The sequence below is a fragment of the Cedecea sp. VD22 genome (assembly GCF_037150195.1).
In the GTDB taxonomy this organism is placed as follows: domain Bacteria; phylum Pseudomonadota; class Gammaproteobacteria; order Enterobacterales; family Enterobacteriaceae; genus Cedecea.
In genome coordinates, this window is the sequence record NZ_JBBCPX010000003.1 from 114623 (window position 1) to 171228 (window position 56606).

General features: G+C 55.8%; 56 protein-coding genes and 1 pseudogene (1 of these 57 cut by a window edge). 29 read left to right on the plus strand and 28 right to left on the minus strand.

Features of this window, described 5'->3' with window-relative positions; translation table 11 throughout:
- The 3 genes from WFK85_RS08835 to WFK85_RS08845 all read right to left on the minus strand — a co-directional run.
- A protein-coding gene (locus WFK85_RS08835; protein WP_166878525.1) for a branched-chain amino acid ABC transporter substrate-binding protein crosses the window boundary here: on the minus strand, nucleotides 1-1008 show its 5' portion. The gene continues 96 nt to the left of window position 1, outside the view; only the first 1008 of its 1104 coding nucleotides appear in the window; it begins with the start codon at nucleotides 1006-1008; the stop codon falls past the left edge of the window.
- 257 nt (nucleotides 1009-1265) lie between these two features.
- On the minus strand, nucleotides 1266-2510 hold the full coding sequence (locus WFK85_RS08840; RefSeq protein ID WP_336706508.1) for an amino acid permease: 1245 nt from the start codon (nucleotides 2508-2510) through the stop codon (nucleotides 1266-1268).
- A gap of 140 nt (nucleotides 2511-2650) precedes the next feature.
- The gene (locus WFK85_RS08845) at nucleotides 2651-3916 is read right to left on the minus strand and encodes a 4-aminobutyrate--2-oxoglutarate transaminase (protein WP_336706510.1); all 1266 of its coding nucleotides are present in this window, start codon (nucleotides 3914-3916) and stop codon (nucleotides 2651-2653) included.
- 118 nt (nucleotides 3917-4034) lie between these two features.
- Here WFK85_RS08845 and pdxR (WFK85_RS08850) point away from each other — a divergent pair, with 118 nt between their 5' ends.
- Nucleotides 4035-5525, plus strand: a complete 1491-nt coding sequence (gene pdxR / locus WFK85_RS08850) for a MocR-like pyridoxine biosynthesis transcription factor PdxR (RefSeq protein WP_336706512.1) — start codon at nucleotides 4035-4037, stop codon at nucleotides 5523-5525.
- A gap of 35 nt (nucleotides 5526-5560) precedes the next feature.
- On the opposite strand, the gene rpoH is transcribed toward pdxR (WFK85_RS08850), so the two are convergent.
- The 4 genes from rpoH to ftsY form a co-directional block, all read right to left on the minus strand.
- Nucleotides 5561-6415 (minus strand): RNA polymerase sigma factor RpoH, encoded by an 855-nt coding sequence (gene rpoH, locus WFK85_RS08855; RefSeq protein ID WP_008458573.1) that lies wholly within the window; start codon nucleotides 6413-6415, stop codon nucleotides 5561-5563.
- 255 nt (nucleotides 6416-6670) lie between these two features.
- A complete protein-coding gene (gene ftsX, locus WFK85_RS08860; RefSeq protein ID WP_008458575.1) occupies nucleotides 6671-7726 on the minus strand; it encodes a permease-like cell division protein FtsX in 1056 nt (351 codons plus the stop codon).
- The gene (gene ftsE, locus WFK85_RS08865; RefSeq protein WP_008458576.1) at nucleotides 7719-8387 is read right to left on the minus strand and encodes a cell division ATP-binding protein FtsE; all 669 of its coding nucleotides are present in this window, start codon (nucleotides 8385-8387) and stop codon (nucleotides 7719-7721) included. The genes ftsX and ftsE overlap by 8 nt, the downstream gene beginning before the upstream one ends.
- A 2-nt stretch (nucleotides 8388-8389) precedes the next feature.
- Entirely contained in the window at nucleotides 8390-10018 is a 1629-nt protein-coding gene (ftsY, locus tag WFK85_RS08870; protein ID WP_336706515.1) for a signal recognition particle-docking protein FtsY, read from the minus strand.
- A 181-nt stretch (nucleotides 10019-10199) separates the two neighbouring features.
- Between ftsY and rsmD the strand changes: the two genes are divergently transcribed.
- Together rsmD and WFK85_RS08880 are read left to right on the plus strand one after the other, a co-directional pair.
- Nucleotides 10200-10787, plus strand: coding sequence for a 16S rRNA (guanine(966)-N(2))-methyltransferase (gene rsmD, locus WFK85_RS08875; protein ID WP_336706517.1), 588 nt, complete (start codon nucleotides 10200-10202; stop codon nucleotides 10785-10787).
- A 5-nt stretch (nucleotides 10788-10792) separates the two neighbouring features.
- Complete coding sequence (locus WFK85_RS08880) at nucleotides 10793-11062, plus strand: DUF1145 family protein (RefSeq protein ID WP_096754169.1); 270 nt, start codon at nucleotides 10793-10795, stop codon at nucleotides 11060-11062.
- On the opposite strand, the gene WFK85_RS08885 is transcribed toward WFK85_RS08880, so the two are convergent.
- Complete coding sequence (locus WFK85_RS08885; protein WP_166994700.1) at nucleotides 11050-11421, minus strand: DUF2500 family protein; 372 nt, start codon at nucleotides 11419-11421, stop codon at nucleotides 11050-11052. The two genes, WFK85_RS08880 and WFK85_RS08885, sit on opposite strands and share 13 nt — an antisense overlap.
- Nucleotides 11422-11542: 121 nt before the next feature.
- On the opposite strand from WFK85_RS08885, the gene WFK85_RS08890 reads away from it, so the two are divergent.
- Nucleotides 11543-12169, plus strand: a complete 627-nt coding sequence (locus WFK85_RS08890; RefSeq protein WP_008458586.1) for a lysoplasmalogenase — start codon at nucleotides 11543-11545, stop codon at nucleotides 12167-12169.
- Nucleotides 12170-12171: 2 nt separating this feature from the next.
- On the opposite strand, the gene WFK85_RS08895 is transcribed toward WFK85_RS08890, so the two are convergent.
- The 3 genes from WFK85_RS08895 to WFK85_RS08905 form a co-directional block, all read right to left on the minus strand.
- Nucleotides 12172-13542 (minus strand): PTS transporter subunit EIIC, encoded by a 1371-nt coding sequence (locus tag WFK85_RS08895; RefSeq protein WP_286180307.1) that lies wholly within the window; start codon nucleotides 13540-13542, stop codon nucleotides 12172-12174.
- A 56-nt stretch (nucleotides 13543-13598) separates the two neighbouring features.
- Nucleotides 13599-14669: an SIS domain-containing protein gene (locus WFK85_RS08900; RefSeq protein WP_336706521.1), complete on the minus strand. Its 1071-nt coding sequence runs from the start codon at nucleotides 14667-14669 to the stop codon at nucleotides 13599-13601.
- Between the two features lie 162 nt (nucleotides 14670-14831).
- Nucleotides 14832-15878: a LacI family DNA-binding transcriptional regulator gene (locus tag WFK85_RS08905; RefSeq protein ID WP_336706523.1), complete on the minus strand. Its 1047-nt coding sequence runs from the start codon at nucleotides 15876-15878 to the stop codon at nucleotides 14832-14834.
- A gap of 184 nt (nucleotides 15879-16062) precedes the next feature.
- Between WFK85_RS08905 and zntA the strand changes: the two genes are divergently transcribed.
- From zntA to WFK85_RS08920, 3 genes and pseudogenes are all read left to right on the plus strand, one after another.
- Nucleotides 16063-18276: a Zn(II)/Cd(II)/Pb(II) translocating P-type ATPase ZntA gene (gene zntA, locus WFK85_RS08910; protein WP_336706525.1), complete on the plus strand. Its 2214-nt coding sequence runs from the start codon at nucleotides 16063-16065 to the stop codon at nucleotides 18274-18276.
- A 142-nt stretch (nucleotides 18277-18418) separates the two neighbouring features.
- Nucleotides 18419-18730: pseudogene (locus WFK85_RS08915) on the plus strand (type II toxin-antitoxin system HigB family toxin).
- On the plus strand, nucleotides 18727-19137 hold the full coding sequence (locus WFK85_RS08920) for a helix-turn-helix domain-containing protein (RefSeq protein WP_008458601.1): 411 nt from the start codon (nucleotides 18727-18729) through the stop codon (nucleotides 19135-19137). The pseudogene WFK85_RS08915 and the gene WFK85_RS08920 overlap by 4 nt, the downstream one beginning before the upstream one ends.
- 25 nt (nucleotides 19138-19162) lie before the next feature.
- Here the strand turns inward: WFK85_RS08920 and tusA are convergent, their stop codons facing one another.
- Entirely contained in the window at nucleotides 19163-19408 is a 246-nt protein-coding gene (gene tusA / locus WFK85_RS08925) for a sulfurtransferase TusA (RefSeq protein WP_008458604.1), read from the minus strand.
- A gap of 174 nt (nucleotides 19409-19582) precedes the next feature.
- Between tusA and WFK85_RS08930 the strand changes: the two genes are divergently transcribed.
- The 3 genes from WFK85_RS08930 (at nucleotide 19583) to WFK85_RS08940 (ending at nucleotide 22058) form a co-directional block, all read left to right on the plus strand.
- Nucleotides 19583-20248 carry a 7-cyano-7-deazaguanine/7-aminomethyl-7-deazaguanine transporter gene (locus WFK85_RS08930; RefSeq protein ID WP_166878553.1) on the plus strand — a complete coding sequence of 222 codons (666 nt, stop codon included), beginning with the start codon at nucleotides 19583-19585 and terminating at the stop codon, nucleotides 20246-20248.
- Nucleotides 20249-20320: 72 nt separating this feature from the next.
- Entirely contained in the window at nucleotides 20321-20878 is a 558-nt protein-coding gene (locus WFK85_RS08935) for a DcrB family lipoprotein (RefSeq protein ID WP_008458608.1), read from the plus strand.
- A 130-nt stretch (nucleotides 20879-21008) separates the two neighbouring features.
- Entirely contained in the window at nucleotides 21009-22058 is a 1050-nt protein-coding gene (locus tag WFK85_RS08940; RefSeq protein WP_336706527.1) for an AI-2E family transporter, read from the plus strand.
- A gap of 3 nt (nucleotides 22059-22061) precedes the next feature.
- Here WFK85_RS08940 and WFK85_RS08945 read toward each other — a convergent pair whose 3' ends face one another.
- Nucleotides 22062-22568, minus strand: coding sequence for a phenolic acid decarboxylase (locus WFK85_RS08945; protein WP_336706529.1), 507 nt, complete (start codon nucleotides 22566-22568; stop codon nucleotides 22062-22064).
- 97 nt (nucleotides 22569-22665) lie between these two features.
- Here WFK85_RS08945 and WFK85_RS08950 point away from each other — a divergent pair, with 97 nt between their 5' ends.
- Nucleotides 22666-23523 (plus strand): LysR family transcriptional regulator, encoded by an 858-nt coding sequence (locus tag WFK85_RS08950; protein ID WP_336706531.1) that lies wholly within the window; start codon nucleotides 22666-22668, stop codon nucleotides 23521-23523.
- Here the strand turns inward: WFK85_RS08950 and WFK85_RS08955 are convergent.
- Nucleotides 23520-24161: an FMN-binding negative transcriptional regulator gene (locus WFK85_RS08955; RefSeq protein ID WP_336706533.1), complete on the minus strand. Its 642-nt coding sequence runs from the start codon at nucleotides 24159-24161 to the stop codon at nucleotides 23520-23522. The two genes, WFK85_RS08950 and WFK85_RS08955, sit on opposite strands and share 4 nt — an antisense overlap.
- 96 nt (nucleotides 24162-24257) lie before the next feature.
- Here WFK85_RS08955 and pdxR (WFK85_RS08960) point away from each other — a divergent pair, with 96 nt between their 5' ends.
- Entirely contained in the window at nucleotides 24258-25745 is a 1488-nt protein-coding gene (pdxR, locus tag WFK85_RS08960) for a MocR-like pyridoxine biosynthesis transcription factor PdxR (RefSeq protein WP_166994717.1), read from the plus strand.
- A 19-nt stretch (nucleotides 25746-25764) separates the two neighbouring features.
- Nucleotides 25765-26370, plus strand: a complete 606-nt coding sequence (locus tag WFK85_RS08965; RefSeq protein ID WP_008458618.1) for an ATP-dependent Clp protease proteolytic subunit — start codon at nucleotides 25765-25767, stop codon at nucleotides 26368-26370.
- A gap of 36 nt (nucleotides 26371-26406) precedes the next feature.
- Here the strand turns inward: WFK85_RS08965 and WFK85_RS08970 are convergent, their stop codons facing one another.
- A complete protein-coding gene (locus WFK85_RS08970; protein ID WP_008458619.1) occupies nucleotides 26407-27309 on the minus strand; it encodes a DMT family transporter in 903 nt (300 codons plus the stop codon).
- Nucleotides 27310-27605: 296 nt separating this feature from the next.
- Here WFK85_RS08970 and WFK85_RS08975 point away from each other — a divergent pair, with 296 nt between their 5' ends.
- The 9 genes from WFK85_RS08975 (at nucleotide 27606) to WFK85_RS09015 (ending at nucleotide 36067) form a co-directional block, all read left to right on the plus strand.
- Nucleotides 27606-27878 carry a hypothetical protein gene (locus tag WFK85_RS08975; RefSeq protein ID WP_336706537.1) on the plus strand — a complete coding sequence of 91 codons (273 nt, stop codon included), beginning with the start codon at nucleotides 27606-27608 and terminating at the stop codon, nucleotides 27876-27878.
- A gap of 20 nt (nucleotides 27879-27898) precedes the next feature.
- Nucleotides 27899-28243, plus strand: coding sequence for a carboxymuconolactone decarboxylase family protein (locus WFK85_RS08980; RefSeq protein WP_166994719.1), 345 nt, complete (start codon nucleotides 27899-27901; stop codon nucleotides 28241-28243).
- Between the two features lie 46 nt (nucleotides 28244-28289).
- Nucleotides 28290-29306, plus strand: a complete 1017-nt coding sequence (locus WFK85_RS08985; protein ID WP_336706539.1) for an alcohol dehydrogenase — start codon at nucleotides 28290-28292, stop codon at nucleotides 29304-29306.
- A 103-nt stretch (nucleotides 29307-29409) separates the two neighbouring features.
- Nucleotides 29410-31962, plus strand: a complete 2553-nt coding sequence (locus WFK85_RS08990; protein WP_008458628.1) for a TonB-dependent receptor — start codon at nucleotides 29410-29412, stop codon at nucleotides 31960-31962.
- A gap of 162 nt (nucleotides 31963-32124) precedes the next feature.
- The gene (locus tag WFK85_RS08995) at nucleotides 32125-32622 is read left to right on the plus strand and encodes a sigma-70 family RNA polymerase sigma factor (RefSeq protein ID WP_166878574.1); all 498 of its coding nucleotides are present in this window, start codon (nucleotides 32125-32127) and stop codon (nucleotides 32620-32622) included.
- Complete coding sequence (locus WFK85_RS09000) at nucleotides 32619-33608, plus strand: FecR domain-containing protein (RefSeq protein ID WP_336706543.1); 990 nt, start codon at nucleotides 32619-32621, stop codon at nucleotides 33606-33608. The genes WFK85_RS08995 and WFK85_RS09000 overlap by 4 nt, the downstream gene beginning before the upstream one ends.
- A gap of 133 nt (nucleotides 33609-33741) precedes the next feature.
- On the plus strand, nucleotides 33742-34539 hold the full coding sequence (locus WFK85_RS09005; protein WP_336706545.1) for an energy transducer TonB: 798 nt from the start codon (nucleotides 33742-33744) through the stop codon (nucleotides 34537-34539).
- 168 nt (nucleotides 34540-34707) lie between these two features.
- Nucleotides 34708-35226, plus strand: coding sequence for a phosphoribosyltransferase (locus tag WFK85_RS09010; protein WP_336706547.1), 519 nt, complete (start codon nucleotides 34708-34710; stop codon nucleotides 35224-35226).
- Nucleotides 35227-35260: 34 nt separating this feature from the next.
- Entirely contained in the window at nucleotides 35261-36067 is an 807-nt protein-coding gene (locus WFK85_RS09015; RefSeq protein ID WP_336706548.1) for an HAD-IIB family hydrolase, read from the plus strand.
- A 30-nt stretch (nucleotides 36068-36097) separates the two neighbouring features.
- Here WFK85_RS09015 and WFK85_RS09020 read toward each other — a convergent pair whose 3' ends face one another.
- Complete coding sequence (locus WFK85_RS09020; RefSeq protein WP_034809200.1) at nucleotides 36098-36862, minus strand: DeoR/GlpR family DNA-binding transcription regulator; 765 nt, start codon at nucleotides 36860-36862, stop codon at nucleotides 36098-36100.
- A gap of 70 nt (nucleotides 36863-36932) precedes the next feature.
- Nucleotides 36933-38126, minus strand: a complete 1194-nt coding sequence (locus tag WFK85_RS09025) for an aminoacetone oxidase family FAD-binding enzyme (RefSeq protein WP_166878588.1) — start codon at nucleotides 38124-38126, stop codon at nucleotides 36933-36935.
- A gap of 229 nt (nucleotides 38127-38355) precedes the next feature.
- Here WFK85_RS09025 and pitA point away from each other — a divergent pair, with 229 nt between their 5' ends.
- Complete coding sequence (gene pitA / locus WFK85_RS09030; RefSeq protein WP_008458642.1) at nucleotides 38356-39852, plus strand: inorganic phosphate transporter PitA; 1497 nt, start codon at nucleotides 38356-38358, stop codon at nucleotides 39850-39852.
- 74 nt (nucleotides 39853-39926) lie between these two features.
- On the opposite strand, the gene uspB is transcribed toward pitA, so the two are convergent.
- On the minus strand, nucleotides 39927-40262 hold the full coding sequence (uspB, locus tag WFK85_RS09035) for a universal stress protein UspB (RefSeq protein ID WP_008458643.1): 336 nt from the start codon (nucleotides 40260-40262) through the stop codon (nucleotides 39927-39929).
- A gap of 366 nt (nucleotides 40263-40628) precedes the next feature.
- Here uspB and uspA point away from each other — a divergent pair, with 366 nt between their 5' ends.
- Nucleotides 40629-41066: a universal stress protein UspA gene (gene uspA / locus WFK85_RS09040; RefSeq protein ID WP_008458645.1), complete on the plus strand. Its 438-nt coding sequence runs from the start codon at nucleotides 40629-40631 to the stop codon at nucleotides 41064-41066.
- 111 nt (nucleotides 41067-41177) lie between these two features.
- Here the strand turns inward: uspA and WFK85_RS09045 are convergent, their stop codons facing one another.
- The 4 genes from WFK85_RS09045 to WFK85_RS09060 form a co-directional block, all read right to left on the minus strand.
- The gene (locus WFK85_RS09045) at nucleotides 41178-41516 is read right to left on the minus strand and encodes an endonuclease domain-containing protein (RefSeq protein WP_166994733.1); all 339 of its coding nucleotides are present in this window, start codon (nucleotides 41514-41516) and stop codon (nucleotides 41178-41180) included.
- A gap of 81 nt (nucleotides 41517-41597) precedes the next feature.
- Complete coding sequence (gene rsmJ / locus WFK85_RS09050; RefSeq protein ID WP_085540213.1) at nucleotides 41598-42350, minus strand: 16S rRNA (guanine(1516)-N(2))-methyltransferase RsmJ; 753 nt, start codon at nucleotides 42348-42350, stop codon at nucleotides 41598-41600.
- Nucleotides 42351-42358: 8 nt separating this feature from the next.
- Nucleotides 42359-44401, minus strand: coding sequence for an oligopeptidase A (gene prlC / locus WFK85_RS09055; protein WP_166994735.1), 2043 nt, complete (start codon nucleotides 44399-44401; stop codon nucleotides 42359-42361).
- A gap of 153 nt (nucleotides 44402-44554) precedes the next feature.
- Nucleotides 44555-45826, minus strand: a complete 1272-nt coding sequence (locus WFK85_RS09060; RefSeq protein ID WP_336706553.1) for an acid phosphatase — start codon at nucleotides 45824-45826, stop codon at nucleotides 44555-44557.
- Nucleotides 45827-46021: 195 nt separating this feature from the next.
- On the opposite strand from WFK85_RS09060, the gene WFK85_RS09065 reads away from it, so the two are divergent.
- The 3 genes from WFK85_RS09065 to WFK85_RS09075 all read left to right on the plus strand — a co-directional run bounded on the left by WFK85_RS09065 (nucleotide 46022) and on the right by WFK85_RS09075 (nucleotide 48849).
- Nucleotides 46022-46864 carry a 23S rRNA (adenine(2030)-N(6))-methyltransferase RlmJ gene (locus WFK85_RS09065; RefSeq protein ID WP_008458656.1) on the plus strand — a complete coding sequence of 281 codons (843 nt, stop codon included), beginning with the start codon at nucleotides 46022-46024 and terminating at the stop codon, nucleotides 46862-46864.
- A 118-nt stretch (nucleotides 46865-46982) separates the two neighbouring features.
- Nucleotides 46983-48335, plus strand: a complete 1353-nt coding sequence (gene gorA / locus WFK85_RS09070) for a glutathione-disulfide reductase (RefSeq protein WP_166994739.1) — start codon at nucleotides 46983-46985, stop codon at nucleotides 48333-48335.
- Between the two features lie 133 nt (nucleotides 48336-48468).
- Nucleotides 48469-48849 carry a hypothetical protein gene (locus tag WFK85_RS09075; RefSeq protein ID WP_166994741.1) on the plus strand — a complete coding sequence of 127 codons (381 nt, stop codon included), beginning with the start codon at nucleotides 48469-48471 and terminating at the stop codon, nucleotides 48847-48849.
- A gap of 74 nt (nucleotides 48850-48923) precedes the next feature.
- Here WFK85_RS09075 and WFK85_RS09080 read toward each other — a convergent pair whose 3' ends face one another.
- Nucleotides 48924-49817, minus strand: a complete 894-nt coding sequence (locus tag WFK85_RS09080; protein WP_336706556.1) for a Kdo hydroxylase family protein — start codon at nucleotides 49815-49817, stop codon at nucleotides 48924-48926.
- Between the two features lie 305 nt (nucleotides 49818-50122).
- A complete protein-coding gene (locus WFK85_RS09085) occupies nucleotides 50123-50659 on the minus strand; it encodes a GNAT family N-acetyltransferase (RefSeq protein WP_166994746.1) in 537 nt (178 codons plus the stop codon).
- Nucleotides 50660-51177: 518 nt separating this feature from the next.
- Between WFK85_RS09085 and WFK85_RS09090 the strand changes: the two genes are divergently transcribed.
- Nucleotides 51178-52110, plus strand: coding sequence for an omptin family outer membrane protease (locus tag WFK85_RS09090; protein ID WP_336706558.1), 933 nt, complete (start codon nucleotides 51178-51180; stop codon nucleotides 52108-52110).
- 149 nt (nucleotides 52111-52259) lie between these two features.
- Here the strand turns inward: WFK85_RS09090 and WFK85_RS09095 are convergent, their stop codons facing one another.
- The 3 genes from WFK85_RS09095 to WFK85_RS09105 are packed head-to-tail and all read right to left on the minus strand — an operon-like array spanning nucleotide 52260 to nucleotide 54072.
- Complete coding sequence (locus tag WFK85_RS09095) at nucleotides 52260-52718, minus strand: DUF943 family protein (RefSeq protein WP_336706560.1); 459 nt, start codon at nucleotides 52716-52718, stop codon at nucleotides 52260-52262.
- A 60-nt stretch (nucleotides 52719-52778) separates the two neighbouring features.
- Entirely contained in the window at nucleotides 52779-53237 is a 459-nt protein-coding gene (locus WFK85_RS09100) for a DUF943 family protein (RefSeq protein WP_166994750.1), read from the minus strand.
- Nucleotides 53221-54072 (minus strand): YPO3983 family protein, encoded by an 852-nt coding sequence (locus WFK85_RS09105; protein ID WP_336706562.1) that lies wholly within the window; start codon nucleotides 54070-54072, stop codon nucleotides 53221-53223. The genes WFK85_RS09100 and WFK85_RS09105 overlap by 17 nt, the downstream gene beginning before the upstream one ends.
- 313 nt (nucleotides 54073-54385) lie before the next feature.
- Here WFK85_RS09105 and nudI point away from each other — a divergent pair, with 313 nt between their 5' ends.
- Complete coding sequence (gene nudI, locus WFK85_RS09110; protein ID WP_008458672.1) at nucleotides 54386-54811, plus strand: nucleoside triphosphatase NudI; 426 nt, start codon at nucleotides 54386-54388, stop codon at nucleotides 54809-54811.
- 33 nt (nucleotides 54812-54844) lie between these two features.
- Here the strand turns inward: nudI and WFK85_RS09115 are convergent, their stop codons facing one another.
- Nucleotides 54845-56482: an STY4199 family HEPN domain-containing protein gene (locus WFK85_RS09115; RefSeq protein WP_336706564.1), complete on the minus strand. Its 1638-nt coding sequence runs from the start codon at nucleotides 56480-56482 to the stop codon at nucleotides 54845-54847.
- Nucleotides 56483-56606 lie beyond the last annotated feature (124 nt).

Sequence of the window (56606 nt, forward strand, 5' to 3'; positions counted from 1 at the left end):
CATCACGGTATCCACGGTCGCCCCTTTCAGGTATTTAGAGATAGCCGCCGGATCTGCGCTCTGGTTCAGGCCAGCTGCCAGCGACTGCAGAGCTGCGTAGGTGGTCCAGACGAATGCGCCGCTTGGATCCTGTTTCTTCGCTTTGATCGCGTCCACAATCGGTTTGTTAGCCGGAACCTGATCGTAGTTCTTCGGCTTGGTCACCAGCAGGCCTTCTGCTGAATCCCCGGCAATGTTAGACAGGGAAACGTTCGCTACGCCTTCCGGCCCCATGAACTGCGTTTTCAGGCCAGCGGCGCGGGACTGGCGCAGGATCTGCCCCATTTCCGGGTGGTAACCGCCGTAGTAAACGAAGTCGATATTTTCTTTCTTCAGGCGAGCAACCAGCGTGGAGAAATCTTTCTCACCGGCGGTGATCCCGTCGAAGAACACCACATTAGCGCCACCTTTTTTCAGGCCGTCCTGCACGGAACGCGCCAGACCTTCGCCGTACTGCTGCTTATCGTGGATAACAGCAATGCGCTTAGGCTTCACGTGTTCCAGAATGTATTTCGCCGCGGTTGGGCCCTGGTCGGAGTCCAGACCGGTAGTACGCAGAGTCAGCTTATAGCCGCGCGCGGTCAGCTCCGGTGCCGTAGCTGCCGGGGTAATCATTAGAATGCCTTCGTCTTCGTAGATATCAGACGCTGGCTGAGTAGAAGAAGAGCACAGGTGACCGATCACGTACTTGATGCCGTCGTTCACCACTTTGTTCGCTACCGCGACCGCTTGTTTCGGGTCACAGGCATCGTCATATTTGGTGATAACCAGTTTGTCGCCTTTGATCCCGCCTTTGGCGTTAATATCCGCTACCGCCTGCTCGGCACCGGTAAATTCCTGATCGCCGTATTGCGCGACCGGCCCAGACATTGCCCCTACTACCGCGACCTTAATATCTTTTGCCATCGCCGCGTGGCTCATTGCCAGTGCAATGCATCCTGCCAGTAAGGCTTTACCCGTCATTTTCATCCTGAGAGTCCCCATTGTTATGGTTATTGAATTTGTTGTGTTGTTGTTTGCTAGCGCATTATTCTGTTTGTAGGTATAAGAAAAGCATATGATAGCTAACTTAAGGGCGACAGCCGGCGCTACGGCAGCACACTATGCTAAACATAGCGCCATTTGCGATAATTTGGAAAGACATATTTGAAGGTTAGATAACGGGAATGTGACAAAAAAATAACCGCGCCGGAAAGCCTCCGGGCGCGGGGGAGCAGGCCTCGGAATCACCAACCTGCCGGCAAATATCCCAGAGCGGAAGCAACCGCATAAACGGCACTGCAGAGGTAAAGCAACACGATGAAAATCTGAATCAGCGGGTGGGTCATAAATGCCGGGCAGGTCCAGCCGGGCGTGACATCGCCGCTGCGGCGGGCGCCTTTAATCATCAGGATCGGCATAATCGACAAAATCACGCCGCTGAACACGCCCGCAAAATAGAGCGCATTCACGAACGACACCAGCCCGCTGTAGGCCAGCACAAACGGCGGGACAGCCACCACCAGCAGTACCAGAAAACGCTTCAGAGAAGGCTCATCGCTGCCCAGGCGGAAGCGGTCAAAGATATTGGTCAGGAAACTCCCGCCCAGCCCCCAGTACGACGTCAGCATGGCGCACAGTGCAAACAGGTTCGCCGAGAAGAATGCCCACTCTCCCAGCGCTTTCCCCCAGGAAATCGTCGCCACCTCAGAGATATCGTCCAGCCCGTTAAGCATGATCACCGACATCGGCACCAGGGCCAGCAGCGCGAAGGTCACCACCATGCCAACGAGGATGGCTTTCGGGAGCTTTTCGGGCTTGTCGGCAAAACCACGCGCCATCTCCGGCACGATGTACTGCGCCGAGAAGCAGAACACCACCACGTTGAACACCGGCACCATATAAAGCCAGTTGCCTTCAAGCAGGTAGCCGACGCTGGTCGTCTCTTTCAGCAAAGTCGCAATCACCAGCACCGCGATCATCACCACCATGCCGACGCTAATAAACTTTTCCCCGCGCCCGATGGCTTTCAGGCCCATGTAGAGCACGCCCGCCGCCGGGACGAAAAACAGTACGCTACCCAGGGCCGGGGAGATACCAAACAAAGAGTGCAGCAGTTTGCCGCTGCCGGTCATATAGGCGGTCAACGCCCCGACGCTGTTTACGCAGACGGAAAGGAACATCATCAGCGCGCCAAAGCGCCCGACGTAGCGCAGCGACAGCCCGCTAAGCTGCAAATGCTGGCGGGTACGCAAAGTGGATTCAGCGACGTAAAGCATCGTCACGGTGGTCAGGCTGCCCACCAGCACCAGCCAGAACAGCAGCGGCCAGAATCCTGCTTTACTCGAGGCATAGGCGATAGAAAGCACGCCCGCACCAATGTTAGTGCCGACAATCATCGACACGCCTTCAACGAAACTCAGGGATTTACCGGGGACAGCAGTCCGCTCCCCGCGCGCAACGGCGGGAGAGAAGGTGGAGTTTTCAGACATAATATTTTCCGTATTACTCCGGCGGTAACGCCCGCCGGAAAACAGGGGATATCAGGGTGATAAACCACTTCACGCTGGGGAAAAAATGCTGCGGCCGTCTTGTGTATGGCGGGCTTCCCTGCCGCCGCAAACTACGGGGATTAGCCCTTAAGCACTCTGGACAGAATGGCCAGCGCTTTGGTGAACTGAGCATCAGGAATGGTCAGCGGATAAAGGAAGCGGATAACGTTGCCGTAGACGCCGCAGCTCAGCAGCAGCAGCCCTTGTGCCTGAGCTTTCAGCTGAACTTCGCGGGTAAATTCTGGCGAAGGTTTCCCTGTCTGCGGATCGTTAAACTCCACTGCGACCATCGAGCCCTGCCCGCGCACGTCGACAATTGCCGGGCAGCTTTGGCGCGCCTGACTCAGCACTTCTTTCAGGTGTTCACCAAGCTGGGTGGCACGCTTGCACAGCTGCTCTTCCTTGATCACATCCAGCACTGCATGCGCCGCCGCAACCGCCAGCGGGTTGCCCGCATAAGTGCCACCCAGGCCGCCAGGCGCAGGGGCATCCATCACTTCGGCACGGCCCACAACGCCGGACAGCGGGAAGCCACCGGCCAGGCTTTTCGCCATCGTCATCAGATCGGCTTTGACGTCGTAATAGTCCATCGCAAACAGCTTGCCGGTACGCGCGAAGCCGGTCTGCACTTCATCGGCAATCAGCAGAATGCCGTGGGTGTCGCACAGCTGGCGCAGCGCCTGCATAAATTCAGGAGGTGCCACGTTAAAGCCGCCTTCTCCCTGAACTGGCTCGAGTATGATGGCCGCCACCTGGTCCGCGGCGATATCGGCCTTAAAAATGCGATCCAGGCTTTTCAGCGCATCGTCAGTCGTCACGCCGTGAGCGGCGTTCGGGTAAACCGCGTGGTAGACGGAGCCAGGGAACGGGCCAAAACCGATTTTGTACGGTGCCACTTTGCCGGTCAGCGCCATGGTCATAAAGGTACGGCCATGGAAGCCGCCGCCGAAGGTGATCAGGCCGGGGCGTTTGGTATAAGCGCGGGCGATTTTCACCGCATTCTCAACCGCTTCTGCACCGGTGGTGAAGAACGCGGTTTTCGCCGGGCCGTCAATCGGCGCCAGTTCGTTAATACGCTCGGCCAGCGAAACGTAGCTTTCATAAGGGACAATCTGGTAAGCCGTGTGGGTAAAGGCCTGCAATTGTTTTTCTACAGCGGCAATCACTTTCGGGTGACGATGGCCGGTGTTCAGCACGGCGATCCCGGCGGCAAAATCGATAACCTCGTTGCCTTCCACATCCCACAGAGTGGCGTTCTCTGCCTTCTCTGCAAAGTAGCTACACATCACGCCCACACCGCGCGGCGTGGCCTGTAAACGACGCTGATTCAGCTCTGCACTTTTCACCTTGGTCTCTCCTGTTAAGTCAGTCACTTTATCGCAACAAATCAGAAACAATGTCGTTTATTTACACAGGTATTGGCCCTATAATCGAGTGCCAATTCAGTTTATCTGAGGGATCCAATTGCGAGACTTAGTGGGTGATTTGATTCTTGTCAGGCTACAGGCAGAGACCGATATCCTGCTGCATAAACGTCTTTATAACGCGCTGCGCCGTTCCATTCTGGATGGCTCATTGCCGCCCCACAGCCGCCTGCCCGCCTCCCGCGACTTAGCCAGCGAACTCAGCATTTCCCGTAACACTGTGTTAACAGTTTATGAGCAGCTTATGACCGAGGGGTACGTTTCATCCCGCCAGGGCAGCGGCACTTTTGTTGAAAAAACGCTGCCGGATCGCTTCACCTCCACGGGAAGCCCGGCCGAAGGTGGCACAGCTCCGGCTCCTGAGGTATCTATTTCCCGCCGCGGACAGCATCTTCTTTCTCAGGTGAGCGCCAGCCCGCGCCAGTGGGGAGCTTTTATTCCCGGTGTACCAGACGTCAACGCCTTCCCTCATCCGCTATTCAGCAAGATCCAGGCGCGCATCAGCCGCCGTCCTAAACCGGAGCGCCTGAGCTATAGCTGCAACGGCGGCACACCTGAACTGCAGCATGCGCTGGTCGATTACCTGCGTGTTTCCCGAGGAGTAAACTGCCAGGTCGACCAAATCCTGATCACCGAAGGGATCCACCAGGCTATCGATCTGGTCACCCGGATGCTGTGCGACAGAGACGACCTGGCGTGGATCGAAGAACCTTCTTACTGGGGCATTCGCCACGTACTGACGATGAATGATGTGCGGGTCACGCCGCTCACCGTCGATGAGAACGGCCTTTGCCCGCCGGAGAAAGTGACCGAAGCACCGCGCTTAATCTTCGTCACGCCATCTCATCAGTACCCGCTGGGGGCGGTGATGAGCCTGGAGCGCCGCCAGCGCCTGTTGGCACTCGCCCGCCAGCACGGCAGCTGGATTATTGAAGATGACTACGACAGCGAATTTCGCTTTTCTGGCCAGCCTATTCCGGCGCTGCAGGGGCTGGTTACCGACGCGCCGGTGGTTTACATCGGCACCTTCAGTAAAACGCTTTATCCGGGCTTAAGGCTCGGCTACGTCGTGCTGCCTCGCCCGCTGGTCAATGACCTGAAAACCGCCCATGCGGAACTGTATCGCGGCGGGCATTCGCTTATTCAGCAGGCGCTGGCAGAGTTTATTACCGCCGGGCATTATTCGGCCCATATTCGCCGGATGCGCCTGCTCTACGGCCGCCGTCGCGCCTTCCTGACCGACCTGATCTCCCGCCACTGCGGGCCACAGGCGCTGTCAGATTTTAGCGATAACGCCGGGCTGCATTTGATTTTGAATCTGCCTGATGAAGCCGATGATGTGGCGATTGCTGAGCGCGCGAACGCCCGCAATATTCTTGTGCGGCCCTTATCGCGTTACTACCTGACCGAACGGCGCAAGAAGGGATTACTGATGGGGTTCGCCAGCCTGCCGGAGAGCGAAATGGAAGCGGCGTTTACCGTGCTGCTGGCATGTATGCCGGAGCATAAAAAGCAAAACGCCCCAACATAAAGTGGGGCGCTCTTAGTGCGACGTGTGTATCGGCGTTAAGCTTCGATAGCGGCGCGCAATTTTTTCATCGCGTTCTTTTCAAGCTGACGAACGCGCTCGGCGGAAACGCCATAGCGGTCTGCAAGTTCCTGCAGCGTGCTTTTGTTGTCTTCATCTAACCAGCGCGCGCGAATGATCTGCTGACTGCGTTCATCCAGGCCCTGCATCGCATCGCTCAGTTTGTCTGCGGCGTGAGATTCCCAGTTGTCGTCTTCAATGCCGTCGGCAAAGTTGGAAGACTTATCCTGCAGGAAGAGCACCGGCGCCATCGGCTGACCGTCAGCGTCGTCGTCATTCGACATGTCGAAAGTCATATCCTGCGCCGCCATGCGTGACTCCATCTCAAGCACGTCTTTGCTGGACACGCCAAGCTCGTTGGCCACCATTTCGACTTCGTCCTGATTAAACCAGCCCAAGCGCTGCTTGGTTTTACGCAGGTTAAAGAACAGCTTACGCTGTGCTTTGGTGGTCGCGACTTTCACAATACGCCAGTTACGCAGCACGTATTCATGAATTTCAGCCTTGATCCAGTGCACCGCAAAGGAGACCAGGCGAACACCCACTTCTGGGTTAAAACGGCGTACTGCTTTCATCAGGCCGATGTTGCCTTCCTGGATAAGGTCTGCCTGCGGCAGGCCGTAGCCGGAATAGTTACGCGCAACATGAACAACAAAGCGCAGGTGAGACAGGATCAGCTTTTTCGCTGCTTCCAGATCGCCCTGGTAATGCAGCTTTTCAGCCAGCTCCTTCTCTTCCTCAGCCGTTAACATCGGCCAGGCGTTTGCAGCCCGGATATACGACTCCAGGTTACCAACAGGGGCTAAAGCTAAATTTTGCATTTCTTTGGTCATTCAAACCCTCTCTTAGAGACTAAGTACGGCTTGCCATTCAAGTGGCTGAGGCGCACCGACGACACGTCAGGCCCAGACCGTACCCTTCACTGTACTCTCAGACAGTGATGTTATCCACAAGTTCAATGTAAAGCTGTGAATAGATTACACACAAAGTGTGACGGTTATTGCAGCATCGCAGGGGTCACTACGGTGTAAAACGCACTCCCTGCGGACGACGTTATCGTAGCAGGGAATGAGTATATCAAAAACTTTTTACTCCGGCGTAAAACGGCGTAAATGTTGAACAGTGGCAAGCCAGGCTGCCAGCCAGCCGATCATCGACGAGACCAGCAACAGCAGCAGGCATTCGTCAAAGCCCAACCCGCTGATATCGAACTTAGTCCCGAACACCTGCGCCACTTCCGTCACCGCCGAAGAGAGGCGCATCACCAGAATCTCAGACAGGATCAGCGACAGAAACGCACCGCTAAAGCCCAGCAGCGCACCGCCATACAGGAATGGACGCAAAATAAAGCCGTCGGTTGCCCCGATAAGCTTCTGCACGTTGATGGTATCGCGGCGGGCAAAGATGCTCAAACGCACCGAGTTACCGATGACGAGGAACACCGCTGCAACCATCAGGATGCCGATCATCGCCGCCACTCGCCCGACCAGCCCTGTCAGCGCCGCCAGACGGGCAAACCAGCTGTCATCCATGCGCACTTCATCGACGCCATGAATCTTCGCCACGCGATCACGCAGCGTATTCAGGTGATCCGTGCTCTGGAAATCCAGTTTAGGGTTCACCACGGCCACGGCGGGCAGCGGGTTCTCTTCCAGCATATCCAGCGCGCCGCCAAAGCCCGACCAGTTACGGAACTCGCCCAGCGCTTCTTCGCGGGAGAGGTAGTTAACTTTATCCACGCCCTCCTCCGCCTGAATCGCGCCCACCACCTGCTGCGCGGCGTTATCGTCCAGCGCCTTATCGAGGTAAACGGTGATTTGCGGGGACGGATAATATTGGGTCGCCGCCTGGTTTACGTTCTTGTAAACCATATAGCAAACGCTCGGCAGCGTCAGGGAGATGGCAATCACCATGACCGTCAGGAAGGTCGCCAGCGGCTTGCTCTTCAGATCCTGAAGCGCCCCTTCCCAGGCGTAGCGGAACTGCTCATTCACGCCGCCTTTCAGGGATTTACTTTTAGACTGCGGCCCTTTGCCACGTTTTTTCACCGAACGGCCAAGGTCGCCTAACTTATTCAGTTGGTTGATTTTATCCAGCTTGTTGCTGAAGCGCTTGATATGGTTGAGCGCACTGTGTTTATTCACCTGCCAGGCCTCCATGCAAATGGCCGTCGCTGAGGGTCAACATACGGTAATTGCGACGTGAGATAAGCCCTATATCGTGAGTGGCCATCAGCACCGTTACGCCCACGCGGTTAAACTCTTCGAACAGGCGCAGAATACCTTCCGACAGCGCATCATCAAGGTTCCCGGTCGGTTCATCCGCCAGCAGCACAGCCGGCTTGTTTACCACGGCGCGAGCGATGCCCACGCGCTGCTGTTCACCGCCGGAAAGCTGGATAGGAAAGTTCTTCGCTTTGTCCAGCAGGCCGACCTTATCTAATGCCGCAGACACGCGGCGGCGAATATCTTCGCCGCTGGCGCCCGCGATGATCAGCGGGATGGCCACGTTGTCGTACACGGTTCTGTCCATCAGCAGGTGGTGATCCTGGAAGATCATCCCAATCTGACGACGCAGGAACGGCACTTCACGGCTCTTCAGGCGGCTAATGTCATGGCCGCTGAAAAAAATCTTCCCATCGCTGGGCCGTTCGATACCGCAGATAAGCTTGAGCAGAGTACTCTTCCCTGCGCCAGAATGGCCGGTCAGAAAGGCCATCTCGCCCGGTTGCATATGGAAGGTCACTCCCTGCAACGCTTGTCTCCCACCGAGATAGGCTTTACTGACGTGTTCAAAGCGAATCATTGTTAATCCTCTCGGGCAAAAAGTGCCTCTATAAAGTCGCCCGCATTAAACGGTCGTAAATCAGAAATTTGTTCGCCGACGCCAATGTAGCGAATCGGAATGCCGAACTGGTCTGCCACAGAGAAGATTACGCCACCCTTGGCGGTACCATCCAGTTTGGTCAGGGTGATGCCCGTCAGCCCGACCGCTTCGTGGAACAGTTTAGCCTGGCTTATGGCATTCTGACCGGTGCTGGCGTCGAGGGTGAGCATAACCTCATGCGGGGCATCTTCGTCCAGCTTTTTCATAACCCTGACAATTTTCTTCAATTCTTCCATCAGGTGCGATTTATTCTGCAAACGCCCTGCGGTATCGGCAATCAACACATCAATGTTACGCGCCTTCGCCGCCTGAATAGCATCGAAGATAACTGAAGCGGAGTCCGCGCCGGTATGCTGGGCGACAACAGGAATATTGTTGCGCTGGCCCCAAACCTGAAGCTGCTCAACCGCTGCCGCACGGAAAGTATCACCTGCCGCCAGCATCACGGATTTACCCTGCTGCTCGAACTGCCGTGCCAGCTTACCGATGGTGGTGGTTTTACCCACGCCGTTAACGCCAACCATCAGGATAACAAACGGCGTTTTGCCTTCCACGCTAAGCGGCTCGTCCACTTTGGCGAGGATTTCGCTCATCTCTTCTTTCAGCAGACCGTACAGCGCTTCCGCGTCACGAAGCTGCTTACGGCTTGCGCCTTCGGTCAGGTTGGTGATGATTTTCCGGGTTGTCTCAACCCCAACGTCGGCAATGAGTAGCTGCTCTTCCAGCTCTTCAAACAGATCATCATCGATTTTCTTGCCGCGGAACAGACTGATAAATCCGGAACCGAGGTTTTGTTTAGTTTTGACCAGGCTACGCTTCAGGCGGGCGAAGAAGCCCTCTTTGGTCGGCTTTTCCTGCTCTTGCTGCACGGCAACCGGAGCAGTCTCTTCGACAGCCTCTTCTTCCGGCTCTTCATCAACCGTTTCTTCAGCCACGGCTTCATCTTCCACGGCAGCTTCGTGCGCGAACAGCGCCTCGGCTTCAGCCACTTCTTCGTTGACGATTTCGTCCTGCTCGGCCTGCCACTCGTCAGGCTGATCTACATTTTCGGCAATCTCTTCCGGCAACGGCAGCGTTTCGTGCTCCACGGCCGCAACAGGCTGCTCAATGACTTCCGGCTCTGCAACAACAGCCGCAGGTTCAATCACCTCAGGCTCGACAACGGCCTCAGGTTCGACAACGGGTTCTGGCTCGATAACCGCCACAGGCTCTGGTTGAGCCACGATCTCGGGCTCAACGGTCACTTCCGGCTCAGGAATCATTTCCGGCTCGGCCGTCAGCGCTTTCTCTTCCGCTTCTTCTGCAAGCTGGGCGTTAACCTCCACGACCTGCTCAGCAAACTTTTCGGACTCCTCCAGTGAGTGCTCACTAACTAAGTCCTGCTGTTCCTGCTCAACAGCCTGAGGCTGTTGAGATTCATCCTGCGCGGGAGCCTGCTCAGTAACCGGTTGTTCTTCTATTACTTTTTGTTCTGCTTCGACATCCGGCTGCTGCTCTTTCTGGCCAAATCCCAGCCAGGAAAAAAAGCCACGTTTTTTCTCTTTCGCCATTTGCGACTACACTCCTCGCTGTTAATTCATGGCACAGACCCGATTCTGCTTGCCACGGGCATAAAAAATAGTGCGTTAGTCTATCACTTTCCCGGCGCGGCATCACGCCAGTGGATTAAGGTTTCCTGGCCGGGCGTGCGCCGCTAGAATAACCGCAAAATTTAGCATCGCAGTGAGAGCAATGAAGAAACCCCAATCCTCTGGTTCCGGCCAGATTCGCATCATCGGCGGCCAATGGCGCGGCCGAAAACTCCCGGTGCCGGACAGCCCCGGCCTGCGCCCGACGACAGACCGCGTGCGCGAAACGCTTTTCAACTGGCTGGCCCCGTCAATGGTAGATGCCCATTGCCTCGACTGTTTTGCCGGCAGCGGCGCGCTCGGACTGGAGGCGCTCTCCCGCTATGCCGCCAGCGCGACGCTGATTGAAATGGATCGCGCAGTCTCCCAGCAGTTGCAAAAGAACCTCGCAACCTTAAAAGCCAGCAATGGCAAAGTGCTCAACGCCAATACGCTGAATGTGCTCGCGCAGCCCGGCACGCAGCACAACGTCGTCTTTGTCGACCCGCCGTTCCGTAAGGGATTGCTGGATGAAACGCTCAGCCTGCTCGAGGAAAACGGCTGGCTGGCGGATGACGCGCTAATCTATGTAGAAAGTGAAGTGGAAAATGGTCTGCCAGCGGTGCCTGCCAGTTGGGCGCTGCACCGTGAAAAAGTCGCCGGTCAGGTGGCTTATCGCCTGTTTATTCGTGAAGCTCAAGGAACCGCATAATGCCGATTCTGATTAACTTTGGCCGCCTGCTGATGCTTTGCGTCTGGGGCTTTCTGATCTTTAACCTGGTTCACCCTTATCCGCGCCCGCTGAACATTTTCGTTAACGTCGCGCTGATCTTCATGGTGATTATGCACGGCCTGCAGCTGAGCCTGCTGAAAGCCACACAGCCGAAAGATGGGCCGGCGCTTGCCCGCGGTGAACAGATTAAGATTTTCGTTTTTGGCGTGTTTGAGCTGCTGGTCTGGCAGAAAAAGCTGCGTCAGGGCAAGTGAGTCTCTTCGGGGACGAAGCTGACAAAGCGCGTCCCCTTGTAACTCAGCGTACCTTTATCTCCCACCGATACCGCATGGTATTCCGCCGCTTCAACGCGCATTTTCATTTCCATCCCGCCGCTCTGTGGCGCAAACCAAACCTCATAGCGAATCGAGTCTTCCGGCGGAGTGACTTCACGCTGGCGCGAACGTCGGTCGTTGGACGGTTTTTCACGCTTGGTCGCCACCACCACTTTTTTTACGCTCAGCGGCGCCGCGTCGTTTTCGATATTCTGGCGGCGCTGCTGAAAATAGCGAAAGGAGGCGGCTACGACGATGACCACAACGATGGCGATAATGAAAGTTGGGGGCTTGCTCATGGCTTTTTCTCTAATTGTCAGACACTTTTCAGCATAACCCTGGCGCCGCGCCGTTGTCATCTGCGCCGCTTAGCCACTAGACTGAACGGTGTTACGCCAACAATTAAAATAAGGATATGCCATGCTTTGGTCATTTATTGCTGTTGCGTTATCGGCCTGGATTTACATTGATGCTTCCTGGCGCGGCGCCACCTGGCAGCGCTGGCTCTTCAAGCCGCTGACCCTGCTGCTCCTGCTGCTGCTGGCCTGGCAGGCACCGATGTTTGAAGCGGCCGGCTACCTCATTGTGGCGGGTCTTCTGGCAACGCTGGTCGGCGATGCGCTCACGCTACTGCCCACTCAACGTCTGCTTTACGCCGTGGGGGCATTCTTCCTTTCGCATCTGCTGTACACCATCTATTTTGCCAGCCAGATGAGCTTGGCCATTTTCTGGCCGCTACCGCTGGCTCTGCTGATTATTGGCGCACTGCTGGTCGCGACTATCTGGACGCGGCTGGAAGCGCTGCGCGTGCCTATTCTGACGTTTATCGGTATGACGCTGGTGATGGTTTGGCTTGCCGCCGAGCTTTATTTCTTCCGCCCGACGGCCCCGAACTTCTCCGGGTTTGTGGGGGCTAGCCTGCTGCTGCTGGGCAACATTGTCTGGCTGGTCAGCCACTATCGTCACCGCTTCAGAGGCGACAGCGCCATTGCCGCCGCCTGCTACTTTGCCGGGCACTTTATGATTGTTCGCGCCCTGTATATCTGAGGTTAACGCCTGTCTTCCGCCAGGGAGGCAGGTTCCAGCCTGCGGGTTTTGCCGTAGATAATGGTCAACACCGCAGGCACCGTAAACGCCACCGCGATAGCAATCACCTCGTAAATCATCTTCGATTCCGGCCCGCTAAACAGCCCCAGCTCGAACACGTTCAGCACCGGCAGGAAGCTGTAGGTTTTCACGCCCAAGAGGCCGGTAATCCCGCCGCCCAGCGCTGCGCCAATGCAGCCGAAAACAAATAACATGCGGTATTTCAGGTTAACGCCATACAGCGCCGGTTCGGTAATGCCGAAGAAGGCGGAGAGCGAAGCGGAAATCGCAATCTGCTTATCTTTCAGGTTACGGGCAATAAAGATGGCACCAAATACCGCCCCAAACTGCCCCATTACCGCCGACATAAACATCGCCATAATGGTGTCATAGCCGTTGACCTGAATGTTAATTAACGCCAGCGGGATAATGCCCCAGTGCACGCCAAACACCACGAACAGCTGCCCAATCCCCGCTAACAGCGCACCGGAAATCACCGGGCTGAGGTTGTACAGCCACGCATAGCCGTTGGCAATGCCGACGCCAACATAGTCAGCCACCGGGCCAATCACGGTGAACACCACAAAGCCGCTGACGATCAGCGACAAACAAGGCACGAATACCAGCGCGGCGATCTCCGGGATCACCTTTTTCAGCCAGCGTTCGACGTGGCTCAGGAAGAGCACGGCAAAGACCGCCGGGATCACCGCCCCGCCGTAGATTTTCACGTTCAGCGCCAGGCCCATAACGTGGAAGGCCCCGGGCACGCTGGCATCCGTCAGCGGGAAAATCATCGCCGCCGTCAGCGCCAGGGCGCTAAATTTGTTGGCCTTAAAGCGCTCCGCAGCCGTTACCGCGATAAACAGCGGCAGCATGACGAAAACGCCGCTGGAAAGCGCATTGAACACGGTGAACACATACGAATGGGTATCCACCAGATTCATTGTTTGCAGCAACACCACAATCCCTTTCACCACCCCCACGCCCGCCAGCACGCCGATGTAAGGCGTGAAAATAGCGGAAAGCGTGGCCAGCAGGCGATTAATCATCGAGCCCTGCGGCGCAGAGGCCTCTTCTGAGGACGGTTCCCCCATCTGCGCCGTGATAGCCAGAAAGACTTTTTCAACTTTAGGCCCAATAACAATCTGGAATTGCCCTGGGTTTTCAACCAGTTTGACTACCTCTGGCAACTTATAAAGCTCATCTTTATTAATCTTACTTTTATCTTTGATAGTAAAACGCAAACGGGTTGCGCAGTGGGTAAGATGCTCTATATTTTCTGCCTCGCCGACATGCTGAATTATCTGTCGGGCAAGTTGACTGAAGGTAGCCATAATCATTCCTCAGTAGCAAGGTAGGGACGTTATTATTGTGTAGGGAATACTGTGCCTCAGGCGTAATCGCCTGGCTTCGTTTTACTTTTTACGGACACGCCAAAATCGGTAAAGATCCGCTGCGGCAGATTATTGCCCTTTGCCTCGGCAATATGGTGAGCCAATATCTGGAAAGGGATAACCATGATCAGCGGGGCAATAAACTCATCAATATTGACTTTCACCGCCAGCGTGCGCGGATCGTTGTCCTCACCTAATTTGATGGTGTACACGTAATCGGTATATTTTTGCTCATAGGCTTTCAGCAGTAATAAACGCTCGCGAGCCACGCCCGGCGTATCAATAAAGAACATCCGGTGGCTGCCATTCACTTCGAAATAAGGCCCGTGCATAAACGCTTCGAGCTCAACGCCCTGGGATGGCACGCGAATCGTCTCGGCAAACTTGGTTTCCATCTCTTTGATCACGCCGACGCTCGGCCCGTAGCCAATTGAGGTGAAGCGCGGGGAAGCGGCCAGTTCGGCCTGCCATTGGGTGAAGAAAGCTTCGGTGTCGGCAATCACGCCCGGAATCGATTTCACCGCAACGTCCAGCTTATGCAGCTCAGCCGCTTCCTGTTCAGCGTCGATCTTCCCGCTGCGGCGAGCGACAAACACGCCCAGCAGCATAAATTTCAGGATCGTAGCAACGTACCCTTTGGTGACGTAGCCGACGCGTTCCTCGCCGATCTCGATATCAATCACATGGTCCACGGCGCGGGCAAGCTCGCTCCCGGCTTTGCTGGTGATGCCCACCGTTTTGACCGGGTGAGTCTGGCGAATATGCTGAATCGCGTTGAGGGTCGAGGTGCTTTCCCCGCTCTGGGAAACGCCTATCACCAAATCCGTGGTATCACTGAATTTTTCGTAATGCTGAAAGTGGAACGGCTCTTCGACGGTGACACGAACGTCCGCCAGTTTTTCCACGTAGTACTTCGCGCTTTTGATCGCGTTAATGCTGGAGCCCGTGGCCAGCACCAGCCACTCTTTCTTCCCACCGAGCACCGGAAGATCGGACGGATAGCGAGACAGCATGGCGCTTAATGTCGCCTGCTCTTCATGGATGTAGGTCATCATTGTCGGTTTCATCGGCTCTCCTGTAATCAAAACCTGAAAACGTTTTCAGGTTTTAGGCTAGAGGAGTCTGACGAGGCTTGTCAACGCCAGATCGCGCAACTGTTAGCGAGATCAAAAAATAATGTGAAGGGGAGAAACGGGCGGATGCCTGAAAAAGAGATCCGCCGCTGAAAACTAACAGGATTCGCCGTTCAATAGCGTAAGAGGTATTTTTTCGACTGCGATACCGGCAGCATTTTCATTCAAAATAGCCATTAACTTTGTCATGACCGCTTTGCCAATCAAAGCATTCTGGTGGTCAACGGTGGCAATGCGGGGAATAAAATACTCGCTGCCAGGGAAATATTCACAGCTCACTATGGCGATATTATCTGGCACAGACAGATTGTGATCCTTTAGCGCACGGATCGCGCCTTTGGCAACATGATCGTTAATTGCCACAATGGCATCCGGCAAGCTTGTATTCGTTGAAATCAGCGTTTCAATTGCCTCATAGCCATGCTGTAAATAAAAGTTATTCAGCACAATAAAACTATTTTCTACCGGCAATTTCGCAGCTTCCAGCTCGGCCCGAAATACCGCCTCGCGCTCGCGAGTAATATATACATTCTTTGACCCGCCGATAAAACCAATGCGCCGGTAACCTTTCTCAATCAGGTGACGAGTGGCTAAGCGCACACATCCCGCCTGATCGCGTTCAACGCAGGCATATTCCACGCCCGGCAGGTTACGCCCCACGACCACGACCGGCACGGTGGCGATCAGCTTTTTCAGTTCCTGCAGATAAGTCGCGGCAATGTCGTTGTAGTCGATATTACCGCCGAGAATGATCACGCCGTCTATCTGGCTGTCGGTAATGGAATTAAAAATATGCTCTTCGGGCACCACCGGTGCTTCGCGGGAGGTTCTGTTTGCCGATTGCGTGTCGTACAGCGTGACCTTGTAGCCCAACCGCAGACTTTCGTGCTCAATTTGCGCCACCAGCATCACAAAGTAGGGGTTACTGATATCGGAAACGACAATCGCCAGCGTCTGGGTTTTCTTGGAAATCATCCCCCGCGCCAGCAGATTCGGGCTGAAGTTATGCTCCTGAATCACTTTTTCAACCCGGCTACGCGTTTTGTCCGCCACCCAGCTGTTATTGTTCAGCACTCGGGAGACCGTGGCGATAGACACCTGCGCCAGCTCCGCAATATCCTTGATTGTCAGTGGTTTTTTCATCGATTCATTCTCATCCCGACCTGCGGATAATACTAGGGGAAGCGCCGTGGGGAAGCAAAGGCCAATCCTGAAAACTGCCGCCGGCCAGCCAGAAATATCCGGCGGTAAAAAAGACGCTTGACTCTGGAGTCAACTCCAGAGAGTAACATCGGTAATGAGAAAATTATCATTACCGGAGGGCGCCATGCTCAACACACCTCAAGACGGCAAAAAGCCACCACAGTTTGCGTTTGCCAAACTAAGCCCGCTGCAGGCGGAAGGCCCCTCCTGCTGCGCCGATGACGCCTGCTCTGCACAAAAACCAGAGCCAGAAATTGCCGACAACGGCAGCCGCTACAGCTGGCACGTCGCGGGAATGGACTGCGCGGCCTGCGCACGCAAAGTGGAAAATGCGGTGAAACAGGTGAGCGATGTGCAGCAAGTTCAGGTGGTGTTTTCTACCGAAAAACTGCTGGTCAGCGCCTCAAGAGACATTCGCGACGACGTAGAAAAAGCGGTCAAGGCCGCAGGCTACACGCTGAACGACGCCAGCGCCCCGAAGCAGGAAAAAAGCAGCAGCCTGCAAGAGAACCTGCCGCTGATCCTGCTCATCGTCCTGATGGTGATCAGCTGGGGGCTCGAGCAATTCAACCATCCGCTCGGCAACCTGGCGTTTATCGCCACCACGCTGGTTGGCCTGTGGCCGATCGCGCGCCAGGCCGTGCGCCTGATTCGCAGCGGCAATTGGTTCGCCATTGAAACGCTGATGAGCGTCGCCGCAATCGGCGCGCTGTTTATCGGCGCCACCGCCGAGGCGGCGATGGTTCTGCTGCTGTTCCTCATCGGCGAACGCCTCGAATCCTATGCCGCCAGCCGAGCACGCCGCGGGGTAAGCGCCTTGATGGCGCTAAAGCCGGACGTCGCTATTCGCCTCCGGGACGGCGAGCGCGAAACCGTCGCGCAGGCCGATCTTCGCCCAGGCGACGTGATTGAAGTTGCCGCCGGAGGCAGACTGCCCGCCGACGGCCGCCTGCTCAGCGGTTTTGCCAGCTTTGACGAAAGTGCCCTAACCGGGGAATCCGTGCCGGTAGAGCGCCAGCAGGGCGAAAAAGTCGCCGCAGGCAGCACCAGCGTAGATCGCCTTGTTCAGCTGGAGGTCATTTCCGAGCCCGGCGACAGCGCCATCGACCGCATTTTGCGGCTGATTGAAGAAGCCGAGGAGCGCCGTGCGCCTATCGAACGCTTTATCGATCGTTTTAGCCGGATTTACACACCGATCATCATGCTGCTCGCGCTGCTGACCGCCGTCATCCCGCCACTGTTCTTCGGCCAGGGCTGGGAACCGTGGATCTATAAAGGCCTGACGCTGCTGCTGATCGGCTGCCCATGCGCGCTGGTTATCTCCACGCCTGCGGCCATTACTTCAGGTCTTGCCGCGGCGGCTCGTCGAGGCGCGTTGATTAAAGGCGGGGCCGCGCTGGAACGTCTCGGTCAAATCCAGCAGGTCGCGTTCGACAAAACCGGTACCCTGACGGCAGGTAAACCTCAGGTTACGGCCATAGCGGTGGAAGAAGGAACAGAAGAAGACCAGCTTCTGTCGCTCGCCGCAGCGGTAGAACAAGGCTCCACCCACCCACTGGCGCAGGCCATTGTCAACGCGGCGCAACAGCGCAACTTGCCTCCTGTCGCCGCAGAAAATCACCGCGCTCTCGCCGGGGTTGGCGTAGAAGCCAGCATTCAGGGCGAAACGCTGCTGCTCAGTTCACCGTCCAAACTTGACGGCCAGACACTCAGCGAAACCTGGCAAAGACGGATCGCGAAGCAGGAAGAAGAGGGCCAGACGGTGATCGTGGTGCTGCGTGCGGGGCAACTGCTGGGCACCATCGCTATGCGCGATACGCTGCGCAGCGATGCCCGCGAAGCGGTTACGGCACTCCACCAGCTCGGGATTCAGGGCGTAATGCTGACCGGGGATAACCCACGCGCGGCGGCGGCAATCGCCCGCGAGCTTGGCATTGATTACCGCGCCAGCCTGCTGCCGGCAGACAAAGTGGCAGCGGTGAATAAACTCAATGCCACCGCGCCGCTGGCAATGGTCGGCGACGGCATCAACGATGCCCCGGCGATGAAAGCGGCGACCATCGGCATCGCGATGGGCAGCGGCACCGACGTCGCGCTGGAAACGGCAGATGCCGCGCTAACCCACAACCGTCTGATCGAACTGGCAGGTATGGTACGGCTCGCGAGAGCCACCCATAACAACATTCGCCAGAACGTGACGATTGCGCTGGGGCTGAAGGGGATTTTCCTGGTCACCACCCTGCTCGGCCTGACCGGCCTGTGGCTGGCGGTGCTGGCAGACTCAGGCGCTACCGCGCTGGTCACGGCGAACGCCATTCGCCTGCTGCGGAAGAAATAGTTTTCGAGGCAGCTTCCGGTTTTTTACTCCGCAAGCAGGGGCAAGGATGCCCCTGTGTAAAAATGAATCCCCGCCCATAAGTTGACTGATTGGCAACTTATGGGCATATTAATTGCCAATCAGTCAACTTCAGGATGAAGTGATGCACCTGATTACGCTTAAGGCGCTTGTGGAAGCCGGTCAAAAATTTCCCAGACATAAGCAGGAACTGCAAATCCTTGGCAAAGTGCTGGAAAAAGGCTTCTTCCCAACACCGGACTCACTTTAGCGGATTTATCCCACGCTGGATAACTTTAAATATCTCGATAAACATTACGTCATCAACATAGCCGGAAATGAACTCAGGCTGATTGCACTTATCTTTTTTACCAGCCAGAAGTTCTACATCCGCCACGTCATGACGCACAGCGAATACATGCGATTTACTGAAAAACACCGGGGAAAGAAGCGATGATTGCGGATGCACTGAAGGCCGCCGAAGCTTTAAAAACAGCGGTTCCGCTACTGGCAGGCAGCACCTGCGAAAAAGATTATCTGGCTGCGCTGGAGCTGGTCGAATATCTGCTCATCAATGATCCAGAAAGTCCGCTGGTTGAGATTCTCAGTAGTAAGATCCAGGCCTGGGAAAACGCGCAGCCTGACGTGCAGGCGTTCCGCGAGGAAATGCAGGCCATACCTGCCGGGATAGCCATACTGAAAACCCTGATGGAGCATCACCATCTAAAACAGAGCGATTTTCAACAAGAGATTGGCAGCAAGTCGATGGTCTCCCGCATTCTCAGCGGTGAACGCCAGCTAACCACCGATCACATCCGCAAACTGTCCCGGCGATTTGGCATATCACCCGCCCTCTTTTTCTGAGCAGCGGATTAGCCTGGTGAGGGGATTAATGACTCTTACGCAGCAAATAGCGGTAAGGCAGCGCGTCGGTTTCGCTGGCGACCAGCTCGTGCTCCATAAAGCGGCAAAAACCGGGGATATCGCGCGTGGTGGCCGGGTCATCGGCTATCACCAGCAGCGTTTCACCAACGGGCATATTGCGCACGGTTTTGCGCACCATCATCACCGGCTCCGGGCAGCGCAGGCCAAGAGCATCCAGCGTGTGGTCAGGGGTTGCGAACAAATCAGTCATATCACTCTCAGGTCGTCAAAAACCGCGCTAGTTTACGCCGGGTAAAATCTGGCGCAAGCCGCGTGAACGATTGCGTTAAAATTAACCATTGCATTGAGAAACTAAAGCAGTATCATCCCCGCGCTTTACATTTTTGACTGGGTTCCCTCACCCCACTACTAAAAAGGCTACAACATGATGCAGTTCAGCACTCGCCAGCGCACTAATGCGCTGTTTTGGCTATCGCTTTTTCATTTGCTGGTGATCACCTCCAGCAACTATCTGGTTCAGCTTCCGGTCTCCGTCTTTGGGTTTCATACCACCTGGGGCGCCTTCAGCTTCCCGTTTATCTTCCTCGCGACCGACCTCACGGTGCGTATTTTCGGCGCTCCGCTGGCGCGGCGGATTATTTTCGCGGTGATGATCCCGGCGCTGGTGATTTCCTACGGCATCTCCTCGCTGTTTTACATGGGAAGCTGGCAGGGCTTTGAAGCGCTAACCCACTTCAACCTGTTTGTTGCCCGTATCGCGGTTGCCAGCTTCATGGCTTACGCGCTCGGCCAGATTCTGGACGTGCACGTCTTTAACCGCCTGCGCCAGAATCACTGCTGGTGGCTGGCCCCAACGGTGTCCACGCTGTTCGGTAACGTGAGCGATACGCTGTCGTTCTTCTTTATCGCCTTCTGGCGCAGCCCGGACGCCTTTATGGCCCAGCACTGGGTAGAAATCGCCGTGGTCGATTACTGCTTCAAAGTGCTTATTAGCCTGATTTTCTTCCTGCCGATGTACGGCGTTCTGCTGAATATGCTGTTGAAACGCCTCGCAGATAAATCTGAAATCTCCGCGCTGCAGCCTGGTTAAACGCGGGCTGAATATCTTGTGTTAAGATGCAGGGATTGGCCTTTTGGCTTGCTAACGGAAAGGAAGAACGCGATGCGCAAACTGGTAAAATATGTCGGTATTGGCCTGCTGGTAGTGGGTCTTGCCGCCTGTGATAATAACGACAGCAAAACCGCCACCACCGGCGCGCCGGAAGCCAGCAGCGCCAGCGGTCAGCCAGTTGAACTGCTGGACGGCAAGCTGAGCTTTGCCCTGCCAGCGGACATGAGCGATCAGAGCGGCAAGGTGGGCACCCAGTCCAACAACATGCACGTTTATTCTGACGCAACAGGCCAGAAAGCGGTGATCGTGATTGTCAGCGACAACCCGACGAGCGACCTTGCCACGCTGGCAAAAGGCCTGGAAGAGCAGCAGCGCGCACGCGACCCGCAGCTTCAGGTGGTAACCAACAAATCCATCGAGATTAAAGGCCACACCCTGCAGCAGCTGGACAGCGTGATCTCCGCCAAAGGACAGACCGCGTACTCTTCCATCATCATTGGCAAAGTGGACGATAAACTGCTGACCATGCAAATCACGCTGCCTGCGGATAACCAGCAGCTGGCGCAGACCAACGCGGAAAACATCATCAACACCATCGTCATCAAGTAATCGCCGCGCGATACATCAATGGCTCCGCCTCCGCGGGGCCATTTTTTTCCTTCATTTTCAGACAGACTGCCGCCGTCGCCCTGCCAGGAAGTACTACACTAAAAGCACATTTTCCCGATCGGACGTCTGCATGACAGCCCCACAACCTGATAAGACCGGCCTGCATATATTACTCAAACTCGCGGCCCTGGTGATTATTCTCGCCGGTATTCACGCCGCAGCCGACATCATCGTTCAGCTATTGCTGGCGGTATTTTTCGCCATTGTTCTCAACCCGCTGGTGACCTGGTTTATGCGCCGCGGCCTCAGCCGCCCGTTCGCGATTGCCATCGTGGTGCTGGTCATGCTGGTGATGCTCACTTTGCTGGTTGGCGTGCTGGCAACGTCGATGAATGACTTCATGGAACAAATGCCGCAGTTCAACAAACTGCTGACGCAGAAAGTGCGTGAAATCGAGCACGCGATGCCGTTTTTGCACCTGCCGCTGTCGCCGGAACGCCTGCTGCAAAAGCTGGACTCCGACAAGCTGATGACCTTTGCCACAACGCTGATGACCGGGCTTTCCGGGGCGATGGCCAGCGTGCTTCTACTGGCGATGACGGTGATTTTTATGCTGTTTGAGGTGCGCCATGTACCTTATAAACTCCGTTTTGCGCTGGCAAACCCTAAGCTGCATATCGCCGGCATGCACCGAGCGCTGAAAGGCGTCACCCACTATCTGGCGCTGAAGACCTTTATCAGTTTACTGACCGGCATCGTTATCTGGCTGGGGCTAAAGCTGCTGGGCGTGCAGTTTGCGCTGATGTGGGGCGTGCTGGGCTTCTTGCTCAACTACATTCCCAATATTGGGTCGGTGATCTCCGCCGTGCCGCCGATGATTCAGGCTCTGCTGCTCAACGGTACCTATGAGATGCTGATGGTCGGGGCGCTGTTCCTGGTGGTGCACATGGTACTGGGGAATATTCTGGAGCCCCGCATGATGGGGCGTGGGCTGGGGATGTCGACTTTCGTCGTATTTCTCTCCCTGCTCTTCTGGGGCTGGCTGCTCGGCCCGGTGGGCATGTTGCTCTCGGTGCCGCTCACCAGCGTTTGTAAAATCCTCATGGAATCTACCCAGGGCGGGGCGAAACTGGCGATTCTGCTGGGTCCCGGCAGGCCGAAAAAACGCCTGCCGGGCTAACGCTTATTTCAGGTTTTCTGGAAAGTCCGCCGGCAGCTCGCTGGCGGCACAGGCAATCACCGCTTCGTTATTCTCGCCGCAGTCGCGAACAAACGTGATGGTGGCAAATTCATCAATAGCTTCCGTTGGATAAGCCGGGCCAGCCTCGCGGAACGCTTCCATTTTCGCAATATGCTCGTTCTGGAAACACACCGTTTTCTCCGGGTTATTAATCACCCAGCGCGGGAAGAAAATCGTCCCGTGGAACAGCTTATCGCCGAGATTCACAATCAGGCTGACGTCCGTACCCGTAGGTTCAGTCCAGGAAATTTTGTACACGCTGCTTGCCACACGCACAATGTGCGCATCCTGATTTTTCACCCAGCGATTGGCCACAATGCCGCTGTGGATCCGGTAATCCAGGGTAGTTGCATTTTTTACATAAATTTCGTAGTTCCAACCATTATCGTAGGTATAAACCAGATGTTTGCCGACGAACTCGCTTAAATCGTGTTTATCAAAGTGACTCATGATGGCGCTCCTCTGTGGGGTTAAGCGCATCTTAGACCTTCACATTTTCGATGAATAATGCTACTTTTGTATCAAATTCATCCATTTTTTAGATGATATGCATAAAACAACCCTTGAGCAGTGGGCACTTCTGGAGTTGGTCATTGAGCTGGGCAGCTTCGCCAAAGCGGCAGAAGCCACTTTCCGCAGCCAGTCCTCCGTCAGCTATAACCTTGCATTACTTCAGGAGCGGCTTGGCGTTAGCTTGCTGAAGCCAGAAGGGCGTAAGGCGGTACTGACGCCTGAAGGGGAACTTTTGCTGGCGCAGGTTCGCCCGCTGCTGAAAAGCTTTCACTACGTTGAAAGCCGCGCTGCTACGTTAAAAAACGGCATCCGCACCCGCATAGACTTAGTGGTGGACTGCATATTCCCGCGCGCCCGCCTGTTCGCCATCCTCCATCAGTTTCAGCGATTACATGCCAGCACGCAGGTTCATCTGACGGAGATTCTGGAAACCGACACAGCCGATCTGGCAGAAGCGGATGTCATGGTGCTAACCCGCCGTCAGGATCTTACGGGCCGCGGGCAGTGGCTCAGAAACGTTGATTTTGTGGCCGTGGCGCACCGCGATCACCCCCTGCATCAGCTTCCCGCCCCCTTAGAAGAGGCGGACCTGGCGAACTATCCGCTGATCCGCCTTGCCGGGCAAAACAGCAGCGAATCCTCGCCCACGGCAGACTGGACGTTTTCCACGCTTGATGCCGCGTGCGAAGCCGTGACCTGGCAGGTTGGCTACGGCTGGCTGCCTGAAGAACGGATTGCTCCGCAGATTGAAAACGGCACGCTTAAACCGCTCCCGCTCAGTCACGGGGCAAGGCGTGCCACGCCCCTGCATTTGATCGTGAAAAAGGATTTAGCCCCACTGGACGAGCCAATCACCACGCTGCTCACCCTCTTTCAACAGCCCGAATGTTAAGTCTGACGACGCTTTGCGAGGCTGCTTAACATCGCCTCGCCGATGGCCACTTCACCCTTTGCCATTAGTCCCTGCGCGGCCCCGGCCTGATCCTCAGACTTCTTGTTCTGGCCGAGCTTGGTCTTGCCGACCAGCGAAGCCAGAGGGATTTCAATCCCGACAATCGCTTTAAGCATTGAGCCGATAAACTCAGGAGGCGCATCGCTTACCTGCCACGGGAGGTTCATCTGCGCTTCCTGCTGCCGGGTCAGGCTGGTTATCTGCCGCAGGACAAAATCCGCATCGTCCCGCACCGCAATCCTCCCCCGCGCCTGCACGGTCTGGTAGTTCCAGGTCGGCACCTCTTTGTGATGCTCCTGCTTGCCCGGATACCAGCTCGGGGAGATATAACCTTGTGCACCACGGAACACCACCAGCACATCCTGCTCGGGCTGAAGGCCGCGCCACAACGGGTTCGCACGGGCAATGTGCGCGCGGAGCGCGCCGAACTCCCCCTCATCAGGGCAAAGCTCAAAGGGAATATCAAACGCTTCCAGCACACCTTCGATTTGTACAACCAGCAGGCCCAGGGGATTGGCCTGAATCAGCCGCTGCAGCACAGCGATATCGGGCTCCTGAAAAGGGCGAGGAATATACATGGGCAGACCTTCATTTGCGGTAATTTTGCCCAGCTTATGTTCGAAGTGGTTTATGATAAAGAACCAGATTACAGCTATATGACCGAGCCACAACTCATGTCACGTAAAGCCCGAGCCGTAGATATCCCCGCCATTGGCGAGCTTGACCGCCGCAGCGGGCAGCTTAGTTTGCAGCTAGCCAAAGCGCTGAAAAACGCCATTCACAAAGGCGAACTGAAGAGCGGCGACCTGCTGCCCTCCACCCGCGTCTTGTCGGGCGCCCTTAACGTGGCGCGCGGCACCGTGCTGGAGGCGTTCGAGCAGCTGGTTGCGGAAGGGTTTCTGGAGTCGAAACACGGCTCCGGCACCCGCGTGGCCTACGCCCCGGAAAGCCCGCAGCCCGAACCGGCGGCTCGTACAGCAGCAGCCATCCCGCTGTCTGCCCAGGCTCAGGCTTTTGCCAGAGTAGGCGAGCAGCTTAAAACGCTGGCGCCGAAGCCGTTTGCCGTTTCCGTTCCGGTTGGCGACACGGCCCCGGACGACGTGTGGCGCAGGCTAGGCAACCGCATTCGGGCGCGGGGTGCCGGTGCCCCGTCGGGCTATGCCGATCCGCAAGGCGTTCTGGTTCTGCGCGAGGCTATCTGTGAATACGTCAGAAAGTCGCGCTCGGTTCGTTGCACCCCTGAGCAGGTCATCATCACCTCCGGCAACCAGCACGGCCTGTATCTGACCCTGCAAATCCTGCTGGAGGCAGGCGATGCCGTCTGGATGGAAGAGCCGGGCTACCCAGGTGCGACCTCGCTGTTTGAGACGATGTTCCGCGACCGTAGCATGGTCAGAGTCGCCGTGGACGACGAAGGGCTGGACGTTGAGCTGGGGAAAAAGCTGGCCCCCAACGCCCGCGCTGCGTTTGTCACGCCCTCGCACCAGTACCCGCTGGGCATGCCGCTCAGCATGTCGCGCCGCGCCGCATTGCTGGAATGGGCGCAGGCCAACCAGGCCTGGATCATTGAAGACGACTACGACAGCGAGATGCGCTACGCGGGCCACCCTTTCCCGGCGCTTCAGGGCCTGGGGCCGGAGAACGTTATCTACCTCGGCACCTTCAGCAAAATCCTCTTCCCGTCGCTGCGTCTCGGCTACGCCGTAGTGCCCAAGCAGCTGGTTTCCGCCTTCTGCGGGGCACGCATTCTGATGGACAGGCAGCCGCCAGGGGCAGACCAGCATGTGCTGGCGAGCTTTATTTCAGAGGGGCACCTCGACCGCCACCTGCGCAAAATGCGCGGTGTTTATGCCGAAAAACGCCGCGTGTTAATGGCGGCGGTAGAACAATACATTTCCCCGGACGTGGCCTGGCTTCAGCCCTGCGACCAGGGCATGCACATGGTGCTTTGGCTGCGCCAGGGCCTGGACGACCATCAGGTTGTGGAGCGGGCAATGCAGGCCGGAATCGCCGTTCGTGCGGTGTCGCACATGTTTACCCCAGAAAAACAGAAGTCCGGCATTCTGCTGGGCCTCGGTGGTTACAGCGACGAAGAGATCGTTCGCGCCGTGCAGCGTCTGGATGAAGTGCTATGCTCAAGTGCATCCCTGATTACGCCATAAACCTGGCAGGAGCCTGATTATGCTGACCTATTTAGAAAAAGATGAACCTGAAGAAAGCGCCACCCCCGCCAATGCCTCAGGACTGATGCAGCAAAAAATGCTGGATTCCCGCTCGATTATTATCTCCGGCGAAATCACTCAGGCGATCACCAAAGAGGTGGTTGCCCAGCTTTTGCTGCTGCAAAGCATCAACGACAAACCCATCAAGCTGTACCTCAACAGCCAGGGCGGCCACGTTGAGGCGGCGGACACCATTCATGACGTGATCAAATTCATCAAGCCGGAAGTCCATATCATCGGCACCGGCTGGGTTGCCAGCGCCGGGATCACCATCTTCCTCGCGGCGGACAAAAAGCACCGCTATTCGCTGCCAAATACGCGCTTTATGATCCACCAGCCGCTGGGCGGCGTGCGCGGCCAGGCCACGGACATTGAGATCGAAGCCAGAGAGATCATCCGCATGCACGATCGCGTGAACAAGATGATCTCAGAAGCCACCGGTCAGCCGCTGGAGAAGGTGAAGCAGGACACCGACCGTAACTACTGGATGTCGCCGAAAGAAGCTATCGACTACGGGATTGTCGGCAAAGTCATTACCAGCTTCTCCGAGTTGAATATCGACTAACCTCTGAGAAACCGCCTTCCCCGGCGGTTTTTCTTTTTAGCGGGAAAAGCGTTTAGCGCCGAACACGCAAACCAGCACGCCAAGCATCACGGCAATCATCGATGTATGTACTTCTTCATGAAGCAGCAATCCGGCAAGCAACAGACCAAAAAAGGGCTGTAACAATTGCAGTTGCCCGACGGCGGCAATCCCGCCCAGCGCCAGGCCGCGATACCAGAAAATAAACCCTATCCACATGCTGAACAGCGACACGTAGCCCAGCGCGAGCCATGCCTGAGCGCTGATAGCGTCTCCCGCCGACGGAACGGTAAAAGCAGTAGCCGCGGCACTAAGCGGCAGAGAAATTACCAATGCCCACGAAATCACCTGCCAGTCGCCCAACCGCCGGGTCAGCACCGCACCTTCAGCATAACCCAGCCCACACAGCGCAATGGCGCCCAGCATTAGCGCATCGCCCTGCCAGCTGCTTGCTGTCCCGTGGCTCAAAGCAAAACCTGCCACCAGCGCAGCACCCGCCAGAGAAAACAGCCAGAAAGCCGCTTGTGGCCTTTCTCCTCCACGCAACACGCCAAAACAGGCGGTCGCCAGCGGCAGCAGGCCGATGTAGACCAGCGAGTGTGCCGAGGTTGTGTGCTGCAGTGCTAAAGCCGTCAGCAGCGGGAAACCCAGCACCACGCCGACGGCCACCAGGCAAAGCGGCAGCCAGTCTCCCCGCTGCGGTCGCGGCTGCCGCAAAATCAGCAGCGTGCCGGCCGCCAGCAGCGCCGCAAGAGTGGCTCGTATCGCCGTCAGAAAAAGAGGATCAAGCTCCAGCACCGCAACGCGCGTGGCCGGCAGCGAGCCGCTAAAAATAAGCATCCCCAAAAAGCCGCTGATCCAGCCTCGGGTTTGCGGGTGAGCAGTCGGCTGACTGAGCGGCAACGCGCTTCTATTTTGCATGGTGGCTCCAGATACTCAGATTGGCTTCCTATTCTGCGCAAAGCCGCCACGACAGACAGATCCACAATGAACAAGAATCACCAGGCCAGCAAAAAAACCACCCACCAAAGAAGAAAATCTATCTTGCCAGTCAAGATTAAGTCATTTGTTAACCCTCACGCTGATTCACATAATGCGCCAACACGGAGAGGCAAGCGGCAGCCTTTTTCTTCTTCGCTCTGCCGCTTTTTTCTCCCTCATCTCCGCTCGTGCAACGGCATGAGCCACACAACAAGAGGCAGTGAACCACGGCTTATTTGCAAATCACCCTTGATATCAGCGCGCAGAATCGCGCCGCAGCCGCGGGCGTTTACCAGCAGTACAAAACGGCCTTCCTGACCACCATCGACGGTGCAGTCTCCAAGGAACTGCTGATCCGCGAGCAGGACGTCCAGGTACTGCACGGCTTTAACACCGCCGCCCAGGCCGAAGCCTATCTGGGTTCTGACCTGTTCACCCGCGACGTAGTTGAAGCCCTGAAACCGTTCCTGAACGCCGCCCCGGAAGTCCGCATTTATAGCGTCGCCTGAAATTAACTGAAGAGGTTTGTATGTTGCTGAACTGGAATGAACATCGCGAAGAATTACTGGGTGTGGTGGGCGATTACGCGAAGCTGCAGCCGGAGTTTATGAAAGGGCTGATGAAGATGGACGCGGGTGCTTCCGCCATGGGCCACCTGGATGCCAAAACCCACGAGCTGATTGCGCTGGCGGTGGCGATCACCACCCGCTGCGACGGCTGCCTGTCGGTACACGTTAAATCCGCCGCAAAACACGGCGCAACCCGGGAAGAGATTGCCGAAGCGCTGGCGGTCGCCATTTCGCTGAACACCGGGGCGGCGCTGACCTACACCGCTCACGCCCTGGACGCGTTCGACGCGTTGCCAAAAGCCTGAGCCTAAGCGGCATCCTTCCTGAGGGTGCCGTTTTTTTCACCGGAGAATGCAAATGACCTACAAAGCGATGCAGGCCAGCGGCAACGGTAGCCTGGAACTTGTCGAGCGCCTCGTACCAGAACCTGGCGCAGGCGAAGTGCTGATAAAAATAGAAGCCTGCGGCATCTGTGGCGCTGACGGCGGCGTTATCGACGGCACGGAAAAGAGCGTGGCTTACCCGCGCGTGCCGGGGCATGAAGTTGTCGGCACGCTGCTGAAACTTGGCAGTGGCGTACCTTCTGGCCTGCATGTTGGGCAGCGGGTTGGCGTGGGCAGGCTTGGCGGGCACTGCAATGAATGCGATGCCTGCCGCCGCGGCGAGTTCACGCTTTGCAGCCACCAGCCGGTCGTCGGCAGCTCGCAGGACGGCGGCTATGCCGAAATGATGCTGGCGAAGGCGACCGGCCTTGTAGCAATCCCGGATGCGCTAAGCGCAGTCGACGCCGCGCCGCTGCTTTGCGCCAGAATAGCCACCTTTAACGCGGTACGTAAATCAGGTGCTCAGCCGGGAGACAGCATCGTAGTCCTCGGCATTGGCGGCCTGGGCCACCTTGCCGTGCAGTATGCCGCTAAAATGGGGTTTCGGGTTATCGCCATCGGGCGTGGAAGCGATAAACCACCAGCTGCGCTGGCGCTGGGTGCCCGCGATTATCTCGACAGCAGCCTGGATAATCCTGCCGAAGCGCTGAGAAAACTCGGCGGTGTAAAGGCGATCGTCACCACGGTCACGGACAACGCTATAGCGTCCTCTCTGCTGCCAGCCCTGCAGCCCAAAGGCAAGCTAATGGTGCTCGGGGTCGGCCAGCAGCCGCTCGCGCTTTCTCCGGGTATGCTGGTTGGCCGGGAGCTGTCAATCGAAGGCTCGCTGACCGGCACCCCGTATGAAACCGAAAGCGCTCTGCGTTTTAGCCTGCTGAACAACGTGCAGCCGATGACGGAAATATTCCCGCTTGCACAGGCCAACGAAGCGTGGCAAAAAATGAAGTCCGGCAAGGCACGATTCCGCATAGTGCTGACGATGTAGAGCCCGGCGGCCGTTTTTAATTTAAAAATTTTCTGCCTGATTTTCAGTCTCGCGTGACCTCTCTGAAGCAGTACTTCTTGTGACTCACCTTCAGGGATACATCATGACGATAAAAAATAACGGAAAGGCTACGGCCATTTCCGACGCGAGCCAACCTGCACAGCTCCCTCGCGCCCCGCTTGCGTCCGGCATCGCCTTATCCGGCCTGCTGGCGCTGGCAACTGGTTTACCGACATTATCCTGGGCGGCAGAAGCCTCCTCAGCCGCCAGCCAGGCATTTTCCGTGCCTGCCGGGCCTTTGAGCGGCGCCCTGCAAACGCTGGCGAATGACGCCAACGTGCTGCTGGTCTTCACCCCGGATCAGACGTCAAACAAAACGACTTCAGGCCTCAAAGGGACTTATTCCGTACAAAGCGCGTTTGATCATCTGCTGACGGGCAGCGGCCTGAAAGCCGTGCGCGACGGCAATAGCTATCGGCTTGTTTCTCTTCCGGCAGCCTCTGGCGAGAACGCGCCGATTATCGTGCCAGAGCTTTCCGTGCTCAGCGGCCTGGATGACAGCGTCGTGGCCGGGCGCTCAACGCTGAAAAAAGAGAATATCGAGCGCATTCAGGCTGATAACGTCGCCGCCCTGCTGGATAAGCTGCCGGGTGTCTCTTCCGCAGGTTCACCGCGCCCGGGCGGGCAAAGCCTGAATATCTGGGGCATGGGCGGCATGGAGGACATCAAAGTGACGCTGGACGGCGCGCCCAAAGGGTTTGAGAAGTACCGCCAGGGGTCGGTGTTTATCGAACCAGAGCTAATCAAACAAATCGACGTCGATAAGGGTCCGTTTAACCTCGCCAACGGCAACGGCGGCTTTGGCGGCAGCATCAAAATCGTCACCAAAGACGCGGCCGACCTCTTACAGCCCGGCGAAAACTTTGGCGGCATGCTGAAGTACGGTTTCCACACCAACGACAACCAGAATATCTACAGCGGCGCGCTGTATGGCAGAACGTCAGAAGGCTTTGCCGACGGGATGCTCTACGCCAGCAAACGCGATGGCGGCAATATTACCCGTCCGGACGGCACGCATTTCGACTATTCCGCTAACCGCCAGGGGACCTGGCTTGCCAAAACCAATCTCTACCTGACCGACGCGCAGACGCTGACGCTTTCGGCCATGCATTCCGAATCCACCGGCTGGCAGCCCTTCGCCGCCAAGCGGGACGAAATTGCCGCCCCGAGTCAGGCGGATGTCGACAAATACGGGTTAGACGAGGCCTGGCGCAGGAAGCTGGTGTACCGCAACCAGACCGACGAAAACTACTCCGTGAAGTGGAACCTGGCCCCGGCGGACAAGCCCTGGCTGGATCTGACGCTGAACTACGCTTACTCCAAAACCAAACAGCATGATACCCGCCCCGACTCCGCCGGAGCGTCCAGCTTCCTGGGCTCGCTCGGCAATGAGAGCTGGGTGGATTACAAAGACAACCTGGTGGAGATCAGCAACAAGAGCCGCTTCAGCACCGGGCCGGTGGATCACCTGCTGGAAATCGGCGCAAGCTGGCATAAAAACCAACGCGATGCGCTGATGTACTACCCAGGCTACAAGAAAAATGCCGCCTACAACTACGGCTACTTCCAGCCGTACTACATGCCCGCCGGGGAACAGCAAACGCGCGGCCTGTATCTGCAGGACAGCATGACGCTCGGCAGCGTCACCGTAACGCCGGGCGTGCGCTACGACAGCGTCACCAATACCGGTGAGCCAAACATCGCCTCAATGTACAACAGCAGTAATCCTAAAGTCGGCCACGACTACAGCAGCAAAAGTTATCACGGCTTTACGCCTGCGCTTGGGCTGGTCTGGAAAGCCACGCCGAATGTGTCGCTGTTTGCCGATGTGACCCGCACGTGGCGAGCGCCGACCATTGATGAGCAGTACACCGTGCAGTACGCGCTGTCTAACGTGTCCGGCACCAGCCGCGACCTGAAAGTGGAAACCATTAACAGCGTTCGCGGCGGGATGATCCTGAACTTCAATAATTTGCTGGCGGACGACGACAGCGTACAGATTCGTACCACGCTATTCCGCAACCGCGGCAAAGATGAAATCTTCTACCGTCGCGGCGTGCTGTGTGAGGCGCAGTCGGTGAAAAGTGGCGCGAACTGCGGTTCTCCGCTGTCGAACTATCGTAACCTGCCGGGCTACACCATCCAGGGCCTGGAGATTGAATCATTTTACGACAGCCGCCGCATCTTTGGCAGCTTCTCCTTCTCCACCATTCGTGGGCAGCGTGACGCTTCTCCGCGCGACCCGTGGGGCAACCAAACCTGGATCGCAGAAATTCCGCCGGTCACCGCCCACACCACGCTGGGCGTAAAAGCCCCGGAGTGGAACATGACCTTTGGCTGGACCATGGACATGGTGCGTAAACAGGATCGCTCCCCGCAGGATGGCGACCCGTTAGCGGGCATCTGGGCGCTGCCAAAAACCAGCGGCTACGCGCTGCAGGGCCTGTTTGCGTCCTGGCAGCCGGAGCAGGTGAAAGGCATGGAAGCCCGCATTGCCGTCGACAACCTGTTTAACACCGACTACTACCCGTACTTGGGTGAATCCGTGTCCGGTATCGGTCGCAACGTTAAGCTGACCATTTCGCAGAAATTCTAGTGTGTTACCCGCAGCGCCAGTGCTGGCGCTGCGTTCTCGTCGCCCGCAAAAATACATTAATACTTCGCAATCTCTTGACATAAAAATAGAGAAATGAAAATAATAATGATTATCATTTAAATATTTATCACGCCCTGATACCGATCAATGGTGAGTCACATCATGTCCCGTTCCCAACAGGTTGCGCAGCAGCTTTACTGCGATCATCAGCGCTGGCTTTACCACTGGCTTCGCAACAAAGTCGGCTGCCCGGAACAGGCGCAGGATCTGACTCAGGACACCTTTATTAATATTCTGGTCAGCCCCGATCTGGCCTCCATTCGCCAGCCACGTCCTTTTCTTGCCACGGTCGCCAGACGGCTGATTGCCAACCATTATCGCCGCAAGAAAATCGAAGAGGCCTGGCTGGAGGCGCTGGCGACTCAGCCGGAAATGGAACACCCTTCCCCTGAAACCCGACTGCTGATTCTGGAAGTGCTGGAACAGATTGATGCGGCGCTGGACGGCCTGCCGCCGCAGGTGCGGGAGGCCTTTTTGCTGGCCCACCTGCAGGGAATGCGCTATTGCGATATCGCCGAGCGTCTGCGCGTTTCCAGCAGCTCCGTGAAGCAGTATCTCCAGCGCGCCAACCTGCACTGTTTCTTCGCGCTCAGCTCATGACCTCCCATCCTTTTATTGACCAAAACGGGCAAGCCATCGACCGGGACAGCGCCTGGGCCGCCGCCTCATGGCTGACGCTGATGATGTCGGACGACGTTAGCGAGCAGGATAAAGCCGACTGGCAAAAATGGCTGGCGTCCAGCGCCGAGAATCAGCGAGCCTGGCGGCACGTCGAGGCGGTTTGCGCCAGCTTCCGGCAGGTTGACGGCAAACTGGCGCGGCAGAGCCTCTCTTCGTTAAAAAACAGCGGCAGGCGTCGGGCGCTAAAAGGATTAGGCGCTCTGCTGCTACTCGGTGGTTCGCTGGAATGGGGGCGACAGCAGCACGGCTGGGAAGCGTTCATTGCCGATTATCGCACCGGGACGGGGGAGCAGCGGCAGGTTGAACTCAGCGAAGGCAGCCGCCTATTACTGGACACCCAAACCACGCTAAACGTGGATTTTACCGGGCAACAGCGCCAGATTGAGCTGCTCGGCGGCGACCTGCTGATTACGACCGGGCAGAAGGAAAAGCGGGCGGCATGGCCCCGGCCCTTTAGCGTGACGACGCCACAGGGCAAAGTGCTCGCGCTGGGCACCCAATTCCGGGTAAAGCTGGAACCGGGGCTTACCCGCGTGGCGGTTTACCACGGCGCAGTCCGGCTTTATCCGCGCAGCTCTGGCCTCGCCGGGCTACAGCTCGCGGCAGGCCAGGGCGCATGGCTCAGCGGGGCTGAATCCGGGGGCCTGCACGGCGGTGAAAAAGAGCCTGGCTGGGTGCACGGCAAACTGCTGGCCGACAATATGCCGCTGAGCGATTTCCTGCGGGAAGTTAACCGCTACCGCCCCGGCGTCCTGCGCTGCGACGAGGATATTGCGGCCCTGCGGCTGTCCGGCGTTTTCCCGCTGGCGGATACTGACCAGATTCTGGCTGTGCTCCCCCGCGTCCTGCCCGTCAGAATAAATACGCTATCTCGTTACTGGGTCAGCCTTTCACGCAGTGAATAATGCTTCGATACGGAGTAATCCATGTCAGTTGTCTCGTTATTCATGTCAGCCTGCCCGTTTGGGCGTTTCGCGTGTCCTCTCTCTTATCCCCACTGAAACAACAGCCTTTAGCCCGGCTGCGGAGTATTTTGTCATGCCTTCTACCCTGCCGATAAGACAGCCCTTTCCTGCCTGGTCCGACGGCCTGCCTCCCACACGCCGCAGCATCGGGCTGGTGCTGGCGCTCTTGCTGCACGCGGGCGTTTTTCTCTGGCTAACCAACCGGCCCACTCAGGAACAACCGGCCACCGCGCCACCGCCTATTGCGCTGATGATCCTCCCGACAGACGATCCGGCCTCTGTCGCCACGCCAGCCAAGCAGCCCGATAAGATCAAACAGATCCAGTCGGCCGCACCTCAGGAAAAGGCCGAGTCAAAAGAAGCGGTGAAGAGCGTGGAGGCCCCGAACCCGGAGCTCGTTGTGGCTAAAAAAATGCACCATAAAGTCATCGCCAAACCTCAGCCGGTTAAGCCGCACGATACGGAAGTGCCGCCGGCCCCTACACCTCCTGCACCTGAAACGCATGCACCCGCCAGCCACCCGCAGCAAAGCGCCGGCAGGGCAGGAAGCAGCGCAGTGAGCGCCCCCAGCCCAGGCGAAGTGAACTGGGTCGGGCTACTGCGCCAGCGGCTCGACCGCTTCAAACGTTACCCGGCTCAGGCTTTACGTCAGCAGGCCCAGGGCGTGGTTTATCTGAGCCTGACGCTGAACCGGGAGGGCCAGGTCCTTAGCGTGGCGCTGGCAAAAAGCAGCGGTACGCCAACGCTGGATCGCGAAGCCCTTGCCCTGCCGACGCGCGCGGTTCCTCTGCCCGCCCCCACGGACGATATCGCGCCAGGCCAGCCGCAAATAACCCTCACGCTGCCAATCCGTTTCGATCTCCGCCAGTAGATCCCTTTGCTCAATGCTCGGTAATGCAGCATTGAGCACACCCTGCCTGCACGATCGTTTTAGATCACAAAAAATACGCTGTCATCACGCTAATATTGCACAATCGAGCATTAGATCTTATTTTAATCGAGCAACAACGAGCAATGACACTTTAGCGAGGATGCAGCAGTGAGAAACAATCATGTAGGACAGATCGTGATGAATGAGTCGACGATTGCCGAAGGCGTCACCAAAGTCGCCCGGCTGCTGAACAGTCGCTATCACGAAGCGGTAGTGATCACGGTCGTGCCCGGTGGGATTCTGTTTACCGCCGATCTGGTCAGGCAGCTCACCTTCGATATTTCAATGGACTATATTTCCTGCCCGCACACGCCTGGCGACAGAAACAACAGCTCTACCATCGTTTACCACGACAATATTGGCATCAGGGGGAAGGACGTTATCCTGGTGGATGACGCCATTGAGTCCGGTGGGACCATGAAGCGTCTGGTCGAGCATTTAATCGAACATTACGCTCCGAAATCGCTCTCCATCGCCACCTTATTTGTGAAGCCTGGCCGCGTAGAGATCCCCGCCGAGCAATGTTATGCCTGGATCATGGACAATGACGATTTGCTCATTGGCTACGGCATGCCGTGGCAAAACAAGTACCGCAACCTGCCCTTCGTTTCAAAACTAAAAATATAAACGCCTACAGAACACTTACCGATGGGATAACAACATGATAAAGCTAATTATTACCGACCTGGACGGCACTTTTCTCAATAGCCACGGCGACTATGACCGTAAATTATTTGCCCAGACCCACCGCTTAATGGCCGAGCAAGGCGTCCATTTCGCCGCCTGTACCGGCAAGCAGTGCCAGCGGGTAGAAGAGCTGTTCGCCGATTACCGCGAGGATTTATGGATCATCGGCGACAGCGCCACGCGCATTAAAAGGAACGGCGAATATGTCTACGAATCGCTTATCAACAATGCGCTGGGATTACGCATTATCGACACGCTGGAAGCAGCCAGTGACAGCCACGTGATTGTTGCCTGCGGCAGCGAAAGCGCGTTTATTCGCAAAGACGTGCCGCAGCGGCTGCAGGACAAAATGCGCCAGTCCTACGCCAGCCTGGCGCTGGTGGACTCTTTTGCCGAACTCAATTGTGATTTCGTGAAGATAAGCGTCTATGACGAAGCCGGAAACTGCCCGCAGACTCGCCCGGTACTCAGGCCGTTTGAACAGGATGTCTACATCGTGGTGTCCGAAGCGGCGTGGATAGATATTGCGGATTATGGCGTCCATAAAGGGACAACGGTGCAAAGGCTCCAGCAGTTACTGAACGTCAGCCCGGCGGAGACTCTCGCCTTTGGCGACGGGTATAATGACCTGGAACTGCTGGCTCAGGCGGAATACAGCTTCGCGATGCGTAATGCGTTTGAAGAGACCAAGGCCGCAGCCCGGTTTATTACCGGCAGCAATGATGAAAGCGCGGTCCAGCACACGATAAAAAGCCTGCTGGCGTTGCAAAGCAAAGTCTGAAGAAGGGCGGGTTCTTAGCCGCCCGTTCCGCTAGCCCGCGATTTCAATCCGCAGGTTAACGCCGCCGAAATCGGCAATTTTGGTTTCGGCGCTCACCACCGCAATATCAATGTCTTCGCAGGGTGCCACTTTATAGCGAGCCACCTGGGACATCTTGTTGGCCGTCACGGCGGCGATCACCTCATTACTCTGGCTCAGCACTTCCCGCTTAAAACAGGCGTCTTCGTAATAAACCGCGCTCAGGCCAGCCTGCGGATCCAGCCCGCACACGCCGATAAAGGTCTGGTCGAAAACCATGCCGCGCAGCTGATTGACCGTGTCGGAACCCAGCGTGCTGCCGGTCAGCGGGTTAACTTTGCCACCCAACAAAATCAGTTCGCCCCGCGTGCGCCCGCTCAGCGCCGCTGCAATCTGCGGGGAATTGGTGACAATGGTGAGATCCAGCTCTTCGGGGATAAACTCCACCATCGCCAGATAGGTTGAACCGGCGTCGAGAAACACGCAGGTGTTAGCTTGGATCATCCCGGCGCACTTCCGTGCCACCTGGGATTTCTCACCCACATCCTGGGACACGCGGGTTTCGAAGCTGGCAGACTGCTGGAACTGACTGATGGCCCCGCCATAAACCTTTTTGCACAGGCCGCGACGCGCCAGCTCCTGCAGATCCCGGCGGATGGTGTGCTCGGACACGCCCAGCTTCCGCGCCACATCAGCCCCGATCACCCTGCCCGTTTCGGTCAGGATCTGGTGGATCATCGCCTGGCGCTGTTCAGGCAATGCGTCATAATCTGTCACGTTTAGCCCTCAAATAGCTGCAATAGTGCATAACATATCACAATCTATCATCGCAGCTGAAAAGCGCGGGCTAGCCCTCAACCAGCGCCTGCGCGCACGCCCAGGCGGAGCTCCAGGCCCACTGGAAGTTATAGCCGCCCAGCCAGCCGCTGACGTCCATCACTTCGCCGATAAAATAGAGGCCCGGGGATTTTTTCGCTTCCATGGTGCGGGAGGAAAGTTCGTTGGTATCCACGCCGCCGAGGGTCACTTCCGCCGTGCGATAGCCTTCGGTGCCGTTGGGCTGAACGCGCCAGGCTTGCAGGGTGTCAATCAGCTCGCTTTGCTGGCGGCTGTTGAGCTGCTTCAGCGTGACGTCCGGGATCTGCTGCAGCTGCTGCAGGCACTCAACCAGGCGTTTCGGCAGCACCATCGCCAGCGTGTTTTTCAGGCTCTGGTTTGGGTGCGCGTTGCGCTGCTCGTGAATAAAACCGTCCAGATCGGTGTCCGGCAGCAGATTCACGCTGACGAATTCGCCCGGCTGCCAGTAGCTGGAAAGCTGCAGAACGGCAGGGCCGGACAGGCCGCGATGGGTAAACAACAGGCTTTCACGGAAGCTGACGCCGTTTTCTGCGGTGATGACGGACGGCACCGAGACACCGGACAGCACCTGCAATTGTTCGAGCAAAGGTTTATGCAGCGTGAACGGCACCAGGCCCGCGCGGGTCGGCAGCACCTTCAGGCCAAACTGTTCGGCGACTTTATAGCCGAACGGCGTCGCCCCCAGCCCCGGCATCGACAGACCGCCGCTGGCGATAACCAGTTTCGCGCCCTGCACGCTGCCGCCGTTTAACTGCAGGGTGTACCCCTGCTCGTCGCGTTCAATACTCAGCACTTCGCTGCGCAGGCGCATTGTTACTTTGCCTTTCTCGCATTCGGCCACCAGCATATCGACTACCTGCTGGGCAGAATCGTCGCAGAACAGCTGCCCGAGGGTTTTCTCATGCCAGGCGATGCCGTGCTTGCCCACCATGTCGATAAAGTCCCATTGGGTGTAGCGGGCCAGCGCAGATTTGCAGAAATGCGGGTTTTGGCTCAGATACGCCGCAGGCTCGACATAAAGGTTGGTAAAGTTGCAGCGTCCGCCGCCGGACATCAGGATTTTACGGCCCGGTTTTTTCCCATTATCAATCAGCAATACGCGGCTGCCCGCCTGCCCGGCAACCGCCGCACAAAACATTCCAGCTGCACCCGCACCTATAATAATGGCATCAAACTTTTCCACGACCGACTCCCGACTATGCTTAAGGCAACGGATTGTAAAGACCTGAGGCTGGTCGCACCAGCTTTAAGGTTAATAACAAATGCAGGTGATTGATAAACAAAATGTAAATCATTCCACCTGTGCGCCAGATGGCGACTAAAATCAAAAAAAGTCCAGATTTCACTTTGCCGCGGTGGAGGTTGTCTTACATAATGCGCCGCGTTCATGTCCTCAAAATGGCGTAACGTCTATGCTACATTTGTTTGCCGGCCTGGATCTTCACACCGGGCTTTTACTTTTGCTTGCTCTGGCATTTGTGCTGTTCTACGAAGCCATTAATGGTTTCCACGATACGGCCAACGCAGTAGCAACGGTAATTTATACCCGCGCTATGCGATCGCAACTTGCGGTGGCAATGGCTGCGTTGTTTAACTTCTTCGGCGTTCTGCTCGGTGGGCTGAGCGTGGCCTATGCCATTGTGCATATGCTGCCTACAGATCTGCTGTTAAACGTAGGGTCTTCTCATGGTCTCGCCATGGTGTTCTCTATGTTACTGGCCGCTATTATCTGGAACCTCGGCACCTGGTATTTTGGTCTGCCGGCCTCCAGCTCCCATACGCTTATCGGTGCCATCATCGGTATCGGTTTGACCAACGCGCTGCTGACCGGCACCTCGGTTGTCGACGCGCTGAATATCCCGAAAGTCATTGGGATCTTCGCTTCCTTAATTCTGTCCCCGATTGTCGGGCTGGTGATTGCCGGTGGGTTGATTTTCCTGCTGCGCCGTTACTGGAGCAACACCAAGAAAAAGCAGCGTATTCACCTGACGCCTGCGGAACGTGAAAAGCAAGACGGCAAGAAAAAGCCGCCTTTCTGGACGCGTATCGCGCTGATCCTGTCCGCTATCGGCGTGAGTTTCTCTCACGGCGCTAACGACGGCCAGAAAGGCATCGGTCTGATTATGCTGGTACTGATTGGCGTCGCACCGGCGGGCTTCGTGGTTAACATGAATGCTTCCGGCTACGAAATCACCCGTACTCGCGATGCGGTGAACAACGTCGAAACTTTCTTCCAGCAACGCCCTGACCTGCTGAAGAAAGCCACCGGCTCGGAACAGCTGATCCCTTCTCCGGAAGCGGGCGCAACTGAACCGGCTCAGTTCCACTGCCACCCGGCCAACGCGATTAACGCGCTGGATCGCGCGAAGCTGATGCTGACGGATATCGAAAGCTACGACAAGCTCAGCATTGAGCAGCGTAGCCAGCTGCGTCGCATTATGCTGTGCATCTCCGACACCACCGATAAAGTGGCGAAGCTGCCGGAAGTGAGCGCCGACGACCAGCGCCTGCTGAAGAAACTGAAAGGCGACATGCTTAGCACCATCGAGTACGCGCCGGTCTGGATTATTCTGGCGGTGGCTCTGGCTCTTGGTCTGGGTACAATGATCGGCTGGCGTCGCGTGGCGACCACCATCGGCGAGAAGATCGGTAAGAAAGGCATGACCTATGCGCAAGGGATGTCCGCGCAGATGACGGCAGCCGTTTCTATCGGTCTGGCAAGCTACACCGGGATGCCGGTTTCCACTACCCACGTGCTCTCTTCCTCCGTGGCAGGGACCATGATCGTGGACGGCGGCGGCCTGCAGCGTAAGACGGTAACCAATATCCTGATGGCCTGGATATTCACCTTACCGGCTTCGATTCTGCTCTCCGGCGGGCTGTACTGGATTGCGCTGCGCTTCGTGTAAGCCGTAGCCAAAGAAAAAGCGGGTCAGGAAACTGGCCCGCTTTTTTTATGCTTGTCCATAACGCTGCCCTACAACTAGTGCCAGATAATTAATCCAATCAGGCTAATCACCACCAGACCACACAGCGAACTCGTCAGAATAAACTGGCGGCGCAGGCGCTCACAGCGGCGAATAAACTCTTCATCATGATGATCGACATAGCGCTGGCCGTAGATATAGCGCACCAGCCTGACCTGCTTGCTGGGTTGACCATGTGAGGTGAAAAAACCGCCGCCATCAACGTATTGATACAGCAGCGGATCGCACCCGCGCAGCACCACCAGTAACGCGCGCAGTGAAGAGTAATAGCGCGCCATATTCACCACACAAACTACACAAAGCGCCCAGAACAGCGCGACGGTGCTGATCATGTACCCCTCCCGGCGAAGCCCTCGAAGCCTTTGCTTCGGGACGACCGCTCTCCCCGAAAACCCTGTCAGACAATCCTGCAACGAATAACCGATACAGGTCACAGATCTCTTCCCGCCCGGCTCATTTAATAGTGTAGGAGATCCCTTAATTTTTTTACCACCGCGTTAATCTTTATCAAAGTGGCCGCATTCATTTTTCGCTTGAATGTGATTGAGGGATGGCGCATTGTCGGGCTGAAGAAGGTTCGATAAAAGCGAAATACCATCTACAATTGAAGTCTTTAGATCGGGTGACCGTAGCTCATGCCGCTACGGTTTAAAAGATGACGGCGAGAGTCATCGATAACTTATGGAAGGAGTAACATTATGGCTTACAAACACATTCTGATCGCGGTTGACCTCTCCCCTGAGAGTAAAGTCCTGGTAGAAAAAGCCGTCTCCATGGCTCGGCCTTACAACGCGAAAGTTTCCCTGATTCATGTCGATGTGAATTACTCCGATCTGTATACCGGGCTGATTGATGTCAATCTGGGCGATATGCAGAAACGCATTTCCGAAGAGACTCACCACGCGCTCACCGAGCTGTCTACCGGGGCAGGTTACCCGATTACCGAAACCCTGAGCGGCAGCGGCGATCTGGGCCAGGTGCTGGTCGATGCCATTAAAAAATACGATATGGATTTAGTGGTTTGTGGTCACCACCAGGATTTCTGGAGCAAGCTGATGTCCTCTGCACGCCAGCTGATCAATACCGTGCATGTGGATATGCTGATTGTTCCACTGCGTGATGAAGAAGACGAGTAACGGTATTGCCCCTCACCCTAACCCTCTCCCCAAAGGGGAGAGGGGACTCGATAGAGCCAAATCCTTTGATTTTCCCCCCTCTCCCTTCCAGGGAGAGGGCCGGGGTGAGGGTCACAGCTCACTCAAATCCTGCAGAATCACCGTCAACACTCCCTCCAGATTCTCCCGCAGTTCGTTATTCCAGAACCGCCTCACCCGCCACCCTTGCTCATTCAAATACGTCGTTCTTCGTTCATCATAGCCCTTTTGCATCTCATGCTGCCCACCGTCCAGCTCGATCACCAGGCGAGCAGCGCAGCAGGCAAAGTGGACGATATAAAGCCCAACCGGATGCTGGCGGCGAAACTTAAACGTAGCAAAACGCCTGCTGCGGAGTTGATACCACAGCAAGTTCTCTTCGGGAGTCATCTGGTGCCCGAGCTGGCGGGCATAACGTCGGATCGGCTGCATGGCATACAACATGCCGATGCAGCCGTAAAGTTGCGAGGGGAAGCAATCTCTTCTGCGAGGCACTTTCCAGCGTTTTAGTAATTACTCCGGCGTCCCGGCATAAATATCAAACCGGTGCCCTTTGGTCACCACAGCATTCTGCGTGGCGACGTCGGCCAGCGGCGGCGCGTAGTCCGGACGCTTCACAACGACCCTTTTCTTCGCGAGCGCTCTGGCTGGGGCAAGCAGCCCGTCTGCATCTTCATCCGGCCCCACCAAAGACTGGAAAACGCGCATCTCTTTCTTCACCAGCGCGCTTTTCTGCTTGTGGGGGAACATCGGGTCGAGATACACCACATCCGGCCTCGGCGTGATATCGCTGAGCGCCGTCAGGCTTGAGGCATGAATCAGCTGCAATCGCTCCTGCAGCCAACCACCGATTTCAGGATCTTCGTAGCCACGGCGCAGGCCGTCATCCAGCAACGCGGCTACCACCGGATTGCGCTCCAGCATCCGCACGCGGCAACCGACGGACGCCAGCACAAAGGCATCTCGCCCTAACCCCGCCGTCGCGTCAACCACGTCTGGCAGATAGCTGCCCTTCACGCCCACGGCTTTTGCCACCGCTTCGCCACGCCCGCCGCCAAACTTACGGCGGTGCGCCATCGCGCCGGAGGCAAAATCAACAAAAATGCCGCCTAGCTTTGGCTCGTCGCGTTTGCGTAACTCCAGCCTTTCAGGCGTCAGCACCAGCGCCATCAGCGCCTCTTCATCATGCTCGAGCTGCCAGCGCTCGCTCAAAACAGATAAGGCGCCGGAGTCGGCGCCTGCTTCAGTCAGTAAACAGATTTTCACGTGGTGGCTTAACCCTGAATACCGTAGTGATCCAGCATCGCATCCAGCTGCGGCTCACGCCCGCGGAAGCGTTTGAACAGCTCCATCGGCTCTTCCGAACCGCCACGGGTCAGGATGTTATCGAGGAACGACTGGCCGGTTTCGCGGTTGAAAATACCCTCTTCTTCAAAGCGAGAGAACGCGTCCGCCGCCAGCACGTCGGCCCACAGGTAGCTGTAGTAACCCGCCGCGTAACCACCGGCAAATATATGGCTGAAGGCGTGCGGGAAGCGGCCCCAGCTCGGCCCCGGCACCACGGCAACCTGTTTCTTAATTTCGGCCAGCGTCTGCAGCACTTTCGCCCCCTGCTCCGGGTTGAATTCCGCATGCAGGCGGAAGTCGAACAGGCCGAACTCCAGCTGACGCAGAATAAACAGCGCTGCCTGGTAGTTTTTCGCCGCCAGCATTTTTTCCAGCAGCTCAACAGGCAGAGATTCACCGGTTTCATAATGGCCGGAGATAAACGCCAGCGCTTCCGGCTCCCAGCACCAGTTTTCCATAAACTGGCTCGGCAGCTCGACCGCATCCCACGGCACGCCGTTGATACCGGACACGCCCGCGGTTTCGATTTTGGTCAGCATGTGGTGCAGGCCGTGACCGAATTCATGGAACAGGGTGATCACTTCATCGTGGGTAAACAGCGCAGGTTTGCCGTTCACCGGGCGGTTGAAGTTACAGGTCAGATAGGCCACCGGTTTTTGCAGTGAGCCATCGGCGCGGCGCATTTTGCCCACGCAGTCATCCATCCACGCCCCGCCGCGTTTGTGCTCGCGAGCGTAGAGGTCGAGATAGAAGCTGCCGCGCAGCTCGCCCTGGTCGTCATACAGCTCGAAGAAGCGCACGTCCGGGTGCCAGACGTCGATATCTTTCCGCTCTTTGGCGGTGATGCCGTAGATGCGCTTCACGACTTCGAACAGGCCATTCACCGCACGCTCTTCCGGGAAGTACGGGCGCAGCTGTTCGTCGCTGATGCTGTAGAGATGCTGTTTCTGTTTTTCGCTGTACCAGGTGATGTCCCACGGCTCCAGCTCTTCCACGCCGTAATGCTCTTTCGCATAGGCGCGCAGCTGAGCCAGCTCGGCTTCACCCTGCGGACGGGCGCGTTTGGCCAGGTCTGACAGGAACTCCAGTACCTGCTGCGGGTTTTCCGCCATTTTGGTGGCCAGGGATTTTTCCGCGTAGTTGCCAAAGCCCAGCAGCTGAGCCAGCTCGTGGCGCAGCGCCAGAATCTCTTCCATCACCGGGGTGTTATCCCACTTCCCGGCATTCGGGCCCTGGTCAGAAGCGCGCGTGGAATAGGCGCGGTACATCTCTTCGCGCAGCGCACGGTTGTCGCAGTAGGTCAGCACCGGCAGGTAGCTTGGGATATCCAGGGTCAGCAGCCAGCCGTCTTGCTCTTTGGCTTCCGCCTGAGCGCGCGCTGCGGCTAAGGCGCTTTCCGGCATTCCGGCAAGCTCGGCTTCGTCGGCGATCAGTTTGCTCCAGCCCATGGTGGCATCGAGCACATTGTTGCTGTAGGTGGACCCCAGCTCGGACAGGCGAGCGGAGATCTCCCCGTAGCGCTGCTGTTTGTCTTTTGGCAGACCAATCCCGGACAGCTCGAAGTCGCGCAGCGCGTTATCCACCGCTTTCTTCTCGGCGACGCTCAGGCTGGCGTAGTTCGCCCCGTCACGCAGGTCGCGGTAGGCATTATACAGGCCTTCGTGCTGGCCAACCCAGGTGCTGTATTCGGACAGCAGCGGCAGCGTCTGCTCATAGGCTTCGCGCAGCTCCGGGCTGTTCTGTACCGAGTTCAGATGGCTGACCGGGGAGAACAGGCGGCCGAGGCGATCGTCCACTTCTGCCAGCGGCTGAACCAGGTTGTGCCAGCTATAAGGCGCGCCCTGCGCAACCACGCTTTCCACCGCCGCACGGCAGTCGTCCAACGCTTTAGTCACGGCCGGAACAACATGCTCAGGTTTGATGGCGGAAAACGGCGGCAGCTCAAAAGAGGTCAGTAAAGGATTGGTCATAAGCGCGTTCCTGATTAAAAGGGAGAGAGAAGCGCTCAAGCGGCGCTTTGTGCATGGAGTCTAGCATGGGGTTAAGTGTAGCGAATTTCAATCCCGGGCGTTGCGCTGTGGTCGCCGGGAAATGGGGCAGCAGGCGCTGCCCCAGGGGATAAATCAGTGGGATTTCGTGGCCATGGCGTAGGCCGCTGGCAGGTTCAGGCGCTGCCAGAACTGCTGGTCTGCCGTCGTGCCGGACAGCGGGTAGCCCGCAGGCAGCGCAGTTTTCACCATCAGGTCGCGGCGCTGGGAGGCGGAAAGCTTAGGCAGCGCGGCTTCCAGCAAAACTTCCGCCCCTTGCGGTACTTTCAGGGCTTGCTTCTCACCCTTCTGCTGCGGCAGGTCGTAAGTCATGGTGAAGCGGTAAAGTTCTTTCATCGCCGGGGCGCGGTACGGATCGTCTTTTGCGGAAGATTTCGCACATTCAGCCAAAGTGGTGCCGCACTCTTTTTCCAGCGCGGTACGCAGCTGATCGCGAGCTTCGTTAAACAACGCACGGTATTTCGGGTCGTTCAGATAGTTGGCGACGTTGCGCTGCGCCACCATGCGGGAGCCCATCACGTCCAGCGGGTAATGCACGCCCAGCACAATGCGCGAGTAACCGTAGCGCGCCCCGCGCTCAACCAGGGCTTCAAAGCGCTCCGGCACCATTTCGGCCATCAGCAGCGCATCGGTGTAGCCAGTGTTGGTGTGGCCGCTTGGGAAGGAGCCGCCGTCTGCGGTGTACGGTTTGTTGTCTTTAATCACCACATCGTCCGGCACGAGGTGAATGGTGTTGCCCTGGATCAGGAACGGACGCGGGTTATTGAAGTGCTTCTTCGCTGCGCTGGTGCTGACTTCGGAGGCTTTAATCAGCGCCGCGGCTTTGCTCAGCTCGCCTTTATCGTAGGCGGCCAGGAAGGCTTTCCCCAGGCGCGGCCCCATGGCATCGCTCAGGAAGTAAAGGTGGTTGATGCCCTCGGCATCCGCCAGCGCCTGATGGCGCGAAGTCTGCACGGCGTTCAGGTTGATGTTGGTGACGGTTTCAAGGTTCTGCTTAATCACCGAGTCCGGCAACTTGCTGAAGGCAGAAAGCAGCTCAATACCCGCCTTCTGGTTAGCTTTCGTCTGGAAGTCATAGCCGCTCGCCTTCAGCCAGGCGGTATCCGCCAGCTTTTTGCTTTGCTTCGCTTTATCCAGCTGGTCGCGGGTCAGTTTATCCGCATCGCCTTTCAGGGCAGCGCGCAACGCCGCCAGAGACTGCATTTCAATCTCATCAAACGCCTGGCTGCTGTTGGCCGGGGTCACACTATTGGCTATCGCCGCGGCCTGAGGAAGAGACACATCTTTCGCCAGCGCGGGCAGAGAGACGGCTAACGCGGCGGCCAGCACAGAAATACGAAGTTTCATTATTTTTCCTTTTATTCAAACGATTACCTTGCCTGGCAGCGACGCTATCCTGGTGATTTGACATTTTTATGACACCGTTATGTTTTGAAACGCTTTCTCCCCAACTGAAACAGCGCCGCGCCCGGGCGGTAATCCGCCGCAATCTGCGGTAAACTGTGGGAAATTTGTTTTCTTATTTGCGGAACACCATCCCTCATGCTCAGCTATCGCCACAGCTTTCACGCCGGTAACCATGCCGACGTACTAAAACACACCGTTCAAAGCCTGATTATTGAATCGCTTAAAGAGAAGGAGAAACCGTTTCTCTATCTCGACACTCACGCAGGCGCCGGGCGTTACCAGCTGAGCAGCGAACATGCGGAGCGCACCGGCGAGTATCTGGAAGGTATCTCCCGCATCTGGCAGCAGGACGATTTGCCTGCCGAACTGGAAGCCTATATTGGCGCGGTGAAGCATCTGAACCGCAGCGGCAACCTGCGTTATTACCCTGGCTCTCCGCTGATTGCCCGCCACCTGCTGCGCGAGCAGGACAGCCTGCAGCTGACCGAGCTGCATCCGTCCGACTTCCCGCTGCTGCGCTCTGAGTTCCAGAAAGACGACCGGGCCCGCGTCGAGCGCGCCGACGGCTACCAGCAGCTGAAAGCCAAGTTGCCGCCGGTTTCCCGTCGCGGTCTGATCCTCATCGACCCACCGTATGAGATCAAAACCGATTACCAGGACGTGGTGAAAGGGATTGCCGAAGGTTATAAGCGTTTTGCCACAGGCACCTACGCGCTGTGGTACCCGGTGGTGCTGCGTCAGCAAATCAAACGCATGATCCGCGACCTGGAAGAGACCGGCATCCGCCGCATCCTGCAGATCGAGCTGGCGGTTCGCCCGGACAGCGACCAGCGCGGCATGACGGCTTCCGGCATGATTGTGATTAACCCACCGTGGAAGCTGGAACAGCAAATGGCGAACGTGCTGCCGTGGCTGCACAAAAAGCTGGTGCCAACGGGTACCGGCTCCACCACGCTGAGCTGGATTGTGCCTGAATAAGAAAGCTAGCCAATGCCGCTGCAGCTTGAAGTATGGCGTGGCTATCACAGTAATCGGTAGAACCTTTATCCCGGCGCGCTACAATCGCGCCTAATTTTCGACTCAAAAGGGAAACATCATGACCAAACATTATGACTACCTCGCCATTGGCGGCGGCAGCGGCGGTATCGCCTCGATTAACCGTGCGGCAATGTATGGGCAGAAATGCGCACTGATTGAGGCGAAGGATCTGGGTGGCACCTGTGTGAACGTCGGCTGCGTGCCTAAAAAAGTGATGTGGCATGCGGCGCAGATCGCCGAAGCGATCCACAACTACGGCCCGGACTACGGCTTTGACACCACGCTGAACCACTTCGACTGGGACAAGCTGATCGCCAGCCGCACCGCCTATATCGACCGTATTCATACCTCTTACGACAACGTACTGGGCAAGAATAAAGTGGACGTGATCCGCGGCTTTGCGAAGTTCGTTGATGCCCACACCGTGGAAGTTAACGGCGAAACCATCACCGCAGACCATATTCTGATCGCTACCGGCGGCCGCCCAAGCCACCCGAACATCCCTGGCGCTGAGTACGGCATCGACTCCGACGGCTTCTTCGAGCTGCCGGGCCTGCCAAAACGCGTGGCGGTTGTGGGTGCGGGCTACATCGCGGTGGAAATCGCGGGCGTGATTAACGCTCTGGGTTCTGAAACGCACCTGTTCGTGCGCAAACATGCGCCGCTGCGCACCTTCGACCCGCTGATCGTTGAAACGCTGCTGGAAGTCATCGAAGCAGAAGGCCCAACCCTGCACACCAACGCGATTCCGAAAGCGGTTGTGAAAAATGCAGACGGCAGCCTGACGCTTGAGCTGGAAGATGGCCGGTCGGAAACCGTCGACACCCTGATTTGGGCGATCGGCCGCGAACCGGCTAACGACAACTTCAACCTGCAGGTAACCGGCGTTGAGCTGGACGCCAAAGGCTACATCAAGGTAGATAAGTTCCAGAACACAAACGTGCCGGGGATTTATGCCGTGGGCGATAACACCGGTGCGGTTGAGCTGACCCCGGTGGCGGTTGCCGCCGGTCGTCGCCTGTCCGAGCGCCTGTTTAACAACAAGCCGGACGAGCATCTGGACTACAGCAACGTGCCGACCGTGGTGTTCAGCCACCCACCAATCGGCACCGTGGGCCTGACCGAACCGCAGGCGCGTGAGCAGTACGGCGACGATAACGTGAAGGTCTACAAATCCGCCTTCACCGCTATGTACACCGCCGTGACCTCTCACCGCCAGCCGTGCCGCATGAAGCTGGTCTGTGCTGGCCCGGACGAGAAAATCGTCGGGATCCACGGCATCGGCTTCGGCATGGATGAAATCCTGCAGGGCTTCGCCGTAGCGCTGAAAATGGGCGCAACCAAGAAAGACTTCGACAACACCGTGGCGATCCACCCGACCGCAGCGGAAGAGTTTGTCACCATGCGTTAATTCCCCCAGGGAAACGCCTAAAAGGTCAGAGATCGCTCTGGCCTTTTTTTATATCTGTGGAAAAACACCCAGCCATGATATTTATCTCTGCATAAACTGATATCAAAAATAATGTACAAAGCGGAGATATATTATGGGCTGGGAAATGCATATCACCAGGACGGAACATGCATGGGATGGGGAGAGCAATCCTATTCTTGCAGAAGAATGGATTCAGTATGTAAATAACGATCCTGAGCTCAGTTTCTCTCCCATAAATGGACCCTATCATGTCATCTGGCGAGGGGATGAAATTAACTGGCTGGACTGGCATGCAGGAAATATTTCTGCAAAATCGCCTGCTCAGACGTTGTATTGCAAAATGCTGGATATCGCCGCCGCGCTCAATGCAAAAGTCCTGGACGATGACGGCAACTTATACTTATCGCCCAATGATTTACTTAATCCATCGTGGGCAAAAAAAGAAATTTCACCTTCATTTCTACAAAAAATCATTACTTACTTCAGAAAATAAATAGCGCAGTCTTGCCTCTACGGATTACCAATAAAAAAGCCGCACCAGCGGCTTTTTACACGCGCTCATTATGGCTAAATCAGCGGCTTACGCAGCAGTCCTTCCAGCACCTTCAGCGGGGAATGCTGCGGGTTTTGCATGGCGTCCACCGGCAACAGGAACGTCTGCTCCAGCATAAACTGCCCGCCCATCGCGGCATGCGGCGTCTGGTCAGAGAAACAGATCCAGCTGCTGCCCGGAGGGAAATCGATGGCCACCTGAGGCCCCCGCTTTTGATAATCCGCATCGGCCTTCATCGCGTCGTGCATCTGCAGCATCAGGTGGTCGTAATGGCTGCGGCGGCTTTTGGTAATGCCGACGGCGTTCTGCAGCCAGCTGCTTACCGGGGAATAGCTTTTCAGGCGCGGCAGGAAGCGTTCGGCCAGCGTCGGGAAGGCTTCACCCACGCGCCAGCTGCGGCTTTCACCGGCCGGATTAATGTTGGTGAAAATACGCAAAATACGCTCGCCATAGTTGGGCCGGGACGGGAACGCGTCCACGTGCAGGCGGCTGTCGTCCTTACGCCAGGAAGTGTTCTGCGTCCACTGCTTAACGGGGTGCAGGCGCAGGCTGTTGGTCGGCGAATGTAGCACCTGCTGGTATTCCGGCAGAAGAGTGGCAATCAGCTGCAGGCAAGATTCGTAATGCCGTTTTAGCAGGGCGCGAACTTCTGGCTCCTGATCGGCTACAGCCACGCCGGTCAATTTATCCTTCAGGGGCTGATAGCTGATGTTTTTACGTTTCGGATCCACGACCGCTGGGTTAAGCAGCGCGGTTTCCTGTTCGGTCAGCGCAAACGCCAGCTGCGGCAGAAAAACAACTTTGCCCTGTTCCAGCTCGCTCACAGCCGACTCAGCAGCCGTATTGCCCCATTGAGAAAGCGGATGCGTCAGGGCTGCGGTATCAAGAGTGATGTTTAAATCTGACATATTGATGTCCTTGCCACTGCTCCGGATAATGTCTTTAACAGATGAATTTCCGGAACATTTTATTTTTTGAAAGACGAATAGAAGCACGCCGCCGGAAGACAGCGAATGCATACCTGAAAGGGATTCGAACGAGTATAGTAAGAATGTAAATTAAAGGTTAAACAAAAGCTCAACATCGTCTTAGGCGCTAAATTAAAACGCACAAAATCATAAAATAACGCTAAGTGAATATTGCACTGGCCCACTGATATTATTCGCTATAGGCCACGGCTAAATAAACAATGGCCCGCTAAGCAGGCCATTGTTTATTTCCACTCGCTGCGCAATAGCGCATAGGCATATTCATCCCCCCACTCACCTTTAAAGAAAATATTCTTGTGAAAGTGTGCTTCCCGACGAAAACCCAGCTTTTCCAGCAGGCCAGCTGCGGCGTCATTCCTGGCATCAACCGTCGCCACCAGGCGATGCTTGTTGAAGGTGGTGAACAACAGATCAATCGCGCCGCGCAAAGCTTCAAAAGCAAAGCCCTGACGCTGATGCCTCTCATCAAAGGTCATGCCCAACTCTGCCTGCTGGCCTTCATCGAAGAAGTGAACGGCAACGTCACCCAATAAACGCTGGTCTTCGCTGCGCACCACCGCAATCTGAAACCAGCTTTCATCGGTATTAAAGCCCAGCGACGCCTGCTGGGCATAAAACGCCTCGGCATCGGCATCGCTATAGCCATCCCAGCTCTGGTAGCGAGCAACTTCCGGCTGGTTACGGTATTCAATAAAAGCGGGCAAATCGGCACGAGTAAACTTGCGCAGCGTCAGGCGCGGGGTGGTCAGTAACGGCTCCATAAGTCATTCCTGGTCAAAGTGTCTGGATGTAGTGTCGGCATGCAGGGTAGCAGCTTTACGTTTTTTCGATATTACGCCGAGTGCTCAGCGGCGCGGTGGCACGCATTATGTAAAAAAGAGAATGAAATGAATATGCTACGAGCAGCAAAACTTTCATCGCCAAATAATTATTAGTTCGCTTACATATTTAAATTCACTAAACGCGACTTAAGCTAAATTTTCTCAATAAATACATATGAATAGTTATGATATATCCTTGTAACAAAAAGCTACAATTTTAATTTTCTTTAAAATCAAACGATTCACAGCTCAAATATTCACCAGTAGAAAATAATCTTTCCCCTGTCAAGGAACGGTCCATAAAATAGCCCCCGTTTTGCCTGGCAAGACAAACTAATAATAATTTTCAACAACATAATTTATCGCGCAACAATAACCCTTTACGGCCCTTAACCTGTCCGTACAGGTTTATTTTTTGCAACACCAAACCAATGTGATAGAAAACAGAACGATACATCATGCACAAGCAAAAATACCTGCCTGTAGCCGCCGCATTGCTGTTTAGCCCGGCGCTGCTAGCTTCAACCAGCTTTAATTTTTCACCCGATGCATTCACCACCAATATTTCCACCAGCATTTTAAACGGAGAATCTAAAGAGCTCGTTTATAATCAAGGCGATGGCAGTAAATTAAGTGAACTGAAATGGAAAATCAAAAATACCCCTATTATTAAAGGCGGTATTAGCTGGGACGCACAGCGCTACATCACCCTCAATGCTAACGGCTGGACAACCTTCGCCTCTCGCGGCTCGCATATGTCCGACTATGACTGGCAAACGCCTGGCCAGAGCCACTGGAGCGACAAATCTACCCACCCGGATACCAGCCTGAATTATGCCAACCAGTTCGATTTCAAGCTTACCGGCTGGCTGCTGAAGGAGCCGACATACAATCTCGGCGTGGTAACCGGCTACCAGGAAACTCGCTATAGCTGGACGGCGAGAGGCGGCTCATACAATTATTTCAACGGTGCACTTATCGGTGAATTCGCCGCCGGGAAACCGGGAATTGGGTATAGTCAGAAATTCAGCGTGCCGTATATTGGGCTGACCAGTAGCTACCGCTATCAGGACTTTGATATTGCAGGGCAATTTAAATTCAGCCCGCTGGTTAATGCTCAGGATAATGACGAGCACTATATGCGTCAGCTGAGCTTTAGCGAGAAAAGTAGTCATTCCAATTATTATGCTGCAACCGTCTCCGCCGGTTATTACGTCACGCCAAATACCCGGCTGTACACGGAATTAACGTGGACGCGTTTTTCCGAAGCAAAAGCATCAACAAAAACCCGTAATAATAATACTGGGGAAACCTGGACCCAGGGCAGCGGGTCAGCGGGCCTGAGTAACGACAGCTACACCTATGGCGTCGGAATTCAGTATCGCTTCTAAAGGGTTTTGCAGATCAAGTTGAGGAAACTCAGCCCGGATTGTGTGATTTTCACCAGCCGGGCTGAGAGATGTTCTTATGCTTGAATAGCAGAGAAAGTGCTGTATTGTTAATGCTCCCACCACGGTAATCATCAATAAAAAACATACCCTCAATATATCTTTATAAGATTTCCATTTTCTTCCAGCCTATAGATACTGCCATTAACAGTGAGCTCTAACCCCGTATTTTTACTGTAGTCAACAATGAAAACCACATCCTTATCAATGCAGTTAACTTTTGTTTTCATATCATCGAAACAGAGTCGGTCATACTTCCCCTCTTCTTTATAGCCCTCACCGAAAAGCCAAATCGTAATAGTGTAGCCACTGTATGATTCAGGCCCTGGAATATCATACTTCGCTTTCAGCATCTCTTGATTTTCCAGCCACCAGTTTATTTTACCTCTACTCGTCAAAGGGAAATTTTTAACCAAAACATCGCTATAGTTACCATCGTAATGAACAGCGACAATCTCCACCGAACGAAGTGACTGCCATAGCAGACAGCCCGCTAACACACAACTCACAAAAACTAGCAAGGAAACTGCTTTCTTATTTTTGAATGTCATTGCGCCCCCCGGTAATTTCAATGGTAGCGATCACATTGAACATCAAAAAAACAAAACATCTCAATCTATCTTTTTAATACTTCCATTTCCTTCCAGCCTATAAATGCCATCATCAAACGTGAACGTAAGCCCTCTATTTTTACTGTTACTGATTCTAAAAACTGAATCTTTATCAATGCAGTTGATTTTTGTTTTCATATCATCGAAACAGAGTCGGTCATACTTCCCTTCTTCTTTATAGCCCTCACCGAAAAGCCAAAAAATAATCGTGTAGCCACCGTAAGATGCAGGCCTTGGAATATCATATCTGGCTTTCAGCATATCCTTGTTTTCCAGCCACCAGTTTATTTTTCCTTTTTTCGTAAAAGGGAAGTTTTTAACCAGAACACTGCTATAGGTATTTCTCTGATGAACAGCGACAATCTCCACCGGACGAAATGACTGCCATAGCAGGTAACCCGCCAACACACAGCCCACCCCAAGTAACATAAAACGTGCTTTCTTATTTTTGAATGTCATTGCGCCCCCCGGTAATTTCAATGGTAGCTTGCATATTGGTCATAAAGGGTTTAAAGGCAAACTCGCTGTAGCGCTGAAGGACAAACCAGATCCGGAAAAAACGGAACTGGTTAAATTTCACCTTTGAAATGTCCTCATCATCCAGCCCAAAGTGGTCCTGGACTTTATAATGCACAACGGCACGATAGCGCTCTTTACCAACTACCAGAGACTTAATCGTGATATGCGTTGCCCAGGTATCGTGCACGGTGATGCCCAGGCCGTTAAAGTTGTCCTGGAAGCGGTCAAATTTTGGTAGTCGTCCCAACATAATCGCGTCAGTTAGCTGCCCCAGCTTCTCTGCAGGATAACTGCCTCTATCCCAGTCAATATAGCTACTGAAAGCTTCTTGCAAACGAAGCCTTGTACTGTTTTCAGACGAACTATCACTTAAAATATGCGCCTCCAACGCGCTATCCAGCAATGGATGGCAGAACGATTTATCGCTATTTTTCTGCATATGGGAAATCATCAGCTTAATCAGCACGTTGTAAGGGGGGTGGCACGCAAACGGACGGGATAGGTGCCGAAACTCATCAAAAAGGATGTTTGCGCACTCCCTCTGGGTCAGTTTATCACCTTCCCCTCGGGATCCGTGGAACATTGACTGCGGCTGGCTGAAGGGGCTGATTGCCGTCAACGTGTAAGGGTTCACTCTGGTGGAAACATCCACCAAATGAAACCGGGCCTTCAGATCGATTTCGGACAGGTCGCCGCAGCGCATATCGCTGGCGGTATAGTCATCCATCTTTTTCTGGGTTTTGAATATCGTACAGGGAAACTGAAGTGCCGGCATAAAGACCTTCCTGGTATATTGTTAACGAGACTCATCTTGAGCGTCACTTATGATAAGCGGCAGATACATATGGCGCGTCACATTTTTTATATTTGCAGTAAAACTTAGACCTCAATCATTATTTTCACTCACAACATAAAACAAAATTACTTTATTTATCTTTATGCATTCATCTAATTAATATATTGAATGAAATTATTATAAAAATATTATTGTATTAACGGATAAAATTCTCCCCCAGGTGTCTGTCACGGCACAGACCCTCTTTCGTATCTGTGCTATAACTCAGCGACTTATTTTCAGGGAGATGACCATGCGACAAAGAGTGATTGCCTGCCCGATAATCCAGAATCAGGGCCAATATTTGCTGTGCAAAATGCCACAAGATCGCGGGGTGTTTCCCGGCCAGTGGGCGCTCTCCGGTGGCGGCATTGAGCCGGGTGAAACCATGGCAGAAGGGCTACGGCGTGAGATCCGGGAAGAGCTGGGGGAAGCGCTGATTATCTCGCACATTGAGCCGTGGACCTTCCGCGATGACGTGCGGGTGAAAACCTACACCGACGGCAGCCAGGAGCAGGTGTACATGATTTATCTGATGTTCGACTGCATTAGCGAAAACCGCGAGATAACCCTTAACGAAGAGTTTGAGCAGTACGCGTGGGTCAGCCCGCAGGATCTGGCGAGCTACGATCTGAATGAAGCCACCGCCGCGACGTTCCGTGATAAAGGGCTGCTGTAATGCATTGGGCAGCCCGAAGGCTGCCCGGCACGGCTAGCGCATCGCGTTGTATATCGCCTGCTGAATTTTGACGGTCTGCTCATCCACCGGCTCTGGCTCCAGCCCCTGGGCGGTCGCATCTTCGTAGCGCTGCTTCTGCGCCGCCAGGCGCAGCTGAGCGCGCTCTACTTCCTCTTTCTGGCGCTGTACCGCCGGGGCTGAACTGCAGAAGCTGGCGAGGAATTGCTTTCTCAGCGAAGTCAGCTTTTGCCCTTTATTCATGCCTAACTCGGTGGAGCCAATCAGCCTGCGGCAGGGCCGGGTTTCGTCCATTTGCGGGCGGTATTGCAGCAAAATGGTCAGCACATCGCGGTCATCCGCCGCCAGCGCCTGCTCGGCAAAATAGACTTTCCAGTTCATCCCGCCCTGCATAAACAGGCGCACAATACGCGCGTCATTACGGTTAATCGCCGCCCGCAGGTTATTTTCGTCCCAGGTGATGCCCATATTGGCAAGCATATCCCGCGGGCTGTTGGATTCCGGCCGCTCTTTCTGCTGCACCGGCGTACTCACTATTGGCGGAGCCGCCGTCACCTCAGGTTTTGAGGTGGCATCACTTAACAGATAAAGACCAATCACCGCCACTGCCACCACCACAATCCCTACCGATGCCCACAGCGCGGTGGAGATCATGTCGGTAGTATCATGCTGTTTTTTGGCCGTGCGCGGGTCATAACGCTCGATTGATTCTCTGATCTCTGCCGGATCGCCGCCCTGGGCCGCATGATTTTTACGCGCCTGGTCAAGGTAGCTTTGCAGTGCCGCATCATCCGCGTCCAGCAGCGAGGAGGGATTCACTTTAGTGCGGCCTTCGCTAAAGGCTTTTTGTACCGGGCCGCTGATTTCACCGAAATAGCTATCCAGCAAAGCCACCTGCACGCTCGTCAGCGGCTGCTTGTGCATCAGGTCGTTGCGGATTTGACGGGTGCCATCGAGGAAGATTTGCAGGGTTTTACGTTGGTCGATAAGAAAACCCAGCTGAGGCGAGTTTTGGTAAACTTTGGCGTAGTGATGGGCAAACTCTTTCTTATCCACCAGCATCAGCGCCAGCTCGCTGAACTTCATGCCGCTCAGCACATCGCCCCGCTCGCCTCGCTTCAGCCAGCGGCGAACTTTGTCAGCCCCAAACTGGCTTTTTAGCTGATTAACCAGCTCCGCCTGGTTTTCCCAAGCCTGATTGACCAGCCCTTTCAGCATCAGTTCAATGGCGCGCATCTGCTGCTGGGCGCCTTTCTGTAGCCCGTCAACGTCGGAGGAAAGCTCGGTGGAGTAGCCCAGCAAGGGCTGTTTGAAGCGCACATGCTCCAGATAACTGGTGAAGCGCAAGGCGGCGAGGAGCTGGTTCTGGCTAACCTCCTGCCCGCTTTCATACTGCGGCACCAGCTGCTGCAAATGGCGCAGCAGCAGCGTGAATTGTGAAATCTCAGAGTCGTTAAGGTTCAGCCGCTTTGCCACCGCTCCCCAACTGCCCAGCGCCATACGGGCCTGCTCCAGCTGCTGGAAAAACCACTGCGGATCTTTGCCTTCGGCGGCACGAATATTCAATAGCGGCAGGATCTGAAGTGAAGCCTGCCGAATAATCCCCAGACACGTCTCAAAGTGCTCCCGCATCTGCAATGTTGCGCTGCTCATGATAGTCCTTTGTCGATGTCCGGCCTTACGTTGCCGAACGCAGAAAAAACGGCTTTTTTCCGCCCCAGGCGGCTATTTTTTATGGTTATTAATGCCAAGGCCACACTTCGCCATTACAGCCGAG

Coding starts and splice junctions, on each gene's coding strand:
- WFK85_RS08895 (WP_286180307.1), bottom strand. CDS start 13,542: ATGGCTACCTTCAGTCAACTTGCCCGACAGATAATTCAGCATGTCGGC.
- WFK85_RS09000 (WP_336706543.1), top strand. CDS start 32,619: ATGACCTCCCATCCTTTTATTGACCAAAACGGGCAAGCCATCGACCGG.
- WFK85_RS08980 (WP_166994719.1), top strand. CDS start 27,899: ATGTTGCTGAACTGGAATGAACATCGCGAAGAATTACTGGGTGTGGTG.
- rsmD (WP_336706517.1), top strand. CDS start 10,200: ATGAAGAAACCCCAATCCTCTGGTTCCGGCCAGATTCGCATCATCGGC.
- WFK85_RS09115 (WP_336706564.1), bottom strand. CDS start 56,482: ATGAGCAGCGCAACATTGCAGATGCGGGAGCACTTTGAGACGTGTCTG.
- WFK85_RS09100 (WP_166994750.1), bottom strand. CDS start 53,237: ATGACATTCAAAAATAAGAAAGCACGTTTTATGTTACTTGGGGTGGGC.
- WFK85_RS09005 (WP_336706545.1), top strand. CDS start 33,742: ATGCCTTCTACCCTGCCGATAAGACAGCCCTTTCCTGCCTGGTCCGAC.
- uspB (WP_008458643.1), bottom strand. CDS start 40,262: ATGATCAGCACCGTCGCGCTGTTCTGGGCGCTTTGTGTAGTTTGTGTG.
- pdxR (WP_166994717.1), top strand. CDS start 24,258: ATGTCACGTAAAGCCCGAGCCGTAGATATCCCCGCCATTGGCGAGCTT.
- uspA (WP_008458645.1), top strand. CDS start 40,629: ATGGCTTACAAACACATTCTGATCGCGGTTGACCTCTCCCCTGAGAGT.
- WFK85_RS08985 (WP_336706539.1), top strand. CDS start 28,290: ATGCAAATGACCTACAAAGCGATGCAGGCCAGCGGCAACGGTAGCCTG.
- WFK85_RS08840 (WP_336706508.1), bottom strand. CDS start 2,510: ATGTCTGAAAACTCCACCTTCTCTCCCGCCGTTGCGCGCGGGGAGCGG.
- WFK85_RS09015 (WP_336706548.1), top strand. CDS start 35,261: ATGATAAAGCTAATTATTACCGACCTGGACGGCACTTTTCTCAATAGC.
- WFK85_RS08940 (WP_336706527.1), top strand. CDS start 21,009: ATGACAGCCCCACAACCTGATAAGACCGGCCTGCATATATTACTCAAA.
- ftsE (WP_008458576.1), bottom strand. CDS start 8,387: ATGATTCGCTTTGAACACGTCAGTAAAGCCTATCTCGGTGGGAGACAA.
- WFK85_RS08935 (WP_008458608.1), top strand. CDS start 20,321: ATGCGCAAACTGGTAAAATATGTCGGTATTGGCCTGCTGGTAGTGGGT.
- WFK85_RS08995 (WP_166878574.1), top strand. CDS start 32,125: ATGTCCCGTTCCCAACAGGTTGCGCAGCAGCTTTACTGCGATCATCAG.
- WFK85_RS08885 (WP_166994700.1), bottom strand. CDS start 11,421: ATGAGCAAGCCCCCAACTTTCATTATCGCCATCGTTGTGGTCATCGTC.
- WFK85_RS08900 (WP_336706521.1), bottom strand. CDS start 14,669: ATGAAACCGACAATGATGACCTACATCCATGAAGAGCAGGCGACATTA.
- WFK85_RS08955 (WP_336706533.1), bottom strand. CDS start 24,161: ATGTATATTCCTCGCCCTTTTCAGGAGCCCGATATCGCTGTGCTGCAG.
- WFK85_RS09085 (WP_166994746.1), bottom strand. CDS start 50,659: ATGGAGCCGTTACTGACCACCCCGCGCCTGACGCTGCGCAAGTTTACT.
- WFK85_RS08970 (WP_008458619.1), bottom strand. CDS start 27,309: ATGCAAAATAGAAGCGCGTTGCCGCTCAGTCAGCCGACTGCTCACCCG.
- prlC (WP_166994735.1), bottom strand. CDS start 44,401: ATGACCAATCCTTTACTGACCTCTTTTGAGCTGCCGCCGTTTTCCGCC.
- WFK85_RS08945 (WP_336706529.1), bottom strand. CDS start 22,568: ATGAGTCACTTTGATAAACACGATTTAAGCGAGTTCGTCGGCAAACAT.
- pitA (WP_008458642.1), top strand. CDS start 38,356: ATGCTACATTTGTTTGCCGGCCTGGATCTTCACACCGGGCTTTTACTT.
- nudI (WP_008458672.1), top strand. CDS start 54,386: ATGCGACAAAGAGTGATTGCCTGCCCGATAATCCAGAATCAGGGCCAA.
- WFK85_RS09075 (WP_166994741.1), top strand. CDS start 48,469: ATGGGCTGGGAAATGCATATCACCAGGACGGAACATGCATGGGATGGG.
- WFK85_RS09095 (WP_336706560.1), bottom strand. CDS start 52,718: ATGACATTCAAAAATAAGAAAGCAGTTTCCTTGCTAGTTTTTGTGAGT.
- rpoH (WP_008458573.1), bottom strand. CDS start 6,415: ATGACCAAAGAAATGCAAAATTTAGCTTTAGCCCCTGTTGGTAACCTG.
- WFK85_RS08920 (WP_008458601.1), top strand. CDS start 18,727: ATGATTGCGGATGCACTGAAGGCCGCCGAAGCTTTAAAAACAGCGGTT.
- tusA (WP_008458604.1), bottom strand. CDS start 19,408: ATGACTGATTTGTTCGCAACCCCTGACCACACGCTGGATGCTCTTGGC.
- WFK85_RS09045 (WP_166994733.1), bottom strand. CDS start 41,516: ATGCAGCCGATCCGACGTTATGCCCGCCAGCTCGGGCACCAGATGACT.
- WFK85_RS09080 (WP_336706556.1), bottom strand. CDS start 49,817: ATGTCAGATTTAAACATCACTCTTGATACCGCAGCCCTGACGCATCCG.
- WFK85_RS08905 (WP_336706523.1), bottom strand. CDS start 15,878: ATGAAAAAACCACTGACAATCAAGGATATTGCGGAGCTGGCGCAGGTG.
- ftsY (WP_336706515.1), bottom strand. CDS start 10,018: ATGGCGAAAGAGAAAAAACGTGGCTTTTTTTCCTGGCTGGGATTTGGC.
- zntA (WP_336706525.1), top strand. CDS start 16,063: ATGCTCAACACACCTCAAGACGGCAAAAAGCCACCACAGTTTGCGTTT.
- WFK85_RS08950 (WP_336706531.1), top strand. CDS start 22,666: ATGCATAAAACAACCCTTGAGCAGTGGGCACTTCTGGAGTTGGTCATT.
- WFK85_RS08890 (WP_008458586.1), top strand. CDS start 11,543: ATGCTTTGGTCATTTATTGCTGTTGCGTTATCGGCCTGGATTTACATT.
- WFK85_RS09065 (WP_008458656.1), top strand. CDS start 46,022: ATGCTCAGCTATCGCCACAGCTTTCACGCCGGTAACCATGCCGACGTA.
- WFK85_RS09060 (WP_336706553.1), bottom strand. CDS start 45,826: ATGAAACTTCGTATTTCTGTGCTGGCCGCCGCGTTAGCCGTCTCTCTG.
- WFK85_RS09090 (WP_336706558.1), top strand. CDS start 51,178: ATGCACAAGCAAAAATACCTGCCTGTAGCCGCCGCATTGCTGTTTAGC.
- WFK85_RS08990 (WP_008458628.1), top strand. CDS start 29,410: ATGACGATAAAAAATAACGGAAAGGCTACGGCCATTTCCGACGCGAGC.
- WFK85_RS08930 (WP_166878553.1), top strand. CDS start 19,583: ATGATGCAGTTCAGCACTCGCCAGCGCACTAATGCGCTGTTTTGGCTA.
- WFK85_RS08965 (WP_008458618.1), top strand. CDS start 25,765: ATGCTGACCTATTTAGAAAAAGATGAACCTGAAGAAAGCGCCACCCCC.
- WFK85_RS09105 (WP_336706562.1), bottom strand. CDS start 54,072: ATGCCGGCACTTCAGTTTCCCTGTACGATATTCAAAACCCAGAAAAAG.
- gorA (WP_166994739.1), top strand. CDS start 46,983: ATGACCAAACATTATGACTACCTCGCCATTGGCGGCGGCAGCGGCGGT.